At 72.8% G+C, this 56015-nt stretch carries 54 protein-coding genes (2 of these 54 cut by a window edge); 29 read left to right on the forward strand and 25 right to left on the reverse strand.

Going from position 1 to position 56015, the window contains the following annotated elements; all coding sequences use genetic code 11:
- Positions 1 to 266 carry the start of a TetR/AcrR family transcriptional regulator gene (locus IL992_RS36895; protein ID WP_193207946.1) on the reverse strand. 352 nt of this gene lie to the left of the window's left edge, so the window shows 266 of its 618 coding nt (coding positions 1-266); the start codon lies at positions 264 to 266; its stop codon lies beyond the left edge, outside the window.
- 137 nt (positions 267 to 403) lie between these two features.
- On the opposite strand from IL992_RS36895, the gene IL992_RS36900 reads away from it, so the two are divergent.
- From IL992_RS36900 to IL992_RS36920, 5 genes are all read left to right on the forward strand, one after another.
- A complete protein-coding gene (locus IL992_RS36900) occupies positions 404 to 1522 on the forward strand; it encodes a sensor histidine kinase (RefSeq protein WP_193207947.1) in 1119 nt (372 codons plus the stop codon).
- A 173-nt stretch (positions 1523 to 1695) separates the two neighbouring features.
- On the forward strand, positions 1696 to 2847 hold the full coding sequence (locus IL992_RS36905) for a glutathione-independent formaldehyde dehydrogenase (RefSeq protein WP_193207948.1): 1152 nt from the start codon (positions 1696 to 1698) through the stop codon (positions 2845 to 2847).
- A gap of 129 nt (positions 2848 to 2976) precedes the next feature.
- Positions 2977 to 3882 (forward strand): D-isomer specific 2-hydroxyacid dehydrogenase family protein, encoded by a 906-nt coding sequence (locus tag IL992_RS36910; RefSeq protein ID WP_193207949.1) that lies wholly within the window; start codon positions 2977 to 2979, stop codon positions 3880 to 3882.
- A gap of 54 nt (positions 3883 to 3936) precedes the next feature.
- Positions 3937 to 6123, forward strand: a complete 2187-nt coding sequence (locus IL992_RS36915) for an MFS transporter (RefSeq protein ID WP_193207950.1) — start codon at positions 3937 to 3939, stop codon at positions 6121 to 6123.
- Between the two features lie 83 nt (positions 6124 to 6206).
- Complete coding sequence (locus IL992_RS36920) at positions 6207 to 6890, forward strand: endonuclease V (protein WP_193207951.1); 684 nt, start codon at positions 6207 to 6209, stop codon at positions 6888 to 6890.
- Positions 6891 to 6938: 48 nt separating this feature from the next.
- On the opposite strand, the gene IL992_RS36925 is transcribed toward IL992_RS36920, so the two are convergent.
- From IL992_RS36925 to IL992_RS36940, 4 genes are all read right to left on the reverse strand, one after another.
- The gene (locus IL992_RS36925) at positions 6939 to 7247 is read right to left on the reverse strand and encodes a thiamine-binding protein (protein WP_079319572.1); all 309 of its coding nucleotides are present in this window, start codon (positions 7245 to 7247) and stop codon (positions 6939 to 6941) included.
- A gap of 101 nt (positions 7248 to 7348) precedes the next feature.
- Positions 7349 to 7807, reverse strand: coding sequence for a DUF6194 family protein (locus IL992_RS36930; protein WP_193207952.1), 459 nt, complete (start codon positions 7805 to 7807; stop codon positions 7349 to 7351).
- A gap of 131 nt (positions 7808 to 7938) precedes the next feature.
- Positions 7939 to 8796, reverse strand: a complete 858-nt coding sequence (locus IL992_RS36935) for a universal stress protein (protein ID WP_193207953.1) — start codon at positions 8794 to 8796, stop codon at positions 7939 to 7941.
- 175 nt (positions 8797 to 8971) lie between these two features.
- A complete protein-coding gene (locus IL992_RS36940; RefSeq protein WP_193207954.1) occupies positions 8972 to 10348 on the reverse strand; it encodes a cellulose binding domain-containing protein in 1377 nt (458 codons plus the stop codon).
- 214 nt (positions 10349 to 10562) lie between these two features.
- On the opposite strand from IL992_RS36940, the gene IL992_RS36945 reads away from it, so the two are divergent.
- Genes IL992_RS36945 through IL992_RS46980 form a run of 3 tightly spaced genes read left to right on the forward strand, consistent with a single transcriptional unit; the run spans position 10563 to position 15700 of the window.
- Positions 10563 to 11702, forward strand: coding sequence for a carboxylate-amine ligase (locus tag IL992_RS36945; RefSeq protein WP_193207955.1), 1140 nt, complete (start codon positions 10563 to 10565; stop codon positions 11700 to 11702).
- A 3-nt stretch (positions 11703 to 11705) separates the two neighbouring features.
- Positions 11706 to 13487, forward strand: coding sequence for an N-acetylglutaminylglutamine amidotransferase (locus IL992_RS36950; RefSeq protein ID WP_193207956.1), 1782 nt, complete (start codon positions 11706 to 11708; stop codon positions 13485 to 13487).
- On the forward strand, positions 13487 to 15700 hold the full coding sequence (locus IL992_RS46980; protein WP_226874474.1) for a prolyl oligopeptidase family serine peptidase: 2214 nt from the start codon (positions 13487 to 13489) through the stop codon (positions 15698 to 15700). The genes IL992_RS36950 and IL992_RS46980 overlap by 1 nt, the downstream gene beginning before the upstream one ends.
- 13 nt (positions 15701 to 15713) lie before the next feature.
- Here IL992_RS46980 and IL992_RS36960 read toward each other — a convergent pair whose 3' ends face one another.
- Complete coding sequence (locus IL992_RS36960) at positions 15714 to 15923, reverse strand: hypothetical protein (protein ID WP_193207957.1); 210 nt, start codon at positions 15921 to 15923, stop codon at positions 15714 to 15716.
- Between the two features lie 154 nt (positions 15924 to 16077).
- A complete protein-coding gene (locus tag IL992_RS36965) occupies positions 16078 to 16746 on the reverse strand; it encodes a hypothetical protein (RefSeq protein WP_319019075.1) in 669 nt (222 codons plus the stop codon).
- A 32-nt stretch (positions 16747 to 16778) separates the two neighbouring features.
- On the opposite strand from IL992_RS36965, the gene IL992_RS36970 reads away from it, so the two are divergent.
- Positions 16779 to 16964: a hypothetical protein gene (locus IL992_RS36970; RefSeq protein WP_193207959.1), complete on the forward strand. Its 186-nt coding sequence runs from the start codon at positions 16779 to 16781 to the stop codon at positions 16962 to 16964.
- A 78-nt stretch (positions 16965 to 17042) separates the two neighbouring features.
- Here IL992_RS36970 and IL992_RS36975 read toward each other — a convergent pair whose 3' ends face one another.
- The 4 genes from IL992_RS36975 to IL992_RS36990 all read right to left on the reverse strand — a co-directional run bounded on the left by IL992_RS36975 (position 17043) and on the right by IL992_RS36990 (position 19992).
- On the reverse strand, positions 17043 to 17789 hold the full coding sequence (locus IL992_RS36975; RefSeq protein WP_319019067.1) for a sulfite exporter TauE/SafE family protein: 747 nt from the start codon (positions 17787 to 17789) through the stop codon (positions 17043 to 17045).
- An 84-nt stretch (positions 17790 to 17873) separates the two neighbouring features.
- Entirely contained in the window at positions 17874 to 18317 is a 444-nt protein-coding gene (locus tag IL992_RS36980) for a protein-tyrosine phosphatase family protein (protein WP_193207960.1), read from the reverse strand.
- A 48-nt stretch (positions 18318 to 18365) separates the two neighbouring features.
- On the reverse strand, positions 18366 to 18899 hold the full coding sequence (locus IL992_RS36985; RefSeq protein WP_193207961.1) for a GNAT family N-acetyltransferase: 534 nt from the start codon (positions 18897 to 18899) through the stop codon (positions 18366 to 18368).
- 184 nt (positions 18900 to 19083) lie between these two features.
- On the reverse strand, positions 19084 to 19992 hold the full coding sequence (locus tag IL992_RS36990) for an SDR family oxidoreductase (protein WP_319019068.1): 909 nt from the start codon (positions 19990 to 19992) through the stop codon (positions 19084 to 19086).
- A gap of 203 nt (positions 19993 to 20195) precedes the next feature.
- Here IL992_RS36990 and IL992_RS36995 point away from each other — a divergent pair, with 203 nt between their 5' ends.
- Both IL992_RS36995 and IL992_RS37000 read left to right on the forward strand, forming a co-directional pair.
- Positions 20196 to 21101 (forward strand): LysR family transcriptional regulator, encoded by a 906-nt coding sequence (locus IL992_RS36995; RefSeq protein WP_193207963.1) that lies wholly within the window; start codon positions 20196 to 20198, stop codon positions 21099 to 21101.
- 73 nt (positions 21102 to 21174) lie between these two features.
- Positions 21175 to 22224: a LacI family DNA-binding transcriptional regulator gene (locus IL992_RS37000; protein ID WP_193207964.1), complete on the forward strand. Its 1050-nt coding sequence runs from the start codon at positions 21175 to 21177 to the stop codon at positions 22222 to 22224.
- A 28-nt stretch (positions 22225 to 22252) separates the two neighbouring features.
- Here the strand turns inward: IL992_RS37000 and IL992_RS37005 are convergent, their stop codons facing one another.
- The 4 genes from IL992_RS37005 to IL992_RS37020 all read right to left on the reverse strand — a co-directional run bounded on the left by IL992_RS37005 (position 22253) and on the right by IL992_RS37020 (position 27097).
- The gene (locus IL992_RS37005; RefSeq protein WP_193207965.1) at positions 22253 to 23623 is read right to left on the reverse strand and encodes a GH1 family beta-glucosidase; all 1371 of its coding nucleotides are present in this window, start codon (positions 23621 to 23623) and stop codon (positions 22253 to 22255) included.
- 44 nt (positions 23624 to 23667) lie between these two features.
- Positions 23668 to 24507: a carbohydrate ABC transporter permease gene (locus tag IL992_RS37010; RefSeq protein ID WP_079319586.1), complete on the reverse strand. Its 840-nt coding sequence runs from the start codon at positions 24505 to 24507 to the stop codon at positions 23668 to 23670.
- Positions 24500 to 25405: a carbohydrate ABC transporter permease gene (locus IL992_RS37015; RefSeq protein WP_319019069.1), complete on the reverse strand. Its 906-nt coding sequence runs from the start codon at positions 25403 to 25405 to the stop codon at positions 24500 to 24502. Before IL992_RS37015 ends, IL992_RS37010 begins: the two co-directional genes overlap by 8 nt.
- 372 nt (positions 25406 to 25777) lie before the next feature.
- Positions 25778 to 27097: an ABC transporter substrate-binding protein gene (locus IL992_RS37020; RefSeq protein ID WP_193207966.1), complete on the reverse strand. Its 1320-nt coding sequence runs from the start codon at positions 27095 to 27097 to the stop codon at positions 25778 to 25780.
- Between the two features lie 615 nt (positions 27098 to 27712).
- Between IL992_RS37020 and IL992_RS37025 the strand changes: the two genes are divergently transcribed.
- The 5 genes from IL992_RS37025 to IL992_RS37045 all read left to right on the forward strand — a co-directional run bounded on the left by IL992_RS37025 (position 27713) and on the right by IL992_RS37045 (position 32847).
- Positions 27713 to 28702, forward strand: a complete 990-nt coding sequence (locus tag IL992_RS37025; RefSeq protein WP_193207967.1) for a hypothetical protein — start codon at positions 27713 to 27715, stop codon at positions 28700 to 28702.
- Complete coding sequence (locus IL992_RS37030) at positions 28699 to 29097, forward strand: phage holin family protein (RefSeq protein ID WP_079319590.1); 399 nt, start codon at positions 28699 to 28701, stop codon at positions 29095 to 29097. Before IL992_RS37025 ends, IL992_RS37030 begins: the two co-directional genes overlap by 4 nt.
- Positions 29073 to 29789: a DUF3618 domain-containing protein gene (locus tag IL992_RS37035; RefSeq protein WP_193207968.1), complete on the forward strand. Its 717-nt coding sequence runs from the start codon at positions 29073 to 29075 to the stop codon at positions 29787 to 29789. The genes IL992_RS37030 and IL992_RS37035 overlap by 25 nt, the downstream gene beginning before the upstream one ends.
- Before the next feature lie 119 nt (positions 29790 to 29908).
- Entirely contained in the window at positions 29909 to 30961 is a 1053-nt protein-coding gene (locus IL992_RS37040; protein ID WP_193207969.1) for a zinc-binding dehydrogenase, read from the forward strand.
- A 254-nt stretch (positions 30962 to 31215) separates the two neighbouring features.
- Positions 31216 to 32847, forward strand: coding sequence for an integrase (locus IL992_RS37045; RefSeq protein ID WP_193207970.1), 1632 nt, complete (start codon positions 31216 to 31218; stop codon positions 32845 to 32847).
- Here the strand turns inward: IL992_RS37045 and IL992_RS37050 are convergent.
- Positions 32837 to 33604, reverse strand: a complete 768-nt coding sequence (locus IL992_RS37050; RefSeq protein ID WP_193207971.1) for a sulfite exporter TauE/SafE family protein — start codon at positions 33602 to 33604, stop codon at positions 32837 to 32839. The genes IL992_RS37045 and IL992_RS37050 overlap by 11 nt on opposite strands.
- 252 nt (positions 33605 to 33856) lie before the next feature.
- Here IL992_RS37050 and IL992_RS37055 point away from each other — a divergent pair, with 252 nt between their 5' ends.
- Genes IL992_RS37055 through IL992_RS37070 form a run of 4 tightly spaced genes read left to right on the forward strand, consistent with a single transcriptional unit; the run spans position 33857 to position 38220 of the window.
- Entirely contained in the window at positions 33857 to 34813 is a 957-nt protein-coding gene (locus tag IL992_RS37055) for a hypothetical protein (protein WP_193207972.1), read from the forward strand.
- Between the two features lie 38 nt (positions 34814 to 34851).
- Positions 34852 to 36183: an alpha-amylase family protein gene (locus IL992_RS37060; protein WP_193207973.1), complete on the forward strand. Its 1332-nt coding sequence runs from the start codon at positions 34852 to 34854 to the stop codon at positions 36181 to 36183.
- A 43-nt stretch (positions 36184 to 36226) separates the two neighbouring features.
- The gene (locus tag IL992_RS37065; RefSeq protein WP_319019070.1) at positions 36227 to 37579 is read left to right on the forward strand and encodes a sensor histidine kinase; all 1353 of its coding nucleotides are present in this window, start codon (positions 36227 to 36229) and stop codon (positions 37577 to 37579) included.
- Positions 37576 to 38220 (forward strand): response regulator, encoded by a 645-nt coding sequence (locus IL992_RS37070; protein WP_193207974.1) that lies wholly within the window; start codon positions 37576 to 37578, stop codon positions 38218 to 38220. The genes IL992_RS37065 and IL992_RS37070 overlap by 4 nt, the downstream gene beginning before the upstream one ends.
- Before the next feature lie 21 nt (positions 38221 to 38241).
- Here the strand turns inward: IL992_RS37070 and IL992_RS48690 are convergent, their stop codons facing one another.
- Positions 38242 to 39417 (reverse strand): class I SAM-dependent methyltransferase, encoded by a 1176-nt coding sequence (locus tag IL992_RS48690; RefSeq protein ID WP_319019071.1) that lies wholly within the window; start codon positions 39415 to 39417, stop codon positions 38242 to 38244.
- Positions 39418 to 39775: 358 nt separating this feature from the next.
- Here IL992_RS48690 and IL992_RS37080 point away from each other — a divergent pair, with 358 nt between their 5' ends.
- Positions 39776 to 40999, forward strand: coding sequence for a beta-ketoacyl-[acyl-carrier-protein] synthase family protein (locus IL992_RS37080; RefSeq protein WP_193207975.1), 1224 nt, complete (start codon positions 39776 to 39778; stop codon positions 40997 to 40999).
- A gap of 8 nt (positions 41000 to 41007) precedes the next feature.
- Here the strand turns inward: IL992_RS37080 and IL992_RS37085 are convergent, their stop codons facing one another.
- The gene (locus IL992_RS37085) at positions 41008 to 41784 is read right to left on the reverse strand and encodes a hypothetical protein (RefSeq protein WP_226874475.1); all 777 of its coding nucleotides are present in this window, start codon (positions 41782 to 41784) and stop codon (positions 41008 to 41010) included.
- A 106-nt stretch (positions 41785 to 41890) separates the two neighbouring features.
- On the opposite strand from IL992_RS37085, the gene IL992_RS37090 reads away from it, so the two are divergent.
- From IL992_RS37090 to IL992_RS37100, 3 genes are read left to right on the forward strand one after another with little or no spacing between them, the layout of a single operon-like run.
- A complete protein-coding gene (locus tag IL992_RS37090) occupies positions 41891 to 42934 on the forward strand; it encodes an AAA family ATPase (RefSeq protein ID WP_193207977.1) in 1044 nt (347 codons plus the stop codon).
- Entirely contained in the window at positions 42931 to 43851 is a 921-nt protein-coding gene (locus IL992_RS37095) for a DUF58 domain-containing protein (RefSeq protein ID WP_193207978.1), read from the forward strand. Before IL992_RS37090 ends, IL992_RS37095 begins: the two co-directional genes overlap by 4 nt.
- On the forward strand, positions 43848 to 44795 hold the full coding sequence (locus IL992_RS37100) for a VWA domain-containing protein (RefSeq protein WP_193207979.1): 948 nt from the start codon (positions 43848 to 43850) through the stop codon (positions 44793 to 44795). The genes IL992_RS37095 and IL992_RS37100 overlap by 4 nt, the downstream gene beginning before the upstream one ends.
- Positions 44796 to 44800: 5 nt before the next feature.
- On the opposite strand, the gene IL992_RS37105 is transcribed toward IL992_RS37100, so the two are convergent.
- From IL992_RS37105 to IL992_RS37120, 4 genes are all read right to left on the reverse strand, one after another.
- The gene (locus tag IL992_RS37105) at positions 44801 to 45310 is read right to left on the reverse strand and encodes a hypothetical protein (RefSeq protein ID WP_193207980.1); all 510 of its coding nucleotides are present in this window, start codon (positions 45308 to 45310) and stop codon (positions 44801 to 44803) included.
- A gap of 96 nt (positions 45311 to 45406) precedes the next feature.
- Positions 45407 to 46225 carry a hypothetical protein gene (locus IL992_RS37110; protein ID WP_193207981.1) on the reverse strand — a complete coding sequence of 273 codons (819 nt, stop codon included), beginning with the start codon at positions 46223 to 46225 and terminating at the stop codon, positions 45407 to 45409.
- A 399-nt stretch (positions 46226 to 46624) separates the two neighbouring features.
- Positions 46625 to 47503 (reverse strand): hypothetical protein, encoded by an 879-nt coding sequence (locus tag IL992_RS37115; RefSeq protein WP_193207982.1) that lies wholly within the window; start codon positions 47501 to 47503, stop codon positions 46625 to 46627.
- Positions 47503 to 48063, reverse strand: coding sequence for an RNA polymerase sigma factor (locus IL992_RS37120; RefSeq protein ID WP_193207983.1), 561 nt, complete (start codon positions 48061 to 48063; stop codon positions 47503 to 47505). The genes IL992_RS37115 and IL992_RS37120 overlap by 1 nt, the downstream gene beginning before the upstream one ends.
- 127 nt (positions 48064 to 48190) lie before the next feature.
- On the opposite strand from IL992_RS37120, the gene IL992_RS37125 reads away from it, so the two are divergent.
- The 5 genes from IL992_RS37125 to IL992_RS37145 all read left to right on the forward strand — a co-directional run bounded on the left by IL992_RS37125 (position 48191) and on the right by IL992_RS37145 (position 52312).
- Positions 48191 to 48820, forward strand: coding sequence for a class I SAM-dependent methyltransferase (locus tag IL992_RS37125; RefSeq protein WP_193207984.1), 630 nt, complete (start codon positions 48191 to 48193; stop codon positions 48818 to 48820).
- A complete protein-coding gene (locus IL992_RS37130; RefSeq protein ID WP_193207985.1) occupies positions 48817 to 49368 on the forward strand; it encodes a TrmH family RNA methyltransferase in 552 nt (183 codons plus the stop codon). The genes IL992_RS37125 and IL992_RS37130 overlap by 4 nt, the downstream gene beginning before the upstream one ends.
- Positions 49369 to 49534: 166 nt before the next feature.
- Positions 49535 to 50332, forward strand: a complete 798-nt coding sequence (locus IL992_RS37135) for a glycerophosphodiester phosphodiesterase (RefSeq protein ID WP_239108794.1) — start codon at positions 49535 to 49537, stop codon at positions 50330 to 50332.
- Positions 50333 to 50464: 132 nt separating this feature from the next.
- A complete protein-coding gene (locus tag IL992_RS37140) occupies positions 50465 to 51814 on the forward strand; it encodes an MFS transporter (protein ID WP_193207987.1) in 1350 nt (449 codons plus the stop codon).
- A 153-nt stretch (positions 51815 to 51967) separates the two neighbouring features.
- The gene (locus tag IL992_RS37145; RefSeq protein WP_079316970.1) at positions 51968 to 52312 is read left to right on the forward strand and encodes an RNA polymerase-binding protein RbpA; all 345 of its coding nucleotides are present in this window, start codon (positions 51968 to 51970) and stop codon (positions 52310 to 52312) included.
- 94 nt (positions 52313 to 52406) lie between these two features.
- On the opposite strand, the gene IL992_RS37150 is transcribed toward IL992_RS37145, so the two are convergent.
- From IL992_RS37150 to IL992_RS37160, 3 genes are all read right to left on the reverse strand, one after another.
- Positions 52407 to 53267, reverse strand: coding sequence for a universal stress protein (locus IL992_RS37150; protein ID WP_193207988.1), 861 nt, complete (start codon positions 53265 to 53267; stop codon positions 52407 to 52409).
- A gap of 120 nt (positions 53268 to 53387) precedes the next feature.
- Positions 53388 to 55544, reverse strand: coding sequence for an MMPL family transporter (locus tag IL992_RS37155; RefSeq protein WP_193207989.1), 2157 nt, complete (start codon positions 55542 to 55544; stop codon positions 53388 to 53390).
- A 23-nt stretch (positions 55545 to 55567) separates the two neighbouring features.
- On the reverse strand, positions 55568 to 56015 hold the 3' portion of the coding sequence (locus tag IL992_RS37160) for a TetR/AcrR family transcriptional regulator (RefSeq protein ID WP_193207990.1). 101 nt of this gene lie beyond the right edge of the window; 448 of the gene's 549 nt are visible here — the last part of the coding sequence; its start codon lies beyond the right edge, outside the window; its stop codon occupies positions 55568 to 55570.

Raw genomic sequence — 56015 nt, forward strand, 5'->3', positions numbered from 1 at the left:
GCGACGAGCAGGTCCGCGACCGGCCGATCGGGGTCGGCGGCCAGCAGGTCGGCAAGCAGCCGCGGACCGTGGGCGCGCAGCGCGGCCACGATCAGCTCGGCCTTCGAGCCGAAGTGCGCATACAGGGCGCCGTTGCTCACCCCGGCCGCCGCGGCGATGTCGGCCACGCGCGTGCCGTCGTACCCGCGCCGGGCGAACACGTCGACGGCCGCGCGCAGCAGCCGCTCCCGCGTCTCGGCGGCGGTGACACCCGCGATCCGGCCCACGACGGAATTAAATGGTCGTTCATTTGATTGCGTCAAGACCGCGGCCACCCCCGCCACGTCAATAGCGGCAAAGGCACGCCGATGTGACGAACGCCAGGTAAAAGCCGCAAACTAGCAGCATGTGGGGTAAATTGGGCATGGTTCGGCATCGCGACTGGTTCGTGGACGCGGCGCTCGCCGCAGCGGTCATCGCGTTCACCATCCCCACCACGCTCATCGGCTACAGCTTCTCCCTCTGGGGCGGTGCGCCGGACGCGCTCGAGATCGCGACAGGGGTGATCACCGCGGCGGCCATGCTGGTGCGGCGCCGCACCCCCTGGCCCGCGATCGTCGCCTCTGCCGCGTGCGCCTGCGTCACCGGACAGGTCGTGCCGATGATCCTCGCCGTCTTCTCGATGACGGCGGAACACCGGGTGCGCCGATGGCAGTACGTCGCCCTGGCCCTCTCGGTGGTCTACGCCGTCGTCGACTACCGCAACCCGCACACCGACCACTCGGTCTACTTGAACATCGTCCGCGCGCTGACCCTCATCTACCTGCCCGCGGTGGTCGGCACCTGGGTGTACGCCTACCGGCGGCTCATCCGGGAGCTGCGTCTCGGCGTACGCGAACGCGAGGAGATCGCCGCCTCCGAGGAGCGCCGCAAGATCGCCAGGGAGATGCACGACACGGTCACCCACGCCGTCACCGCCATGGTGCTCAACGCGGGCATGGCCCGTGACACCACCGAACCGGGCGAGATCCGGGAGCTGACGGCGACCATCGAGGACAAGGGCGTGCAGGCGCTCGGCGAGCTGCGGCAGTTGCTCACCGTGCTCCGCCGCGAGGACGGCGACCTCGCCGAGGGCACCGAGGCGATCGCCCGGCTGGTCGGCGAGGCGCGGGCGAGCGGGCTCAAGGTCGATCTCCGCCTCGACGCTCCCCCCGGGGCGCTGCCGAGACAGGTCTCGCACGCGTGCTACCGGCTGGTGCAGGAGGGGCTCAGCAACGTACGCAAGCACGCGCCGGACTCCCGCGTGCAGGTCACCTGCGAGGTCAGCGACGACCAGGTGGCCGTCTCCGTGGTCGACACGCCGGACCGCGGCGACCACGGAGGGAAGACGGTCAGGGCCGCGCCCTCCCTCGGCGGCGGGTACGGCCTGGCCGGCATCCGGGAGCGCGTCTCCCTCGCGCAGGGCCGGTTCTTCTCCGGGCCGACCCCCGAGGGCGGCTTCATGCTCGCCGCCCGGCTCCCCCTCCGGTCGCCGCACGGCTAGACCGGTTTTCTCCCCATCCGGCGGGGGTACGGCTCTCACATCGATACAGCGCGGGCCACGTGGCCCGGAACGCATCGGCCCGAGTTCGTATTGGCACGACGCCGCCGTCGCGGAAAGCGCGGCGCGCCGCGCTTCGCACGCGTCTCCCGTAACGATCGCGTTTGAGAGCAGCCATGAAAGCCGTGGTCTACGAAGGCCCTCGACAGGTCAAAGTCACCACCGTTCCTGACGCCCGGATCGAACGGCACACCGACGTGCTCGTGCGCGTCACCACCTCCAACATCTGCGGATCCGACCTGCACATGTACGAGGGCCGGACCAGCTTCACACCGGGCCGGGTCTTCGGTCACGAGAACCTCGGCGAGGTCGTGGAGATCGGGGACGCGGTCGACCAGGTCAAGGTCGGCGACATGGTGTGCCTGCCGTTCAACATCTCGTGCGGCTTCTGCGCCAATTGTGAGAAGGGCCTGACGGCCTTCTGCCTGACCACCAATCCGGAACCGGGCCTGGCCGGCGCCGCGTACGGCTACGCCGACATGGGCCCGTACAACGGCGGCCAGGCCGAGTTGCTGCGGGTGCCGTACGGGGACTTCAACTGCCTCATCCTGCCCGAGGACGCGCGGGAGAAGCAGACCGACTACGTCATGCTGGCCGACGTCTGGCCCACCGGCTGGCACGCGACCATGCTCGCCTGCGTGCAGCCGGGCGACACCGTCGTGATCTACGGCGCGGGCCCGGTCGGCCTGATGGCCGCCTACTCCGCCCTGCTCAGGAACGCGAGCGGCGTGATGGTCATCGACCATCATCCGGACCGGCTGGCCAAGGCGGAGGAGATCGGCGCGATCCCGATCGACGACTCCCGGTCCTCCCCGGTCGATCAGGTGCTGGAGCTCACCCAGGGGATCGGCGCCGACCGGGGCTGCGAGTGCGTGGGCTTCCAGGCGCACGACCCGGAGGGCACGGAGCGTCCCAACATGACGCTGAACGACCTGGTCAAGTCGGTCAAGTTCACCGGGAACATCGCCGTCGTCGGCCTCTTCCTCCCCCGCGACCCCGGCGGCGGGAACGACCTCTACAAGCGGGGCGAGATGGCCATCGACTACGGGACCTTCTGGTACAAGGGCCAGACGATGAGCACCGGGCAGTGCAACGTCAAGAACTACAACCGGCAGCTGTGCGCCCTCATCCACGAGGGCGGCGCCCGGCCGTCCTGGATCGTGTCGCACGAGTTGGACCTCGACGACGCGCCCGAGGCGTACGCGCACTTCGACGCGCGGGAGGAGGGCTGGACCAAGGTGGTCCTACACCCCAACAAGGCCGGCTGACCGCACGCCGGTCTCCCCTCCTGATCGCGATGCGCCGGGCCGGTGATCGGCCGAAGCGGGCGGACCCTACCCTTGGGGAGGAAAGCCGCGCCGCGGAGGCGCTCGGCGCGACCAGGAAGGGACAGGCGCGTGCTCACCGTCTGTGTGGCCCCGGAGGACCCGCCGCTGATCGTCGAATCGGTCCGCGCCGCCGGTGGTGAGGTCGTCGGCGATCCCCGCCTGGCGGAGGCGCTGGTCTGGACCGACTCGCGGCCGGAGGGCGTGCGGGAGTACCTGACGCCGAGCGTGCGCTGGGTCCAGTTGCCCTCCGCGGGCGTCGAACGCTGGACGCGGGAGGGACTCGTCGACTCCACCCGCGTGTGGTGCTCGGCGGCGGGGGCCTACGCCCCGCAGGTCGCCGAGCACGCCCTGGCCCTGCTGCTGGCCGGGGTGCACCGGCTGCCCGCCGCCGCCCGGCGCCGTACGTGGCAGCGGGACCAGCCCGGCTCGCTGCGCGGGAGCACGGTGGCCGTCGTCGGCGCGGGCGGGATCGGCAGGGCGGTCATCCCCGCGCTGCGCGCCCTCGGTGCGGACGTCCTCGCGGTCAACCGCTCGGGCGAGCCCGTCGAGGGCGCGGCCGAGACCGTGCCGTTCGAGAGCCTGCCCGCCGTCTGGCCGCGGGCCGATCACGTGATCCTGGCCGCGCCCGCCACCCCGGAGACGCACCGGATGGTCGGGCGGGACGAACTGCGCGCCCTGGGCCCGCACGCGTGGCTGGTCAACGTGGCCCGGGGCGAGCTCGTCGACACCGACGCCCTGCTCGCCGCGCTGCGGGCCGGTGAGATCGGCGGCGCCGCCCTCGACGTCACCGACCCCGAGCCGCTGCCGGACGGGCACGGCCTGTGGGCCGAGCCGAACGTGCTGATCACCTCGCACAGCGCCAACCCGCAGGCCCGCCTCACCGAGAGCCTCGCCCAGCGGGTGCGCGAGAACGTCGCCCGCTACCTGCGGGGGGAGCCGCTCCTGGGCCGCATCGATCCGGCCCGGGGCTACTGACGCGGCTGTCGGCATCGTTTGCGCCGACCGTACGATCAACGCGAAGATCACCGGATGGCCTCCCCCAGCCCGGCGCGACGGCGGTTCGCGCTCTTCGCGCTCGCCGCCGTCATCGTCTGCGTCTCCCACCCGCTGGCCGAACCGGCTCTGTGGACCGCTGACGGGAGTGTCTTGACCAAGATCCTCGTCATGGTCGACAGGTCCGTGGAGCCGGTCGCGATCCTCGTGCTGGCGCTGCCGCTGGGAGTGCTGATCGACCGGACGCGCCGCCGGTCCGTCCTGGTGATGTCCGCGCTGCTGGGAGCGGCGGCCCTCACGTCCGTCGCGGCGGCCGGAGCTCTCGGAGCACCCACCTGGCCGCTTCTCCTCGCGGTGATGCCGGGGAGCGGCGTCCTGGCGATGGTGACGGCGGTCGGCCAGGACGCGTACCTGCCGTCCGTCGTACGGCGTGAGCGCCTGGTTCCGGCGAACGCGCTGCTGACCCTGCTGCCGCGGATCGTCGTCATGCCGGTGATGCTGACGGGGACCATCTGGTGGGGTTACGGGTTCCTGTTCGCCGTCGGCCTGGCGTTGGCCGTGGCGGCGGCGCTGTTCCGGGGTGTCTCCGCCGTCGAGGGGCCGCCGCCGCCCAAGGCGGGGATGTGGCGGGAGACGACGGAGGGGATCCGTTTCACGGTCCGGCATCCGGTGCTGCGGGCGATCGCCCTCTATCTGGTGCTGTCGGCCCTGTTCTCCGAGATCACCGACGCGGTGGCGGGCGAGGCGTGGGACACGGCGTTCGACGGTCTGGGCGGGACGAGTATCGAGTCCTCCTGGTTGCTGCGGATCACGCCGGCCTACGGCCCACCCGTCCTCGGGGCGCTGGTGGCCGTGCTGCTGCACCGCAGGCTCGGCGCCTTCCGCCTGGCCTGGTGGGCCCTGCTCGTGAGCGGACCGTTCACCCTGCTGCTCGCCATGTCCGGGACCGGCCCGGGGTGGATCTGGTCCGTCCTCGGAACCGCCGTCCCGGCGACCGGGGCGGTGATCACCGCCGTCGCCCTGCTCAGCCACCGGCAGGCCGTCACACCCCTCCGGCTGCTCGGCCGGACGGGCGCCCTGCTGGTCGTCCTCACCACTCTGGCCGACGGCGTGGGGAGCCTCCTGGAGGGGCCCGCCGGGCGGCTGGCCGAGCTGGGCGGCGTCGCGCCCGCGGCACTCGCCACCGTCGCCGCGCTCGCCGCCGCCGTCCCACTGCTGCGGGCCCGGCGGTCCGCGGCCGGCCACGATGCCGGAGCGGCCGCTGATTCCGGCCAGGGTGACGCTCCGGACCACGGCGACGAGACGCGGCCGGGCGACGCCGCGGACTGGCCCCCTTCCGCTGGCGCCCTCGCCGTCCGGCGGGCCGGGCCGCCCCTGGCGGCGCTCGCGCTGCTGGCCGCGCTGCCGGCCGCCGACCTCGCCTACGGCCACATCACCACTCCCGACCAGTGCGCGCCCCGATACGGCGACGGAACGAGGGTTCCCACCGGCGAACGGGCGTTCATCTGCGGGGCGCGCTCGAGTGGGCGGTTCGCGGCCGTATCCGACCGGGACCTGCTGGCGTACGGGCGGGCGATGTGCGAGGTCTACCCCGGCCCCCACGCCGACGAGAGGCTGATCACCGCCATCTGTCCCCGGGCCGCGGCGAAGGCGCAGGCGGAGATCGACGCCGAGGAGGCCGAATATCGGGCGCGGCAGGCCGCCAACCAGAAGGTGTGCGACGACTCCCGGCACCGCCCCTTGATCAAGCCCGTACGCGTCGTCCGCGAGCGGACGTGGACCGACTACGGCGTCATGGAGTCCTTCGAGTACGACGAGAGCCTGCCGGCGGACCCGTTCGACGACGGCCTGCTGGACAAGGCGCAGGACGACGACCTGGTCGCCGCCGCCCCCGGCCACCTGATCATCCTCAGCCACTCCGACTACGACATCTGTGTGACCGCCGAGACCTACCGCACGAGGCCGCCCATGGAACTGAAGGGATGGCACCAGGTGGTCGAGGTCGGCTACCAGAGCCCTACCGGCCACATCGAACTGGGGGACCCGATGGCCCTGGATGGCCTGCCGAATCTGGCTTTTCGCGGCAAGGGCCACTATCGGATCCGGGTCCACTACCGGCAGCCGGACTGGGAGGCGCGCACGCCCCAGCATCTTCTGATCATGGTGTTCCCGGGGGAGGGCGACCGCGTGGTCGAGCACCGCCGCCCACGGCGACCCGGGTGACGCGATCCCGGCGGCTCCGGCGGGCGCGGCAGGATCGACGGGGTCGCTCCGCCGCGCTCGCCGGTGGCGTCTATCGTCGCCGCATGAAGGTCTGTTCCATCACCGCGCCGGCCACGGCCGAGGAGGCGGAGGCGATCCAGGACGCCCTGCGGCCCCGGCTGGACCTGACCGGCCCCGGTCCCCGTGACCCCGCCCTGGTCGCGGGGGTGGACGTGGCCTACGCCCACGACCTGCTGGCCGCCGCGGTCGTGGTGCTCGACGGGACGAGCCTGGACGTGGTCGAGCAGGTGACGGTGCCGGGACGGCCCGCCTTCGGCTACGTGCCCGGCCTGCTCGCCTTCCGCGAACTGCCCAGCCTCGTCGAGGGTCTGGAGCGGCTCACCGTCACGCCCGACCTGATCGTCTGCGACGGTTACGGCCTGGCGCATCCGCGGCGGTTCGGACTCGCCTGCCACCTCGGGGTGCTCACCGGCCTGCCCACGATCGGGGTCGGCAAGACGGCCTTCGTCGGCTCCTTCGAGCCGCCCGGCCGGGAGCGCGGCTCGTGGAGCGACCTGCTCCTGGACGGTCAGGTGGTCGGCCGGGTGCTGCGCACCCGGGACGACGTCAAACCGGTCTTCGTGTCCGTCGGCCACCGCGTCGACCTGGAGACCGCCTGCCACGACGTGCTGGCCCTGACCCCGCGTTACCGGCTCCCCGAGACGACGCGCGCCGCCGACCGCCTGTCCCGCTCCGCGTTGAAGGCCGCCCTGGCCGCCTCCACCTGACGAGGTCCCCGGCGTACACGGCGGCGCGGCCCGCGTCCCCGGCCGTGGTCAGGAGGCGCCTTCGGCGAGGTGCCGTTCCACGGAGGCGACCTTGGCGTCGAGCCTGCCCTGACCGGCGCGGGCGTCGGCCTTGAGCACCAGGCTGACGCGGGAGCAGCGGGCCTCGACGGCGGCGACCGCGTCCTTGACGACGCCGAGCACCTCGTCCCACGTCTCCCCCTCGACCGTGGTGAACATGGCGTCGGTGCGGTTGGGCAGCCCGGACGCGCGGACCACGCGCACCGCCTCCGCCACCGCCTCGCCGACATCCTCACCGGCGCCGATCGGCGTGACGCTGAAGGCGACGAGAACCGACATGAGACCTCCTCGAAGATCGCATCCCCCGGCCCACGCTAACACCCGCCGCCGGGCGGCAGCGGGTGCGGGTGGTTCACGCGCGGGTGGTGCGCTCGCCCGTCCTATGGGCGGGCGGCCGCGCGGGCGTGCGCGCCGGTGAGGAGAGCACGCACCCGCGCGGCGGTGGCGTCGCCGGGGTTGAGCACGCAGATCCAGGACTGCGCGGCGTACACGGGGTGTGGCAGGATCCGGTCCTGCACCCGGTAGTCCAGCGCCTCGTGCTGGTCGGCGTGCGCGGCCGGCGGATAGCCGAGCAGTTCCTCGAACACGGCGCGGCCGGCCCCGATGTTGACCCGGAAGACGCCGGGGCGGTTCAGGTCGGAGGCGGTGTCGAACCCCTCGTAATCCTTCACGACGATCGTGGCGAAGGGCATCTTCCGGTTGGCCGGCTCGTCGTCGGGATCGTAGTAGAAGAAGGTGTCTCCCCATGCCGCCTGCGGGGCGCCGTTGTCCTCCGCGGCGGTGAAGGCGACGACACCCGGCAGGCCGGTCACGAATTCGATGACGTCGTTCTCGGTCACACGAGGTCCTTTTCTCGTCGGATTTCCTCCTTCAAGCTTCTCATTCAAGTCCTCTATGAGACTTTCCCAGGGAATCCGCTGTCGGCCCCTCGCCAACCCTCAACTCGCGGGTAAGACCTGCGCGCTCGGTCTCAGCTCCGGGGAGGTCGCACCACCGCGACGGGGCAGTGGGCGTGGTGCAGGACCGCCCGGCTCACCGAGCCGAGCACCGCCGCGCCGACGGCGCCGCGCCCGCGCGATCCCACGACGAGCAGGTCGGCCTTCTCCCCGGCCTCGACCAGCGCGGCGACCGGGTGCGCGCAGACGGCCCGCATCTCGGCGGCGACGTCGGGATACCGGTCCTGGTAGGTACGCAGCGCGCCCGCCACGTAGTCCTCCTGGGCCTTGCGTACCTCGTCGACGTTGTAGGTGATCTCGGGCGCGAAGGGGTGCACCGGAAGCTGCCAGGCGTACAGGGCGAGCAGCCGGCAGTCGCGCAGCCGCGCCTCCTCGAAGGCGTAGGTCAGGGCGGCGCCGGCCTCCTCGGAGCCGTCGACGCCGACGACGACCAGCCCGTGGGGCGCCGACACCCCGGCACGCACCACGACGACGGGGACGTCGACCTGACCGGCGACGTGCATGCCGACCGATCCGAGCAGCATGCCGGTGAACCCGCCGTGTCCCCTGCTGCCGATCACGATCTCCGCCGCGTTCCCGGCCTCCTGGCGCAGCATCCAGGACGGGTCGCCCTCGATCATGGCGGTGACGACGCGGACGGCCGGGTGGGTCTCCCGCACGGCCTGCTCGGCCTCCTCCAGGATCCGCCGGCCGGCCCGGTCGAGCTGGTCGCCGATCGGGAGGGGATAGCGCGCGATCTCGTACGGCAGGCGGTCCACCGCGTGGACGATCCGCAGCGGCAGACCCTTGCGCGCCGCGTCGCCCGCGGCCCACTCCACGGCGGCGGCCGCCGCGCGCGAGCCGTCGGTGCCCACGATGACGGGTTCGGTCATGGCTCCTCCTTCTGCTCCTGCCCCTATCCGACCGCCTGCGCCTCCCCCGGGGCAGGGCCGCTGGTCCCTGCACCGCGGGACCTTTCTCCTCTCCCAGGGCAGACATGGAGCGGCCGGCTCGCGTGGCGCCGAGGCACCGCCGCGAGCCGGCCGGAGGTCGGGAACCGTAGGAGGGTCAGGAGCAGGTGAACCCGCTTGCCCCCGGCGAGGAGGGGCCGGACGCCTGGAAGCCGAAGCTCGCCGACGCGCCGGGCGCGAGGTTCGTCGCCCACGAGGGCGCCTTGGCCGTCCAGCGGGTGCCGCTGGAGGTCACGGTCGCGCTCCAGCCGCTGACGAGGCTCACTCCTGACGGCATATCCCAGGTGACCGTCCAGTTCTGCCATGCCGCGGTGCCGGTGTTCTTGACCGTGACGTTCGCCGTGAAGCCGCCCTGCCACGAGTTGGCCACCTGGTAGGTCACCTGGCAGGTCCCGGGGTTCGCCGACGGGGACGGGCTGGGGCTGGGCGACGCGGACGCAGATGGGGACGCCGACGGCGAGGCGGACGGTGACACCGAGGGCGAGGCGGAGGGCGACGCGGACGGTGACGGCGACGGCGAGCCGCTGGGCGTCGTCGTGGTGTAGCTCGCCTCCGTGTAGTCCGCGCCGCACTGCGATCCGCAGGACGCGGGCAGGGCGAAGTTGTAGACCCGGCCGCCGTTCACCAACGCGTCGGAGGCGTCGCGCACCCGGATCTGGAACCGCGTCGCACCCTGCGTGACCCCGCCGATGATGTACGACTGGCCCATGTCGGAGTTCATCTGGGCCTGCTTCCAGGCGCCGTCGGCGTAGTACTCCACCCCGTGGATGCCGTTGGGCAGGTGGGAGACGGCGATCGCGGGCCACCACGCCTGCGCGCCCTTCATGAACCCGATCCTGATGTCGCCGCTGTAGCCGGGCGCCGGGACGAACGACCACGTCACGTGACGGTTGTTCCAGTGGTTCGGGTACATGTCCCCGACCGGCGCCCCGTTCTTGACGAACCTGTTGAGCGACGGCTTCGACAAGTCCAGGTGATACCGGTCGTCGCGGCACCAGCCGTTGGAGTCGCCGCAGCTGTCGGCGACGAGCATGGTGAGCGTCGCGCCGTTGTAGGCGTCGGAGACCCACGAGCCGTTGCGGCAGAACGCCTGGCCGGGCGCGCCGTCGTTGACGCCGGTGCAGTAGTCGGAGACGCTCACCTTCACGTACCGGCCGCAGTTGAGGCCGTTGTTCCACAGCCCGGCCTTGGAGGCGTTCGCGCCGGTCAGCGGCCGGGGGTAGAAGGAGTAGTCGCCGGGCGTGTCGTACACGTTGAGCGCGACGAAGTCCTGCGAGTCCAGCTCCGACTGCGGCAGGCCGCAGCCGCCGTACGGCGAGCCGAGGCCGTCGAAGTAGGTCGCGTTGCCGGTCACCGGCGCGGGCGGGTCGTCGACCGCGCCGGCCGGGGTCGCGGCGGGCCAGGCGGTGAGCAGCACCGCGGCGACGGCGGCCGCCCAGATGCGGCGTCGGACGGAGGTTGCGCGGCCGGTCATCGGGCTCCCTGCGGTCACGGTCGTGCTGGAAACGCCGAGATCGTGGCGGTGGGGCGGCGGCCCGGTCAAGGCGCGCTCGCGGGCGACCCCGATGAGCTGGGCCGTCCTCGGTGAGGGCCTGTAACTTTCATCACCATGCCAAACCAGAGACGTGCGTAAGCCGACTTTCGGGGCAGAGGACACGAAAGCACTCATCAGCCTGGGGAGCGGCTACATGACAGACCTCGCACGGGACATGGCGGTCGGCGTGGAAGAGGAGTTCCACGTCGTGGACCTGGGGACCCGGCAGCTCGTCCCGCGCGCCGGCCTGCTCCTCCAGCAGTTGCCGCCCGACCGGTTCACCCAGGAATTGCAACGGTCGGTCGTGGAGGCCAACACCCGCCCGTGCACGCGCCTGGAGGACCTCTCCCGGGAGCTGACCGGGCTGCGGGCCGACGCGGTCGCGGCGGCGGACGGTCTCGGCCTTGGCATCGTCGCCGCGGGGACGGTCCCGCTGGTCGACCCCGAGACGATGAAGATCTCCCCCGATCCGCGCTACGAGCAGATGCTGGCCGACTACCAGGCGCTCGCCCGCGAGCAGCTCATCTGCGGCACGCAGGTGCACGCCGAGGTGCGCGACCGTGACCTCGCCGTGGCCGTCACACACCGGCTGGCTCCCTGGCTGCCGCCGCTGCTGGCCCTGAGCTGCAGCTCGCCGTACTGGATGGGGGCCGACACCGGCTACGCGAGCTTCCGGTCGACGGTGTGGCAGCGCTGGCCGACCGCGGGACCGGCGGCGCGGTTCGAGTCGGCCGAGGAGTACGACGCGATGGTGGACGAGCTGATCCGGTCGGGGGTCATCGGCGATCCCGGCATGCTCTACTTCGACGTACGGCCGTCGGCGCACGTGCCGACCGTCGAGCTGCGGGTGTGCGACGCCTGCCCGCGCGTGGACGACATCGTGCTGATCGCCGGGCTGTTCCGCGCGCTCGTGAGCCGGGAGCTGGACGCCCTCGCCGCCGCCGAGTCGCCCTCCGCGCCCGAGGAGTCCGTGCGTACGGAGCTGGTGCGGGCCGCCTCCTGGCGGGCGGCACGGTCCGGACTGGACGGCGAGCTGGTCGATCCCGTCGAGGGCGTGCCGAGGCCGGCCCGCTCGGTCGTCGGCCGGATGCTGGAGGGGCTGCGGCCGCAGCTGGAGGAGTCCGGCGACTGGGCGCTCGTCTCGTCGCTCGCGGCCCGGGCGCTGGCCGACGGCGGATCGGCCGCCCGGCAGCGCGAGGCGTTCCGGCGCGGCGGCCGGCTGACCGACGTGGTGGACCTCCTGCTGGCCGAGACGAGATCCGGGGACCGGCGACTCGCGGCGGCGGGGAGGTAGGACATGTGCGGACTGACCGGCGAGATCCGGTTCGACGGGCGGCGCGCCGACATCGGCGCGGTGGGCAGGATGACCGACGCGATGCACGATCGCGGCCCGGACGGGTCGGGCCTGTGGTCGCAGGGCCCGGTCGCCCTCGGCCACCGGCGCCTGAAGATCATCGACCTGTCTGACAAGGCGGCCCAGCCGATGGCGGACCCCGCCCTCGGCCTGGCCGCGGTCTTCAACGGTTGCCTCTACAACTACCGTGAGCTGCGCGAGGAGCTGCGGGCCGAGGGCTACCGCTTCTTCTCCGACTCCGACACGGAGGTGCTGGTCAAGGCGTTCCACCGCTGGGGCCCGGACTGCGTGCACCGCTTCGCGGGGATGTTCGCCTTCGCCGTCTTCGAACCGGAGACGGGACGGCTGACGCTCACCCGCGACCGGCTGGGCATCAAGCCGATGTACGTGTCCGGAGACGGGCGGCGGCTGCGCTTCGCCTCCACCCTGCCCGCGCTGCTGGCCGGGGGCGAGGTGCGCACCGACATCGACCCGGTCGCGCTGCACCACTACATGACCTTCCACTCGCTGGTGCCCGGCGACCGCACGATCCTCGCCGGCGTGCGCAAGCTGCCTCCGGCGACCATACGCACGGTCGATGCCGACGGGACCTCCCACGACACGGTCTACTGGAACCCGCCCTTCACCCGCCTGCCGCGATACGAGGGGATGGACGCGCACGACTGGCGCGAGGCGGTGCTCGACCGGCTGCGCGCCGCGGTCCGCAGGCGCATGGTCGCGGACGTGCCCGTGGGCGTGCTGCTGTCGGGCGGCCTGGACTCCAGCGTCATCGTGGCTCTGCTGGCCGAGGAGGGCCAGCGGGACCTGTCGACCTTCAGCATCGGTTTCCACGCGGCCGGCGGCGACCCGGGAGACGAGTTCCGCTATTCCGACCTGGTCGCCGAACGCTTCGGCACCGACCACCACCGCATCCTCATCGAGGACTCCCGCCTGCTTTCCGGCCTGCCGGAGGCGGTGCGGGCCATGAGCGAGCCCATGGTCAGCCACGACTGCGTCGCCTTCCACCTGCTGTCGGGGGAGGTGGCCAGGAACGTCAAGGTCGTGCAGTCCGGGCAGGGCGCCGACGAGGTGTTCGCCGGATACCGCTGGTTCCCCCCGCTGGCCGCCGTGCCACGCGAGGACGCCTTCGCGACGTACGCCCGGGAGTTCTTCGACCGGCCGCACGAGGACCTGGGCGGCATCGTCGCACCGGACCACCTGGTCGACGAGGACGTGAGCGCCGATGTCGTCCGCCGTCACCTCGACCGGCCGGGCGCCGAGACCGCGCTCGACGCGGTGTTGCGCCTGGAGACCCGGCTGATGCTCGCCGACGACCCGGTCAAACGGGTGGACAACATGACGATGGCCCATGGGCTGGAGGCCCGCACGCCGTTCCTCGACCACGAGCTGGTCGAGCTGGCGGCGGCGTGCCCGCCGGAGCTCAAGCTCGCCGGGGGCGGCAAGGGCATCCTGAAGGAGGCCTCCCGGGCGCTGCTGCCGCGCGAGGTCGTCGACCGGCCGAAGGGCTACTTCCCGGTGCCCGCGATCCGGCACATCGACGGGCCCTTCCTCGACCTGGTGCGCGACGTGCTCACCGCGCCCGCCGCGCGCTCCCGCGGTCTGTTCGACAAGGCGTACGTCGAGGAGCTGCTGGAGAACCGGGAGGCCCACCGCACCACGACGGGGGTCAACGTGCTGTGGCAGCTCGGACTGCTGGAGATGTGGCTGCAAACTCAAGGAATCTGATGGCGGAGCACCTCCTCGGCGCTGTGTTCCCGGGCACCGGGTCTCCCGACACCGGGTTTCTCGAGGTCTGGGGCTGCTGGACGCCGGCTTCGGCGCCGGACCGGCGCGCCGTCGCGTACGTCAGCGACCGGGACGGCGCGCCGCGGGTCTGGGTCCAGCCGCTGGGGCCGGGCGGGCGGGCACGGGTCGTCGACACCGGGCCCGAGCCGGTCGCCGACGTGAGCTGGTCGCCGGCCGGAGACCGGCTGGCGGTGCTCGTGGCGCCGGGCGGCGGCGAGCACACGCAGGTCTGGACGGTCCGCACCGACGGCGGCGACCTACGTCCGCTGGCCGCGCCCGAGGGCGGTTCGGCGTGGTTCGTCGAGTGGACCGGCCGGGGCGACCTGCTCCTGGTGACCGAGGTCTCGGCGGCCGGACTTGCCGAGGCCCTGCTGATCGACGCGGCCACCGGGAGCCGGGAGACGGTCGCCGCCGGGCCGCTGCTGCACCCGGAGGCGGTCAGCCGCGACCACGCGAGGGTGCTGCTGCGGTGCGGCCCCCGCGGAGTCCGGCGGATGTACGTCAAGGACCTCTCCCCGGGCGGCATCAACCTCCCTGGGGGTGACACGGGCCTGTCCGGGGGCGGCACAGGGCAGTCCGGGGGCGGCACGAGCCTGGCCGGGGGCGTCGCCGAGCGGCCGCTGCTCGCGGACCTGCCCGGTTCGACCGAGCACGGCGTCCTCTCGCCCGGCGGAGGAACCGCCTACCTGCTGACCGACGCGGGCCGGGACCGCGCCGCGCTGGTCGCCGTACCGGTCGATGGGCTGGTCGGCGTGCCGGTCGGCGGGGGCCGGGTCGTGGTGGCCGAGCGTCCGGACGCCGAACTGGACCGCTTCGCGCTCACCGTGGACGGGCGGCGCCTCGTGCTGGTGTGGAACGCGGCCGGACGCTCGGAACTGGAGGTGCTGGAGGCGGGCAACGGCCCCGGCGGCGGTTCGGACGACACCGGGCGTGCGGGCACCGACCCCGCGGGCACCGGGCGCGGGGATTCCGACGTCGCCGCGAATTCCGACGCCGCAGCAGACTCCGGGGGCGCGGACACCGGCAGCGCGGAATCGGGGGCCGCCACGGATTCCGGGGGCGCGGCCGGCGGCGGAACCCGCGGCGGCGCGGGCGCCGGATTCGGTGCCGCGGCAGAGCTCGGTGCCGCGGCAGAGCTCGGTGCGGCGGCAGGGTTCGGTGCGGGGTTCTTCGGCGGCGGCCCGGGGTGGGTGCGACGCCCGCTCCCCGCTCCACCCGGTGAGGTGGTCTCCTCGCTCAGGCTCTCGCCGGACGGCCGGGTGGCCGCGCTCGCCGTCGAGGGGCCGGCCCAGCCGTCGCACATCGTGCTGTGCGACCTGGACACGGGCCGATACCTGCCGGTCGCCGGGGCCGGCAGGCTCGCCGCGGCCGTGGACGCCGAACTCGTGCGCGTCCCGGCCCGCGACGGGCTGGAGCTGAGCGGGTGGCTCTACCGGCCGCCCGGCGTCCTGGGCCCGGCGCCGTACGCGGTCTTCCTGCACGGCGGGCCCGAGGACCAGGAGCGACCGGCGTTCACTCCGCTGTACCAGTGCCTGGTGGCCGCCGGCATCGGCGTGTTCGCGCCGAACGTACGCGGCTCGGCCGGGTTCGGCCGGGCCTTCCGCGACGCCGACAACCACGCGCTGCGCTTCCGCGCGATCGACGACGTGGCCGACTGCACCGCCCACCTGGTGCGGGCGGGGCTCGCCGACCCCGCCCGGCTCGCGTGCCTGGGCTGGTCGTACGGCGGCTATCTCACGCTGGCCGCGCTCGTCACGTATCCGCGGCTCTTCCGCGCCGGGGTGGACGTGTGCGGGATGGCGGACTTCGCCACCTTCTACGATCGCACGGAGCCGTGGATCGCGGCGGCCGCGGTGAGCGAGTACGGCCATCCGGAGGCCGACCGCGATCTGCTGCACGCCCTGTCGCCCCTGCACGCCTTCGACCGCCTGACGACTCCCCTGCTCGTGGTGCACGGCGCGCGGGACACCAACGTCCCGGTGTACGAGGCCGAGCAGGTCGTCCGCGCGGCCCGGGCCCGGGGCGTGCCCTGCGAGCTGCTGCTGTTCGAGGACGAGGGGCACGAGATCCGGCGGCGGGCCAACCGGGTCGTATTCGTGAGGCGAGTGACCGAGTGGCTCGGACGGCGCCTGACCGGCGTGTCCTCCGGGTGACCCCCGGCGGCTCTCAGCGTGACTCGTACAGCCGCGCCAGGTCGCTCTCCATCTTGGCGATGACCCGCTGGTACCCCTCCCAGCCGTACAACCGGAACAACTCGGATTTCATGCGGAGCGTCTCCTCCTGCACCGCCTCTGGACCCTGGCGGCGTATGGCGTCGAGCGCGAGACGCGCCTGCCGCTCTCGGTCGGTGGTTCCGGCGAGATCCTCGCGTCTCATCTCAGGAGTAGGCATGGGGCTCTGCCCTCCGGGTCTGGACGAACGGTGCCTACACCTGACGCGCCTCGGCCGCGCTAGGTTGACGGCCGCGGGAAAAACTTCTGAACAAGCGCCTACCGGCGAGTAGCGTGTGACCGGTCCCCCCGACGCCCCGTCAGGGCGCCTCGCCGCCGGGGACGTCGACCGCGATCTCGCCGCCCAGCCGGTGCCCTTCGCTGAGAACGAGGTTGTCGCCGCTCCAGAACCTTCCCGGGTCGTACCAGTTCGGGCGGCGGCCGGCGGGCAGCAGGCCCATCGCCTCGTACGTCACGGCGACGACCTCCGCGCAGTAGGCCGTCTCCAGTGCACGATCCAGCGCGCCGGCTCGGGCGCCGTCCCGTGTGCCGTCCCGTGCTCCCCGACCGAGCGAGGGCAGCCGTCCGCGCAGCCAGCGCCCGGCCAGGCGGGCCGTGGACGGGAACGGCGTGCCGTCCAGCCGCGCGATCGTCCGCAGGACGGCGTCCTCCATCTCCCTGGTTGCGGACGGCTCCAACTGCCGCAGCCAGGCGCGCTGGCCATACCTGGCCGCCCAGACGCAGACCGCGTCACGCATGTCGTGCAACTGGACGCCGCGCTGATGCGTGCCCGACCACATGTCGGGCAGCGACCGGCCGAGTTCGGCGTGCCACATGAGCGGCGGCAGATCCTCGATGACGACGGCCATGCCGACGTGGTTCACCGGGCTGTTGGTGGTCACCTGGATGGCGCGGTCCGGCACACTGCGTCCGCGGAACACCCAAAGGTCGCCGGTACGGGCTAGTTCGATCGCTTTGTCGAGACTTATCCGCGTATGAGCCACGGCAGTAGCCTAGGCACATGCGCTGGTGGAGGATACTCGGTCTGGCGGCCTTCGCGGGTGTCGCGGCGACCGGTGTGGTGATCGCCCGGGCCGAGCGCCGGCGGCGTGCGTACACGCCCGGGGAGATCCGGGAGCGCCTGCGGGCCCGGCACGCTGAGGCCGTCGCCGCGGCGGAGGCGCCCCGCGGTACAGCCACCCGATAAGCCCCGCGGCACAGCCGCCCGATAAGCCGCGCGCCACCAGGCGACAGCCCCGTGGCGAGAGTCGCCACAGAGGACCGCTCAGCCGCCGCGGTAGGCGTCGACCCCCAGCTTGACCGCGACCGCGAGGCCGCAGAGCGCCGCGGCGAGGCGCAACGTCTCACCGGGCAGGCGGCGCGCGACCGCCGGCCCGAGCCAGCCGCCCACGAGGAACCCCACGGCCAGCGGGCCCACCGCCGCCCAGTCGACGGGGCCGAAGACGGCGAACCAGACGGCCGCGACGGCGTTGGCGAGCGCCGAGACGACGTTCTTGACCGCGTTGACGCCCGCCGCGGGCCGGTCGAGCGCCGCCGCGAGCACGGCGAACATGATGATCCCGCCGGCGGCGCCGAAGTAGCCCGTGTAGACGGCGACGCAGAAGACGCCCAGGCGCAGCGCCAGACCGCTCTCGCCGCCGAGGCTCACCTGCCCGGGGCGTGGCGGGCGCAGCAACAGCAGCAGCGAGGCACCCGCGACCAGCCACGGGGCGACCATCTCGAACGTCCGCGACGGCGTGACCAGCAGCAGCCCGGCGCCGGTCGCGCCGCCCAGTGCGGCGGCGAGGCCGAGGCGGCCGACGAGACGTCCCTGACCTGCCAGTTCGGGCCGGGAGCCGGCCGCCGCTCCCACGCCGGTGAACAGCAGCGCGACCGTGTTGGTGACGTTCGCGGCCAGCGGCGGCAGGCCGAAGGCCAGCAGCGCGGGGTACGACACGATCGAGGCCAGGCTCACAACCGTGCTGACCACTCCGGCGACCAGGCCGATCCCGGCCAGCCCCAGCACGTCCACAAGCACAAGGGCACCCAACCATACGCATTCCGGACGTCCGCGACCGACCTCCTCCTCTCGGCGCTCGGCGGCGCGACCCGTCTGTCAGGACGCCGGAAAGCGCAGCACCCAGCGGCGCTGCCAGGGGGTCTCCACGGCCCGTGGATGGTATTCGGCCCGCGTCCAGGCGACGGCCCGGTCGGCGGGCAGGCCCGACAGGATGGCCAGGCACGCGATCACGGTGCCGGTGCGCCCCACTCCCCCGCCGCAGGCGACCTCGATCCGACGGCCCGCACGCGCGTGCGCGTGCAGTGCCCGGATGCGGCCGATCGCGTGCTCCCGGTCGCGGGGCAGGAGGAAGTCGGGCCAGTCGATCCACTCGTGCGGCCAGGTGAGACCGTGCTCGTGCTTGTGCCTGAGCCGCCGGCTGCCCAGGTAGAGGCCGTGGTCGGGCAGGACGCCCGGCGGCGTGGGACGTCTCAGGCCGCGGCCCCGCACCGGGGTGCCGTCGGGGAGCCGGATGGCGCCAGAAAGATCATCGATGGGCATGCCTCATCGTGCCTCCCGCCGCGCCGCCCTCGCAGCGGATTTTCGGACTCATCCGGGCGCGAGGTCGAACTCGTCCCGCAGGATCGAGAAGAGGAGCTGGTCGTGCCAGCGCCCGCCTCGCCACTGGGCACGCCGGACCACGCCTTCGAGCCGGAACCCGATCTTCTCCAGGCACCGTATCTCGGCCTTGTTCTCCGGGTCGGTGGTCGCCTGGACGCGTTCCACCCGCGTGTGCGTGAACAGGTAGCGGACGAGTTCCCGCTGGGCCCGGGTCCCGATTCCCCTGCCCCGCCGGTCCGGCAGCAGTCCGACGGCGATCTCCCAGCACAGCGACGTGTCACGGCGGCCCCAGCGCCGCTCCAGCCACTCGACCCGTCCCGCGAGTTCTCCGTCCACCGTGACGGCGAGCATGTTGTCGGCTCCGGCCAGGAGCCCGCGGGTGCGCAGTGCCTCCCGCAGCGCCATGGTCGGGGTGAATCCGAACCACTGGTAGGGAGTCGCGCCGCTCTCGCTCTGGAAGGCCGCGTCGAAGGCGTCCAGGTCGGCTTCGGTGATGGGTCGAAGTGCCAGGTGATCGGGCATTCCCGTCGCTCTTTCCTCACGTGTCGTTCGAGTGCGGCCCACCGGGCCGGGGGACGTTCACCTTGTCCGTTCAGCGGCGATGGGCGCGGCCCCGATCATCGCATGCTCCACTTCGGTGACCGGATCGACGTCACCCGGGGGCCCGCCCGTCCGTTCCTGTGCGTCCGTTCCTGCGCGTCCGTACTCAGGCCTGTCCGCTGTGGCCGGCGAAGTAATGGCCCTCTTCGAGATCGGGGATGAGCGCGGGCCGCACCGGATGCCACCCCAGCCGCTTGCGCGTCAGCTCGCTGGAGACGGGATTGTCGAGCGACGTGAAACGCGCGAGCCAGGCGAAGTGGCCATCCGCCTCCTCGGGAGACAGGGCGGTCACCGGTATCCCGAGGTGCCTGCCGACGACCCCCGCGATGTCGCGGAACGGCACGCCCTCGTCGTCGGCGGCGTGGAGCCGCGCGCCCGCGGGCGCGTGTTCCAGCGCCAGGCGGAACAGCTCGGCGGCGTCGAACCGGTGCACCGCGGGCCAGCGGTTGGACCCGTCACCGACATAGGCGGACACGCCCCTCGCGTGGGCGATGCCGATCAGGTCGGGCACGAACCCGCGGTCGCCGTGCCCGTGCACCGACGGCGGGAGGCGCACCGCGCTGACGCGCACGCCACGCGCGGCGAACGACAGTGCCCTCTCTTCCGACGCGGCCCGGGGCTGCGCCTCCAGGACGGGCGTGTCCTCCGTGCCGAGGCGGCCCGGTGGAAGGAGCGCGGTCACCGAGGTGACGACGAAGGAACGACCCGAACCTTCGAGCGCCTCGCCCATCGCCTCGATGGCGCGGACGTCGGCCCGGCACGACGCCGCGAAGTCGGTGGAGGCGGAGATGTTGGTGAAGGCCGTGTGCACGACGCCGTCCGCCGCGGTCACTCCGCCGCGCAGGCTGTCGAGGTCGTCGAGGGAGCCGCGGTGGACCCCGGCACCGGCGGCCTTCAGGGACGCGGCCGCCTGGTCCGAGCGGGCGAGGCCGACGACCTCATGCCCGGCGTCGATGAGTTCGCGGACGACGGCGGAACCGAGGAATCCGGTCGCGCCGGTGACGAATACACGCACGGTGCACTCCTGCGGGTGAAGATGACATGGATCCGGCCCCGGCGCGCTGTCGAGGGGGCGTCCGGAGCGCTGGACCCATCCTCGGAACAGACGCGGACGCACGTCCAACGCCTGATCCGCATCGCAATACGCTTCGAGCATGCCCGCAGCTCAGCGGGCATTCGGCGGCCGGCGGCCGAGCCGCCGGGGTATACGCTTCGGGCATGCCCGACCCGGCTTCAGCGCCCGATCTCGACCTGCGGCTGGTGCGATACTTCACTGCCGTCGCCGAGCACCGGCACTTCGGCCGCGCCGCCGAGGCCCTGCACATCACGCAGCCGTCCCTGAGCCGGCAGATCCGCCACCTCGAGCGGCAACTGGGCGCCCGCCTGCTGGATCGCACGCCGCGGGGCACCCGGCTCACCGAGGCCGGAGAGATCTTCCTGCCTCGTGCGAAGGCGCTGCTGCGCTCGGCCGCCCAGGCCGCGGCCCAGACCCGCGCCGCGGCCCGTCCCAGCCGGATCACCATCGGGTGCACCACGAACATGGACGTCGCCCCGGCGGTGCGGGAACTGCACGGCCACCACCCGGACGCGGACGTACGCACCCTGACGCTGGCCTGGGACGAGGCACGTGCGGCCCTGCTCGATCGTCGCGTGGACGTGGCGGTGACCCGGCTGCCGCTGCGGACCGACCGCCTCCATGTGACGGTCCTCTACGACGATCCCCGAGTCCTGCTGGTCCCGCGCGGCCACCGCCTGGCCGGCCGGCGGTTGGTCACACTCGACGACATCGCGGACGAACCCCTGCCCCGGCTGCCCGACCCGGACTGGAACGCCTTCTGGCGCATCGACCCCCGGCCCGACGGGAGCCCCGCGCCGGACGGCCCCCTGATAGAGCTCCTCGAGGACAAGCTCGAACTCATCGCCGCCGGGCAGGCCGTGGCCATCGTCTCGGCCGGCCTGCGCGCGGACAGTCTCCATCCCGGCCTCACCACGGTTCCCCTGCACGGCGTCGAGCCGGGCCACGTCGTGCTCGCGACCCGCGCCGGCGACGACGACCCCCTCGTGACGGCCTTCCGCAAGTACGCCCAAGCCCACCTCAGAAGTGACATCGGCGGGGACGTGTAGGCAGCGGTCACGTCGTCCGCCCACCCTTCCTGATACCGGAGAGCGCTCTCCACCTCGTGCTATAAATGGCTGCATGAGCACCGATCTCCCGCACACGTCGGGAGCCCCCACGCTGGAGGACGTGGCCCGTGTGGCGGGAGTGTCCCGGGCGACCGTCTCGCGCGTGATCAACGGTATCCGCAACGTCGCGCCGGACATCCAGGAGGCGGTGCACCGGGCCATCGAGACGACCGGCTACGTGCCGAACCGGGCCGCCCGATCCCTCGTCACCCGCCGTACGGGAGCGGTCGCACTGGTCGTGTCGGGCGCGGGCGACGCGAAGGGCGGCGAGCCGTTCGAGTCCCGCGTCTTCGCCGACCCGTTCTTCGGCCGGGTCGCCGGCGGCGTGGTGGGATACCTGCGGCCGCGGGGCATCCACCCGGTGCTGATGCTGGCGGACTCGGTGCAGACCCGCGACGACGTCGTGTCCTTCCTCCGCCAGGGCAGCGCCGACGGCGCCCTGGTCGTCTCGACGCACGGCGAGGACCCGCTGCCGAAGCTGCTGGTGGACGCCGGGCTGCCCGCCGTACTGTGGGCGCGGCCCGCCCGGCCGATCCCGATCAGCTACGTCGACCTCGCCCACCGGGCCGGCGCGGCGCTGGCGGCCGACCACCTGGTGGCGCGCGGCTGCCGGCGGGTGGCCACGATCAGCGGCCCCTTCGACGTGCCCGCCGCCCAGGACCGGTTGTCGGGATTCCAGGAGGCCATGGCCGGGCACGGCCACCCGTACGTGCCGGCCGTGGAGGGCGACTTCATGCCCGCGAGCGGAGAGGCCGGTATGCACCGGCTCATCAAGGAGCACCCGGACATCGACGGCGTCTTCGTCGCCAACGACCTCATGGCGCAGGGCGCGCTGCTCGCGCTGCGCGACCTCGGGCGCCGGGTGCCCGAGGACGTCGCGGTGATCGGGTTCGACGACAGCGCCGCGGTCGCCTGCCGCCCGCCGCTGACGACCGTGCGCCAGCCGATGGAGGACATGGCCGCCGAGATGGCCCGCCTGCTGCTCGCGCACGTCGCGGACCCGGACTTCCAGGTCACCTCGGTCATCGTGCAGCCGACGCTGGTGGTCCGCGAGTCCGCCTGACGGACCACCGGCGCCCCGTTCCCCGCTGTCAGGCCACCCGCAGCCGCTTGCTCGCCTTGATGATCTCGGCGTAGCGGTGGCCGCTCGACTTGACGGTCCGTGCCTGGGTCTCGTAGTCGACGTGCACCAGGCCGAACCGCTTGTCGTATCCGTAGGCCCACTCGAAGTTGTCCAGCAGCGACCACGCGAAGTAGCCCGCCACCGGCGCCCCCTGTTCGATGGCCCGGCCGCAGGCCGCGATGTGGTCCTCCAGGTAGGCCAGACGCTCCGGGTCGTCGACGGTGCCGTCCGCGCCGACCGTGTCGGGCCAGGCCGACCCGCTCTCGGTGACGTACAGACGGGGCGCGGCGTACTCCCGGGCGAGGCGCACCAGCAGGCGTTCCAGGCCGCCCGCGTCGACCTCCCAGCCCATGGCCGTGGTCGTCGCCCCCGGCACCTCGACCTGCCGCGCGTACGGCACGGGCCCGTCGGGGTCGGCCGCCACCACCTGCCGGAAGTAGTAGTTGACGCCCAGGTAGTCGAGCGGGGCGGCGATCGTCTCCAGGTCTCCCGGCCGGATCGGCAGGTCGACGCCGTACACCGCGATCATGTCCTCCGGGTAGCCGCGGCCGGTGACCGGGTCGAGCCACCACCGGTTGACGTGCCCGTCGAGGCGCCGCGCGGCGGCGTGGTCCTCCTCGCTGTCGGTCGCCGGGTCGCACGGGCTGAGGTTGTTGACGATCCCGATCGACGGCGTCAGCCGCGCGGCGGCCCGTACGGCCTGTGTGGCCAGGCCGTGGGCGAGGTGGAGGTGGTAGGACGTGCGGACGGCGGCCTCCAGGTCCTTCACCCCGGGCGCCATGGAGCCCTCCAGGTGCCCGTGCCAGGAGCAGCACAGCGGCTCGTTGAGCGTCGTCCAGTCGGCGACGCGGTCCCCGAGTCGTTCGGCCACGACGGCGGCGTAGTCGGCGAAGCGCTGGGCGGTGTCGCGCGCGGGCCACCCGCCGCGGTCCTGCAGCGCCTGCGGCAGGTCCCAGTGGTAGAGGGTCGCGAACGGCCGGATGCCGGCGTCGAGCAGGGCGTCCACGAGGCGGTCGTAGAAGGCGAGCCCGCGCGGGTTGACCGGTCCCGTGCCGTCGGGCACCACGCGCGGCCAGGCCACCGAGAAGCGGTAGGCGTCCACACCGAGGCGTTCGAGCAGGCCGACGTCCTCGCGCCACCGATGGTAGTGGTCGCAGGCCACCTCACCGGTGTCGCCGCCGTCGATCGCCCCGGGTACCTCACAGAAGGTGTCCCAGATCGAGGGCAGCCTGCCGTCCTCGAGGGCCGCGCCCTCGATCTGGTAGGCCGAGGTGGCGACGCCCCAGACGAAGTCGTCGAAAGCGGTTACATCGGGGGCGTGGCCGCGCTGCGGCTCCATGCGCTGGTTCTCCTTGGTTCGATGGTGACGGTGACGGTGCGGGTTCACTTCACGGCGCCCGCGGTGAGGCCCTGCACGAGGTAGCGCTGCAGCAGCAGGAACCCGGCCACCACGGGGACGCTGACGACCAGGGAGGCCGCCATGATCTGGTTCCAGTAGACGTCGTTCTCGGTGGCGTACCCCTGGAGGCCGACGGCGAGGGTGCGGCTCGACTCGTCGGTCATGACCGAGGCGAACAGCACCTCCCCCCACGCGGTCATGAACGCGTAGATCGCGACGGCCACGATACCGGGGGTCGCGGCGGGAAGGACGACCCGCAGCAGGGCTCCGATCGGGCCGCTTCCATCGACCTGGGCGGCCTCGTCCAGGGCCGTCGGGATCGAGTCGAAATATCCGGCCAGCATCCAGATCGAGAACGGCAGCGAGAAGGTCAGATAGGTGATGATCAGCCCGGTGCGGCTGGCGTACAGCTCGACCCCGAGCGCGGTCCCGAGGTTCACGTAGATCATGAACAGCGGGAGCAGGAAGAGGATGCCGGGGAACATCTGCGTCGACAGCACGGTGACCGAGAAGATCCGGCGGCCGGGGAAGCGGAAGCGGCTGATCGCGTACGCCGCGAAGATCGCGATGACGACCGACACCAGCGCGGCCACCGACGCCACGATCAGACTGTTGGCGAAGTAACGGGCCAGCGGGACCGTCCGCCACATGTCGGCGAACGGCCGCAGCGTGATCGTCGTGGGGATCCAGTGGAAGTCCCCCTGCACGTCCTGCAGCGGCTTGATCGCCGAGGTCAGCATCACGTAGAGCGGGGTCAGGGTGAACAGGCCGAGCAGGCCGAGGCCGGCCCACCGCGCCCACGGCAGCCAGCGGGGGTCACGCATCGCTCCTCCTCCGGGACGTCGCCACCAGATACACGGCGGTCACCAGCAGCAGGAACAGCAGGAGCAGCACCGACATGGCCGAGCCCGAGCCGAAGTTCCAGGTGACGAACGAGCTCTGGTAGATGTGGATCGAGATCAGGTCCGCCTCGTGCGGGGCCGACTTGCCGAACAGCACGTACGGCGTGTTGAAGTCGTTGAACGTCCACAGGAACAGCACCAGCACCAGCACTTGGTTGATGGGGCGCAGCATGGGCAACGTGACCGCGCGCAGCCGCCGGCCCCAGCCCGCGCCGTCGATGGCGGCCGCCTCGTACAGGTCGGCGGGGATGTTCTGCAGCCCGGCCATCAGCACGAGGAAGGCGAACGGCCACGACCGCCACACGCAGACCACGATGATCGACACGAAGCTGTTGGACCCGATCAGCCAGAACGGCCGCTCTCCGAACAGGTGCAACTGGTCCACGAGCACGTGGTTGACGAGCCCCGAGTCGCGCTGGAGCAGGAAGCTCCAGGTGATCACTCCGGCGTAGACCGGCAGGGCGTACGGCACGAGGAACAGCGCGCGCAGCACGGCCCGGCCCCGGAACGAGCCCTGCATGAGCACCGCGCCGCAGATGCCGAGCAGCCACGACAGCCCGACGGTGAGCACGGTGAACACGACGGTGACGAGGAACGAGTGCAGCAGCGAGCGGCCGACCGCGCCGTCGAAGTCGACGGCGACGCTGTAGTTGTCCAGCCCCGCGAAGGGCGCGGCCGACCAGTTGCGCAGGAAGAACTGGGTGAGCTTCAGGAAGCTCATCCCGATGCCGATCAGCATCGGCACCAGGTGGACGAGCAGTTCGAGCAGCACGGCCGGAAGGATCAGCAGGTAGGGCAGGGCGACGCGGCGCAGCCGCACCGGGACCCGGTCCGCAAGCCTCCGCCGCCGACCACGCGGAGACGGGGGGCCACCTGGAGACGGAGGTCCTTCCGGAGACGCGGGCCTTCGTTGCGCGCCGGCCCGGGACGTGGTGGACACGACCGTCGGATCCGGTGCGGGGACCGCCGGATTCGTCCGGCGGGGGAATCGCTCGCCTGATGCCGTCCTTGTACGCCCCGGCGGGGCATCGGTCAGGGCTTGGCCGTCGCCTGCCCCGGCTGCCTCAGCCGGGGCAGGCGAGAAGCCGTCCTCTTCAGGGGACGGAGGAGTCACGGACTTCCTCTCGGTGTCGAGGGTCTGCGTCGGGGCGCCGGGCGGAGCCTCCGCCCGGCGCCGGGTTACCAGGGCCGCTCAGCCGCCCATCTGCTGGTTGGCCTCGGTCAGCTTGGCCTTGACGGCCTCCTCGGTGACCGGCTTGCCGCTCGCGGCGTCCGCGAACAACTGGTTCATCGCGTTGCCCACCAGCGTCTCGAACTGGCTCTCCTGCGCCACCTGCGGCAGCGGCGCGGCCGTGGTCGAGAGGATCTGCTGGAACGTCTTGATCGTCTCGCTCTCGAACGCCCGGTCGTCGTAGGCGTCCGTGACGGTCGGCAGCGAGCCGTACGCCTTGTTGAGATTCTGCTGGGTCTGCTTGGACGTCATGAACTGGGCGAACTTCAGCGCCCCGTCCTTGTTGGCGGCCGTCTTGAACACGGCGAGGTTGATGCCGGCGACCATCGCGTTGACCTGCTTGCCGCCCTGCGACGCGTCGGGCAGCGGGATCGGGGCCAGGCCGTAGTCGTCCTCGGTCCAGCCGGCCTGCTTGAGCTGAGTGGCGATCGACTGCCACATCAGCATGCCGGCCTTGCCGGAGACGAAGTCCTGCACCGCCTCGGTGCCGTTGGCGTACTCGGCGTTGCTCGGGTTGACGATCTTGTGGGCGGCCATCAGGTCGAGGTACTGCTTGATGGCCGCGACCTCCTGGTCGGAGTCGAAGTGCGGCTTGCCGGAGGCGTCGAACAGGTCCGCGCCGTGCTGCTGGCCGAAGATGAAGGCGTGGTGGGCGTTCTCGCTGACGCTGGCGCCCTCCACCGCGAGCCCCCACTTGCCGTCCTTGGTCAGCTTCTTGCCGTCCGCGATCAGCTCGTCCCAGGTGGCCGGCGGCTTGTCGATGCCGGCCTCCTTGAACATCTTCTTGTTGTAGAAGAGGCCGTACGTCATGCCGTAGATCGGCACGGCGGTGGGCGGCTGGCCGGGGGCGCCGGTCGCCGCGAGGCTGGGGCCGAGGAAGCGCTCCTTGCCGCCGAGCGTCTTGAGCAGCGCGTCGTCCCAGGGCACGAACGCCCCGGTCGCCTGCAGGGAGGCCGACCAGGTGTTGCCGATGTTGACGACGTCCGGGCCCTTGCCCGACGTGGTCGCGGCGAGGATCCGGTTGAGCAGGTCGGCCCAGGGGACGACCTCCAGGTTCACCTTGATGCCGGTCTCCTTGGTGAACCTGTCCAGCTCGGGCTTGAGCACCTCCTTGTCGTTCTCCAGGCTGGTGCCCTGGTTGGACGCCCAGTAGGTGATCGTCTGGGCCGCGCTCCCACCGGCCGATCCGGCCGTGGACGGCGAGTCGTCGGCGCCGCAGGCCGTCGCGGCGAGCACGAGGGCTCCGGCGACGGCGGCGAGATATGGCTTGTGTCTGCGCACGGGTGTTGTCCTCACTCTTGCGGGTGCGACCGCCCACCCGTGAGGGCGGCGGCCTGGGGGGTGAACGGGGGCTGTGACAGCGCGGTCCTGCGACAGCGCGGCGCGGACGGTCCCTGCGGGTGCGGGAGTCGCCCCAGGTGACGGGCGCCGGCCACGCGAGCACGGCTCTCCTCACCGCCGATGGCTTGGAGAGCGCTCTCCAAGGAGGAGAGTGTCGCGGAAGGCGAGGAGTGTCAAGGGGCGGCACTGCCCCACGCTCGGCGCAGCCGACCGCTCTGACTCGGTTTCCCTCGCATGAACTGCGGATTTCCGCCGCGTTGAAGGCCGGTCTTGACAGGGCGGTCAGCGGGGTCCACGCTTTGGGAAAGCGCTCTCCCATCCCGTTCCCGCATCTGTGCCGAAGAGAGGTCGCCCTTTCCCCACCGCACGCCGGGCACGCCCCCGGCATCCCCGCCGGCCGGCCCGCATCGCCTTCACCCGGCCGTTCAGGCCTGTACGCACGGCTTTTGACCAGCCCAATACGCCATTTTTACTTTTTTGGGCAATTTCTGCGTCCGTTCGGACTTCGGGGGTAGCTCGCCGCTCCAGGGACGATTTCGACCCAAGGAGGCTTCAGTGAGCGACTTCCATACCGAGACGCGAACATACGACGGGGGAAGCGCGCTGCCGCCGGGCACCGGCCGTCAGCAGGCCGGACAGCAGGGGCCCACACAGCAGGGGACTGCGCAGCAGGTCCGGCAGGCGGCGCAGGAGACGGCCCACGAGGCCAGGGCGGCCGCCGGCGAGGTGGCGGTCACCGCCAAGGACCAGGCGCGTACGGTGGCCCACGAGGCCAGGGAGCAGACGCGGCACGTTCTCCACCAGCTGCGCAGGCACACCGACGAGCAGGCGCGGCACCAGAGCAGGCGCGCGGCCGACACGATCCGCCAGTGGACCGGCGAGCTGGAGGCCATCGGCGACAACGCCAAGCCCGACTCCCCCATGCGGGACGTGGTCCAGCAGGTCGCGGACCAGGGGCGCCGCGCCGCCGACTACCTGGAGACCCAGGGCCTGCAGGGCGCGGTGCGCGACGTGCAGGACTTCGCACGCCGCCGCCCGGGGCTGTTCCTGGCCGGCGCCGCGGTCGCGGGCTTCCTCGTGGGACGGGCCGTCAAGGCCGTCACCTCGGCCGAGGACCCGCACACGAACGACGCGGCGAGGCGCTTCGACTCCGGCTCCGCATACGGCACCGTCTCCGGCGACGGAAGCGGCGCCGCATACGGTTCCGGGTCGCCCTCGACCGCCCCGTACGGCAGCCGTCCACCGGCGACGTACGGCACGGGCACGCAGCACACCCTGGTCGGAGAGTCGGTGAGCGGGAGCACGGGCACCGGCGGCCCGGGCACCGGCGTGACCGCCTCTCCGTCGTACGGCGCAGATACCGGCAACGGCACCGGCAACGGCACCGGCAACGGCACCGGCGCCGGATATCGAGCCGGTGACGAAACGCGTGACGGCACCGGCACCGGTGACGCGACCGGCGCGCGCTACCCGTCCGAGGAAATCCGGGACGGCCATGCGGACGGATACCCGGGCACGCCGGGCAACGGGGGTGGCCCGCGATGAGCTACCCCAGCCCACCCGCCGAGCCCTCGCTGGGCAAACTGGTCGGGGAGATCGGCGAGGACCTGTCCACGCTGTTCCGCCAGGAGGTGGAGCTCGCCAAGGCCGAGATCCGGCAGGAGGCCGCCAAGGCCGGCAAGGCCGCCGGAATGCTCGGCGGAGCCGGCTTCGCCGGATACATGGTGGCGCTCCTCGTCACGCTGGCCGTCGTGTTCGGTCTCGGCAACGTCATGGACCTGGCCTGGGCCGCGCTCATCGTCGCGGCCGTGTGGGCGGTGATCGGCGGCGTGCTGTTCGCGCGGGGCAAGGAGCGCATGCGCGAGGTGAACCCCACGCCCGAGCAGACCATCGAGACGCTGAAGGAGGACGTGCGATGGGCGCGAGCCCAGAGGAGATAAGGGCCGAGATCGAGGTCACGCGGGCGGAACTCGCCGCCGACGTCGACCGGCTCGCCGACCGGGCGAGCCCGGCGCGCATCGTGCGGCGCCGTACGGACAAGGTGCGCCAGGCGGCGCAGTCGGTGAAGGAGAAGGTGATGGGAGTGCCGGCACACGCCACCCACACGGTTCGCGACCAGACCGGTGAGGCCGCGGGGACGATGCGGGACGCCGCGGCGCACGCCGGCGAGACGGTCCGTGACGCGGCGGCGCAGGCGGGCGAGACGGTCCGCGGCACCGCGGCCGAGGCGGGCGAAATGGTGCGGCACGGCGCCCAGCAGGCCGCCCAGACCGTGCGCGAGGCGCCGCGGCAGGCGATGCGGAGCACGCAGGGCAACCCGCTCGCCGCGGGGCTGATCGCCTTCGGCGCGGGGCTGCTGGCCGCGAGCCTGCTGCCGAAGACCTCCGCCGAGGAACGCGCGGCCGTGCAGGTCAAGGACCGGGCCGGCGAGATGGTCGAGCCGGTGAAGCAGGCCGTCCAGGAGACCGCGCAGCGCGTGGGCGAGGACGCCAGGGAGGCGGTCCAGCAGGTGCGCGAAACCGCCGCGGAGGCGACCAGGACCACGGGTGAGGAGGCTCGCGACCAGGCACGGCAGGTCACCGAGCAGACCCGCGACCAGGCACGGCAGATGACCGGGCAGGCCCGGTCATAGCATCCCGCGTGGGAACGTTCCGAGGGCCGGGCCCGGCAGAAGGGCCCGGCCCTCGGCGTACGCCCTCCCCCCGGCCGGGCGGCGGGCGCGAGGCCGGTTACGATCAAGGTGGAGGACGGATGGAGGAGGGCGGCGATGACGCGAGGGACCGCGACGTGAGGGCCGCCCGGCTGCACAAGGTGGGCGACATCCGGTTGTCCGAGGAACCTCGCCCCGTTCCCGGGCCGGGTGAGAGCCTGGTGCGCGTCACCGCGGTCGGCCTGTGCGGCTCCGACCTGCACTGGTACTCCGAAGGCGGCATCGGCGACGCGGTGCTGGACAATCCGCTCGTCGTGGGACACGAGATCGCCGGAGTGATCGAGGGCGGCCCACGGCACGGCACGCGGGTCGCGGTCGACCCCGCCATCCCCTGCGGCCGGTGCGGGGTGTGCGCGACGGGGTACGGCAACCTGTGCCCGGACGTCCGCTTCGCCGGGCACGGCACGCTCGACGGCGGCCTGCGCGAGTATCTCGCCTGGCCCGACGACCTGCTGCACCCGTTGCCCGACGCGCTCTCCGACAGCGACGGGGCCATGCTCGAACCGCTCGGTGTGGCGATCCACTCCGTGGACCTGGGGCATCTGGGGCTCGGCGCGCCCGTCGCCGTCGTCGGCTGCGGGCCGATCGGGCTGCTGGTGGTCCAGCTCGCCCGGCTCGCAGGCGCCTCGACGGTGGTCGCCGTCGATCCCCTGCCGCACCGCCGTGCCGCCGCCCTGCGGCTCGGCGCCGACCACGCACTGTCCCCCGAGGAGGCGGGGCCGGCCACGTGGACCGGGATCGACGGGCTGGACGGCCTCGGCGTACGGGTGGCCTTCGAGGTGTCGGGCGACGACGACGCGGTGCGCGTCGCCATGACCGCGGTCCGGCCCGGCGGCCGGGTCGTGCTGGCCGGCATCCCCGACGAGGACCGCACGTCGTTCCCGGCGTCGCTGGCCCGGCGCAAGGGCCTCACGCTCGCGCTGGTCCGGCGGATGAACCTCACCTATCCCCGGGCGATCCGCCTCGTCGAGAACGGGTCGGTGGACGTGTCGTCGCTGGTCACCGAGCGCTTCCCGCTCGCGGCAACGGCGGACGCCTTCGCCGCCGCCGTATCCCGGCGCGGCCTCAAGGTCGTGGTGGAACCCCACGGCTGAGGCACCCGGGCCCTGATGCCGTGAACCGGGGCAGACACGGTCGAATTGACAGCAATGCCGACAGGGACACAACGACACGCGTCAAGATTCTCGCGAAATCCCGGTGCGCCGGACGCGGAACCGGGTATGTTCTGAGCATCGCGCAAGCGAACACAGGCTTCACCGGGGCAATCGCCCCCGAGGGCGCGGTCTTTCTGGGCCGCGCCCTCTTTATTTCCCCCGATGCCCTGCACACCCCCCGAGGTTGCGTCAGCATGCATGCGATCCCCGCCGGTCGTGACCCCCGGTCCTCCTACTCCCGGCATGTCACCACCCGGCTGCTCGATTTCACCCGGCAGGGAGCCCCCTGGCCGATCCGCTTGTGGGATGTCGGCTCGTTCCTGGCCCTGGAGGAGTTGTACGAGGCCGGCGTGTGGGTCGATCGGCGGGTGCTGTCACAGCCGGCGGTGGACTGGCAGCGCCACGCGCTGGAGCGCCTGCTCGGCGACGATCCCGCCCTGGGCAGCTCTGTCTACCGCCGGGAGCTGCGCGAGGTTCTGCAGACGACCCTCACCCTGGCCAGCGACGGCCGTCGCAAGCTGCGCCATCTCATCGACGTCGGACGGCCCGGCTACCTCGGCCGCTGGTCGTCCTGCGCGGCCGCGCAGGAGCCACCCCGGGCCGAACGCGTGGCCCGGGCCGTCGCCGCCCACCTGCTCGACAGCGGGCACAGCCTGGCCGGTGTGCAGCGCTGGCTCCGCAGCGGCCACCTGAGTCTGTCGGCGACGGACCTGATCGCCGAGGCGTCCGCCCTGCTGGCCCGGCCGCCGCGCCAGTGGCGGGTCGTCGTCCCCTTCCGCTCGCTCAGCCGTCACGAGGAACTGGCCGGTTGGCTGCCCAACTGGCTGACTGCCGAGCAGACGCGGCCTCTGATGGCGGGCGCGAGCGCCGAGCGGCACCGGGAGGTGGTCGGCGGGCTGAGTTACTCGGTCGAAGCCAGGGACGCCGAGCGCGCCGTGGAGATCGTCTCCGACCTGGTCGAGCGGCTCCAGGCGCGGGCGCGCTTCACGGCCGCGGGAGCGGTCGTCCCGCTGGGCGAGGCGTACATCGGAGGCGAGGACCGCTCCTTTCCCCTCCTGCTGCCCTCGCGCGGTGCGCAGGTGCTCTCGCTGGCCGCCGAGCGGCAGTTGTACGTGGTCGGCCAGGACGTGCAGCGGTTCGGCGAGCAGGCCAGGAGCACGGTGGACGAGGCCCTGGAGATCGCCTCCGCGCTCAACCAGGGACCGCTGGCGCCCGCCATCGCGGGAGGCTGGGCGGCTCTCGAGTCCCTGCTGACCGAGGCCAGGGATCCCGACGAGCGGGAGAAGGTCGTGGCCGCCTCCCGCGCCGCCGCGCTCGTCGCCTGTTCCTGGCCGCGTGCCGAGCTCACCGCGCTCTCCTATCGGGTACGCGAGGTGCCCGGCGACGCCCTCCCGGGCAAGTTGTCGGCCTGCGCGTCCAACCGGGAACGTTCCACACTGATCGCCGCCGAGCTGGAATGCCGAGACGGGCTTCCGCTCGTTCGGTCCTGGCGGACCGGCAGTGACGTGGCGTCGGTGTTCCGGATGAAGGCGCTGCTCGCCGACCGCCGGCGTGTGCTGGAGCGGGTGCGCGGCTACCTGGAGGTGTCGCTGCGGCGGCTGTATCGGTGCCGCAACATCGTGCTCCACGGCGGTTCCACCGGCGGCGTCGCCCTTCCCGCCACCCTCCGGGTCACGGCGCCGCTGGTCGGCGCCGCCCTCGACCGGATCGCGCACTCCCATCTGGTGGCCGAGGTGCCTCCGCTCGCGCTCGCGTCGAGGGCGGAGACGGCGCTGCGCATGGTGGACGACGACCTCGGGCCCGGACTGTGCGATCTCATCGACTGAAGAACTCGTCGTACCCGAGCTTGGCGACCAGGGCGGCCACCACGCACAGCAGGACGACGCGGACGAATCCCGCGCCCCGGTTGAGCGCCATCCGCGCGCCGATCTGCGCTCCGGCGATGTTGCAGGCGGCCATGGCCAGGCCGAGCGCCCACACCACGTGGCCCTGCGCGGCGAAGACGATGAGGGCCCCGAGGTTGGTGCCGGTGTTGACGGCCTTCGCCGTGGCGGAGGCGTGGACGAAGTCCATTCCGAGGATCGAGGTGAACGCGATGAGCAGGAAGGTGCCGGTGCCCGGCCCCACGATGCCGTCGTAGTAGGCGATGCCGACGCCCGCCACCGCGACGCCCGTCACCACCCGCGCACGCGTACGCAGGTGCGGGTGGGGCAGGCGGCCGAACCCCGGCCGCAGGGTCACGAACGCCCCCACGCCCAGCAGCACGACCATGACCAGCGGCTTCAGCACATCCGCGTCGAGCAGGGCCGCCGAGGCGGCGCCGAGACCGGCGAAGGCGACCGCCAGCGCCGCGGCCGGTACGGCCACCGCCCGGTCGAGCTTCGTCTTCCTCGCGTAGGTGACGGCGGCCGACCCCGTCCCGAAGATCGCGGCGGACTTGTTCGTGGCCAGCGCCTGGACCGGCGTGAGCCCGGCCAGGAGCAGCACCGGAAGCTGCAGCAGCCCTCCCCCGCCGACCACGGCGTCCACCCATCCGGCGGCCACGGCGGCGAGGAGCAGGAGCACGACCTGTCCGGCACCCATGTGGCTGCATTCCCCCTTTGCGCCCGTTTGACCGACGGCTCGACGAGCGAGCCTAGCGGGCGGCGGACAACCGGGAGCGGCCAGGATCTCCTTCCGGGCCGCCCTCGCGCCCCCGCGGACGGTCGCGGAATCCCGGACGCCGATGCCAGGAGCTCACGCCATGTGAGGCTCGAGGAACTTTCCCCCGCACGGGGGAGGCGCGTCCCGCCCGGTGGGGAGGCCCGGCGAGGACGCGACCGCGAGGCTGAAGTCATGGAAACGGCACACCTGCACCGGAAGTCCTCGCCCCGGCGCCCCGGCGCGCTCGCCACCGCCGCCACGGCGGTGGCCGGGCTCGCGCTGGCCGGCGCCGGGGCGAGCGGGATCGCCTTCGACATCGTGGGCGGGATCATGGCGGCGATCGCGGAGGTCAGCGGGGAGAGCGGCGTTGTCGACCTGGGCTTCGACCTGCCGATGGCCGCCGCCCGCGCCGCCGCGCTCGCCGCCGGCACGACGCTCCTCGTGACCGCCGTACGGCGTCGCCGCCGCGCGCGCGGCGCCTGCGCACGCTGCGGGCGGTCAGAAGGGCCCGGCGACGCTCAGCCCGGAGGCCGCGACGACGCGGGCCACACGTCTCCCGCCGGCGGGGGCCGGGGGACGTGGCAGGCCCGGGGATCGTGGCAGAGGCTGAGCGTCCGCGCCGGATACCTGACTGTGCTGCTCGCGGCCGGGTACGGCGCGCTGAAGGTGCAGTGGGGCCTCGGGGGCACGTTCGGCCTCACCGATCCCCGGGCGTTCGGGGACGTGCACCTGTGGACGCCGGGGCTCGGCGACACCGGGGTGCTCGCGCTGATCGGCATGGCGCTCGGGCTCGGTTTCGCCCGGACCTGGCGGCCGCCGCTGCGCATGCCACGGTGGATGCCGCTGACGGCCGCCTCCGTGGGGAGCGTCATGCTGATCCCGGTCGGCGTCCTCGGCACGGGATTGCGCGTCGCGGTCGCCCTCGGCCTCGCGAAGCCGTCCCTGGAGGGCGTCTCTCCCTGGGTGTTCGACGTCATCTATCCCTGGTTCCTCGCCTGGGGGCTGGCGATGGGTACTGCGGCCGTCGGCTACCACTACCGCACGCGTGGCGTCTGCCGCGCCTGCGGCCGGGGGCGCCCCGCCTTCGTACCGCACCTCGGTGCCGAGGGGCCGCCCGCACGGGGGGAGGCGGAGACGACCACACTGTGATCAGACGGACCAGGACCGGACGACGGTGAGGAGCGGCTGTGACGTCGTGGAGCGACCACGCGATCTGGTGGCATGTCTACCCGATGGGTTTCACCGGCGCCCCGCTGACGGCGGCACCCGAGGGAGCGCCGGTCCGGCACCGGCTGCGGCGTCTGGAGAGCTGGCTCGACTACGCCGTGAACCTCGGCTGTTCGGGTCTCCAACTCGGCCCGATCTTCGCGTCCGAGACGCACGGGTACGACACGGTGGACCACTTCCGCGTCGATCCCCGGCTCGGGGACGACGACGACTTCGACCACCTGGTGGCCGAGGCGCGGCGGCGCGGGCTCCGGGTGCTGCTCGACGGGGTGTTCAACCACGTGGGCAGGGGGTTTCCCGTCTTCGCCCGGGCGCTCGCGGAAGGGCCGGACTCCCCCGCCGCCCGCTGGTTCCGCCCGGGTGACGGCGCCGGCGGCTTCGCCGTGTTCGAGGGCCACGACCATCTGGTCGCGCTGAACCACGCGGAGCCCGCCGTCCTCGACCACGTCGTACGGGTGATGAGCCACTGGCTCGGCCGCGGCGCGTCCGGCTGGCGGCTCGACGCGGCGTACGCGGTGCCGCTCGCCTTCTGGAGGGAGGCCGTCACCCGGGTGCGGCGGGAACATCCGGACGCCTGGTTCGCCGGCGAGGTGATCCACGGCGACTACGCGGCGTACGTCACCGAGGGCGGGCTCGACTCGGTGACGCAGTACGAGCTGTGGAAGGCCATCTGGAGCTCCCTCAACGACGGCAACTTCTTCGAACTCGCCTGGGCGCTCGACCGGCACGACCGGCTGCTGGAGGTGTTCGCGCCGATGACGTTCGTCGGCAACCACGACGTGACCCGCCTGGCCAGCAGGCTCGCCGATCCGCGGCACCTGGGGCACGCCCTGGCGGTCCTGATGACCGTCGGCGGGGTGCCGAGCCTCTATTACGGGGACGAGCAGGCGTTCCTCGGGGTCAAGGAGGAACGCGTTGGGGGCGACGACGCGATCCGGCCCGCCTTCCCCGACGGCCCGGGCGACCTGGCGCCGCACGGCATGCCCGTCTACCGGCTCCACCAGCGGCTGATCGGGCTGCGCCGCCGACACCCCTGGCTGGTCCGGGCTCGTACGAAGGCCGAGCACGTCGCCAACAGGGCCCTCGCGCTGCGCAGCGAGGGAGGGATGGGAGAAGTCGTCACGCTGCTCAACATCGGCGACGACGCCTACCGCTTCCCGATGGACGTCTCCCGGCTGACCGTCGCGGAGAGCTGGGCCGGGGCGGAGAGCTGGGCCGGTGCGGCCGGCCCGGACGGGGACCCCGCTCTCGTGCCCGCGCACGGGTGGCGGGTGCTTGTCCACAGGCCGTGACCGGACGGCACGGCGTTCGCCGCGCGTGCGGGACGATCGGAACGTGAACCGCGTCCTCGCCCCGCTCATCGACAGGATCACCTACCGCAGGTGGGCCTGCCTGATCGTCGGTGGCGCGCTGCTCATGCCCTACATGATGGCCGGAGAGGTCGCGACGGCGCTGTGGCGTCCGACGCCGGACGCCGGCGACCCGCTGCTGTCGGTTCAGCCGTTGATCTTCATCGGGGTGCTCCCGGTGGTGGCGGTGTCGGGGCTGTTCCTGCCGGTCCGGGCCTTCGAGGTCGCCGCCGCCCGCGCGTTGCTGGGCGCGGCCGTCGAGACCCCGCCGTCTCCCGTACGGCGGACCTGGTCCGAACGCCGCAGGACCGCGGCGTGGTTCACCCTGCACCTGGGAGTCGGCGGCCTGGTGAGCGGGGTGACCCTGGCCATGGTGCCGTTCGCGGTCTGGCTTGCGGTCCTTCCGCTGGCCGGGGATCACCTCGGGCTGGTGGACTCCGGGATCAGCAGCGGCTGGGCGGCGGCGTGGGGTCCGCCGGCCGGGCTGGCCCTCCTCGTCTGCCTGCTCTTCCTCGCGGTCGGCGCCGGGACGCTGCTCGCCCGCCTGGCCCCCGCGTTCCTCGGGCCCTCCGCGGCCGACCGGCTCGCCCTGGCGCGGCAGGCGGCCCACCGGCTGGCGGTGCGCAACCGGCTCGCCAGGGAGTTGCACGACTCGGTGGGCCACGCCCTCAGCGTGGTGACCGTGCAGGCCGCCGCCGCGGGCCGGGTGCTCGACCGGGACCCCGCCGCCGCCCGGGCCGCGCTGGAGGCGATCGAGACCTCCGCCCGGAGCGCGCTGAACGAGCTCGACCATGTCATCGGCGTCCTGCGGGAGGGCGCGGGACGGGCCTCGCCCGAGCCGTCCCTCGGCGACCTCCCCGCGTTGCTCGACGCCGCACTCACCGGAGACCGGCCGGTCTCCCGCCGGCTCGGCGACCTGTCCGCGGTGCCTCCCGTGATCTCCCGGGAGGCCTACCGCGTCGTGCAGGAGGCGTTGACCAACGCGATCCGGCACGGCACGGGCCCGATCGAGGTCGACGCCGGCGTACACGACCGCGTCCTGGAGGTGTGCGTGCGCAACGAGGTCCGTGCGAACCACCGGCGAGGCCCGGCCGGACCGCGCCGGCGCGGCAGGAGCGGCGGCACGTCCGGCACACCGGGGCACGGGCTGGACGGCATCCGGGAGCGGGTGACGCTGCTCGGGGGCCGGATGGAGGCGGGAGGCGACGGCGAGACGTGGCGGGTCGAGGTCCGCGTCCCGCTTCCGGGCGCGGATGCCGCCCTGCTCCCGGGCAGGCGCGCCGAGAGCGCGGGCGAAGGCATGGACGAGGACTCCGGCGAGGGGCGGACGGAGACATGAGCGGAAGCATCGGGGTGCTGCTGGCCGACGACGAGGACCTGATCCGCACCGGTCTGCGGATCATCGTCGAGTCCGAGCCCGGCCTGAGCGTTGTGGGCGAGGCGGCCGACGGCGCGGCGGCGGTGTCGCTGGCCCGCTCGCTCCGGCCCGACGTCGTCCTGATGGACGTACGCATGCCGGCGGTGGACGGCATTCAGGCGACTCGGGCCCTTACGGCCGCCGAGGGCGCGCCCAAGGTGGTGGTGGTGACGACGTTCGAGAACGACGACTACGTCTACGAGGCGCTGCGGGCCGGCGCGAGCGGCTTCCTGCTCAAACGGGCGAGGGCGGACGAGCTCGTCCAGGCGATCCGGGTGGCGGCGGGCGAGTCGCTGCTGTTCCCCGCCGCCATCCGGTCGCTGGTCGCGGCCCGCGGCGCCGCCCGCGCCGTCCCCGGCATCGGCCGGCTGACCACGCGTGAGGGGGACGTGCTGCGGCTGATGGCACGCGGCCTGTCGAACGCGGAGATCGCCGCCGAACTCGTCGTCGGCACGGAGACCGTCAAGACCCACGTGGGAAACGTCCTGTCCAAACTGGGCGCCCGCGATCGCACGCAGGCGGTCGTCGCCGCCTACGAGTCGGGCTTCGTCTCCCCCCGCTGATCCCGCCTGGGCGACCCGCGGTCATCTGCGGGTCAGACGCCACAGCGAGGTGACCTCCGCGACCCGGGCGGCGTGGAGGAGATCGGCGCCGTCCGTCGTCCGTGGGTGCCGCGGCCTGGTATCGATCCTGTCCACCACGCGCAGTCCCGCCGCCTCGATCAGGGCCGGCAGGTGGCCGCGTGGCCTGAGTCCGAGGTGCTCGGCCAGGTCCGACAGGATGAGCCAGCCTTCGCCGCCCGGTCGCAGGTGGGCGGCGAGCCCGTCCAGGAAGCCCTGGAGCATGCCGCTGTCCGGATCGTAGACGCCCTGCTCCAGGGCCGAGCTCGGACGGGCGGGAATCCAGGGAGGGTTGCAGACGACGAGATCGGCGCGCCCCTCGGGGAAGAGGCGAGGACCGATCACGTCGACGCGGGCGGCGAGGCCCAGCCGGCTGAGGTTGTCACGGGCGCACGCCAGCGCACGCGGATTGATGTCGGTGGCGACGACGTGATCGACCCCCCGATGAGCCAGAACCGCGGCCAGCACTCCGGTTCCCGTGCCGAGGTCGAACGCGGTGTGGCGGGCGCGGCCGAACGGCGTCCGGGCGACCAGGTCGACGTACTCCCCCCTGACCGGGGAGAAGACGCCGTAGTGGGGATGGATGCGAGCGCCGAGGAAAGGTATCTCCACGCCCTTGAGACGCCACTGGTGCGCCCCGATCACACCCAGCAGCTCGGTGAGGGCGACCGCCATCGGCTCGTGCGGCGTGCCGTACGCCTCCGTGCACGCGTGCCGTACGTCCGGAGCCCTGCGCAGGTCCAGGGCGTAGGTGTCGTCCAGCACCACGACGAGCCTGCCCAGGACGCGGGCCCGGTCGCCGCGGGCCCGGCGGTGAAGGCGGAAGGCCTCACGGGGGTCGTTCCCGGCAGCGAGGGGCTTGCGGTCGATGCGGCGGCTCATCGCCCGCAGGAGCTGACGTGCGTTGTGATAGTCGCCTCTCCACAGCAACGCCGTGCCTTCGCAGGCGAGCCGGTAGGCGGTGCCGGCCTTCATGTGGTCGTCCGCGACGACGATCCGCCGGGGCGGCGGGGCGGCGCTCTCGGAGTGCCAGCGGGCGGATCGGACGATGCGGGCTTCGGTCCAGTGGATGGTGGACACGACGTACTCCTCGTGATCGACGTGTGCGATGGGCACGAAGAGCACTTCGACGAGGAGCACGGCGGACTCGCCCGTGCTACGGCACGGGCGTGGCTGACGGGGCAGGAAGGGTTACCGCTCCCGCGTCGAAGCGCGAGAGGAGGCGTCGCCGAGAACCATTCCGAGCGTCACGATCAGCCCTTTCAGAAAGACTGCCCCGAGATTCGCACACCGCTCCGCGACAGGCAAACACGGACCGGTGAGGAACGGCGGCGGGCTGCGCAGCGCCGACAAATCTTCCGCGTCTTTTTGGTTGATCGTCACGCCTGCCGGAGATGAGGGCGCTTTGGCAGCGTGAGGACCGGAAACGGCCGAGCGCGATTCGCACACCGCCGTACGGGACGAATCGGTGCGGCCATCACAGAAAAGGGGGTCCTCGATGGGAGACGGGATCAGGGCGCGGGTGTCGGTCACCGGGCTGGGCGCCATCACGCCGCTGGGCGCGGACGTGGCCACCACCTGGGCGGGCCTGCTGGAAGGACGGTCCGGTATCCGGCTGATCGAGGAGGACTGGGCCGAGAACCTGCCCGTACGGATCGCCGGCCGGCTGCCGGTGGACCCCGCCGAGGTGCTGGGCCGGGTGACGGCGCGGCGGCTCGACCGCTGCCAGCAGGCGGCGCTGATCGCCGCGCGGGAGGCGTGGGCGGACGCGGGGGCGCCCGGCGTCGAGCCCGAGCGCCTCGCCGTGGTGATCGGCACGGGCGTCGGCGGCGTCCTGACCACGCTCAACCAGAACGAGATCCTCGAAAGGTACGGCCCGCGCAGGGTCTCGCCCTACACGGTGCCCATGCTGATGCCCAACGGACCGGCGGCGGTGGTCAGCATCGAGCTCGGCGCGCGCGGAGGCGCCCACACGCCGGTGAGCGCGTGCGCCACCGGCGCCGAGGCGATCGCGACGGGCCTGGACCTCATCAGGCTCGGGCGCGCCGACGTGGTCGTCGCCGGCGGGGCGGAGGCGTGCGTGCACGCGCTGACCCTGGCCGGGTTCGCCCAGGCCAAGGCCGTCTCCACGCGCAACGACGCGCCGCGGGAGGCGTCACGGCCCTTCGACCTGGGGCGCGACGGCTTCGTGCTGGGCGAGGGGTCCGCGCTGGTGGTGCTGGAACGCGAGGAGTTCGCCGCCGCCCGCGGCGCCCGGGTGCACGCCACCCTCGCCGGCGCCGGAGTCACCTCCGACGCCTTTCACATCACCGCCCCCGACGCGGCCGGGCAGGCGCGGGCGATGCGGCTCGCCCTGTCCGACGCCGGTCTGGACGCTCTCGACGTGGGGCACGTGAACGCTCACGCCACCTCGACCCCCCCGGGCGACCTGACCGAGAACGCGTCGATCGCCGAGGCGATCGGGACGCATCCCGCGGTCACCGCGATCAAGTCGATGACCGGCCACCTGTGCGGGGCGGCCGGGTCGCTGGGCGCGATCGCCACCGTCCTCGCCCTGCGCGACGGAGTGATCCCGGCCATCCGCAACCTCGACGACCCGGACCCTGAGGTGAAGCTCGACCTGGTGGCCGGAGCGCCGCGCAGCGGCCGCTGGACGGCCGGGCTGGTGAACTCCTTCGGCTTCGGCGGCCACAACGCGTCCCTGGTGTTCACCACCGCCTGAGCCGCGCGTCAGATCGGGCCGCGGCCGCCGAAGAGGTCGTCCGGCCAGGGGCTCTGGCTGCCGTCGCCGCTGCCGGACGGGCCGGGGGTGGGCTGCTGCGGCTCGGGTGAGGCGGGCTCGGGCGGCGGGGTGGGCACGAACTGCGTGTTCGGCAGCGGCCGGGGCGGCTCCGGCTCGTCCTCGCCGCGGAACAGCAGCATCCAGGTGACCAGCAGCAGCGCGAGCACGAGCGTGGCCAGCAGCGTCGAGGCGAGCACGACCGAGCGCCGGGTGGCCACCGGCGGCGGAGGCGGCCCGGGTGGAGCGGGCAGCGCGGGGGTGCGGTCGCCCAGCCAGTAGTGCGCGAAGTCGGGCCCGTGCCGCCGCCCGATCAACGTGCCGGAAACGGTGACCGGGTCGAGGAACCGCTCGGCCCCCGGGCCGTTCGGCACGAACGGCACGGCCACCCAGGGCGCGGGCCCGTCCTGCATCGCCAGGACGGGAGGGGTGTCGGGAGAAACCCTGCCGCGCACGCGGTCCACCAGCGAGGCGCCCCACCCGCGTACGCCCGTCCGGCCCTGTGTTTCCCTGATCGCGCTGCTTTGTGCGTCCTTGATCGCGGTGACGAACCGGTCCCTCGCGGCGGCGTCGAGGGCGGCGCCGCTGGACAGGACGGCCACCGACACCACCCGGCCGTCGGGCGCCTGGCCCAGATAGACGAGCCCGGCCGGGGCCGTCTGCAGACGCGCCTGCAGCGCGAACGGCCCCACGTGGGGCGGGTCGCCGTACTGCAGCGGAGTGACCATCCTCCACATCAAAACACACGGGCGCGTCAGGGGGTGTGGCACGCGCCGGGACGGGCAAATGGGAGAGAAATGGATTCTCCAGCCGAGTCACGATTGAATAACGAGCATGACCGTTGCCGATGAACGCAGTGACCCGGAGCCCGGCGAGGGCGCGACGGAGCAGGAGGAGGACGAGGCCCGGCTGGACGCCCTGCGGGAGGCGCTGGCCGAGGTCCGGCGCGTGATCGTCGGGCAGGAGCACATGGTCGAGCGGCTGCTGGTGGCGCTGCTCGCCCGGGGACACTGCCTGCTCGAAGGCGTCCCGGGAGTCGCCAAGACGCTCGCGGCCTCGACGCTGGCCACCGTCGTGGGCGGCACGTTCGCCCGCATCCAGTTCACCCCCGACCTGGTGCCCAGCGACATCGTCGGCACCCGCGTCTACCATCCCAGCACCGAGCGGTTCGACGTCGAGCTCGGGCCGGTGTTCGTCAACTTCCTGCTCGCCGACGAGATCAACCGCGCTCCGGCGAAGGTGCAGTCGGCCCTGCTGGAGGTGATGGCCGAACGGCAGGTGACGCTCGCGGGGCGCACCCATTCGCTGCCCCGGCCGTTCATCGTGCTGGCCACGCAGAACCCGATCGAGTCGGAGGGCGTCTACCCGCTGCCCGAGGTGCAGCGCGACCGGTTCCTGTTCAAGGTGCGCGTGTCCCACCCGAGCGCGCACGAGGAGCTGGAGATCCTGCAGCGGATGAGCGTGCGCCCGCCCGTGCCCCGGCCGGTGCTCGACCCGGCCACGCTGGTGCGGCTGCAGGACATGGCCGAGGAGGTCTCGGTCCACCAGCTCGTGGCCGACTACGTCGTACGGCTGGTCATGGCCACGCGCACCCCTGCCGACTACGGCCTGGCCGACCTGCAGGACACGATCGAGATCGGGGTGAGCCCCCGGGCGACGCTGGGCCTGATCGCCGCCGGGCGGGCCCTGGCCCTGCTGCGCGGGCGCGACTACCTGCTGCCCGACGACGTCCGCGACGTGGCGGTCGACGTCATGTCGCACCGGCTGATGCTCACCTTCGACGCGCTGGCCGACGAGGTGGACCCCGACGACGTCGTACGCCGGGTCCTGCAGGCGGTGCCGCCGCCGCTCGTCGTGTGGAATCAGGGCATGCGGTGAGCGGGGCGAACCCCGACCAGGCGCTGCGGCGGCTGGAGCTGACGGTGGTGCGGCGTTTGGACGGGCTGCTGCAGGGCCGCCACCAGGGGCTGATCCCCGGGCCCGGCAGCGACCACGGCGACACCCGCGTGTACGTGCCCGGCGAGGACGACGTGCGCCGCATGGACTGGGCGGTGACGGCGCGCACGACGGTCCCGCATGTGCGCGACCTGATCGCCGACCGGGAGCTGGAGACCTGGGCGGTGGCCGACCTGTCGGCCAGCATGGAGTTCGGCACGGCCGACATGTCGAAACGCGATCTGGTCGTCAGCGCCGTCGGGGCGATCGGGATCCTGGCCAGCCGGGTGGGCGACCGGTTCGGCGCCTACATCCTGTACGGCGACGACGTGCACCGCTATCCGGCCAAGCCCGGCCGGCCCCGGCTGTACGCTCTGCTGCACTCGCTGCTCAGCGCGCCGCCCGCGCAGGGCGCGGTGGACCTCGGGGAGGCTTTGGAGATGATGGCGACGGCGCACCGCAAGCGCGGGCTGCGGGTGGTCGTCTCCGACTTCCTCGACTCGCCCGACTCCTGGGAGCCGCCGCTGCGCCGCCTGGCCGCGCGGCACCAGGTGCTCGCCGTCGAGGTCATCGATCCCCGCGAGCTGGAGCTGCCCGACGTCGGGTTCGTCACCCTCGCCGACCCCGAGACCGGGCGCTCGCGCGGCGTCCACCTGTCGCGCACGCTCAGGGAGCGGTACGCCGAGGCGGCGGCCGAGCAGCGGTGGGCGACCCGGACGGCGCTGCGCCGGGCCGGGGCGGCCCACCTCGTGCTGCGCACCGACCGCGACTGGGTGTTCGACATCGCCGAGTTCGTGCTGCGCCAGCGGCGGGCCTCCCACCTGCTGCGCCGGGCCGCGAACAGGAAGGCGGGCGCATGACCTTCCTCGCCCCCGGCTGGCTCTGGCTGTTCGTCCTGGTCGCCGCGCTGGTCGCGGCGTACGTCGCGGCGCAGTTCGCGCGCCGCCGCTACACGGTGCGCTTCACGAACCTCGCGCTGCTGTCGCTGGTGGCGCCCGAGCGGCCCACCTGGCGGCGGCACGTGCCGGCCGTGCTGTTCCTCGTCATGATGAGCCTGCTGGTCCTCGGCGCGGCCCGGCCGGCGGGCGAGGTGAGGGTGCCCCGCGACCGCGCCACCATCATGGTCGCCGTGGACGTGTCGCTGTCGATGGAGTCGGCCGACGTGCCGCCCAGCCGGCTCGTCGCGGCCAAGCAGGCCGCCCAGCAGTTCGTGAGAGACCTTCCCGAGCGGTTCAACGTCGGAGTGGTCGCCTTCGCCAGATCGGCCGCCGTCTTGATCTCCCCCACCACGGACCACGCCGCCGTGAACACCGCGATCTCCAGCCTGACCACCCGGCCCGGCACTGCGATCGGCGAGGCCGTGTTCAACTCGCTCGACTCGATCAGGTCGTTCGACCAGCGGGCGGTCACCGATCCGCCCCCGTCCGCCATCGTGCTGCTGTCGGACGGCGACAACACCTCCGGACGGTCGGTCAACGAGGCCATCGAGGCGTCGGTCAGCGCCAAGGTGCCGGTGTCCACGATCGCGTACGGCACGCCCGAGGGCACGGTGACGATCGACAACCGGGCGGTGCAGGTGCCGGTCAACAAGACCACTCTGAAGTCGCTGTCGGACGGCACCGGAGGCCGGGCGTACACGGCGGAGTCGGGCAGCGAACTGCGCGACGTGTACGCGCAGATCGGCACCTCGCTCGGCTACAAGGTCGTGCACCAGGAGATCACCCAGCGGTTCCTCGTGGCGGCGATCGTCGCGGGCCTGCTGGCCGCCGCCGCGGCGATGCTGCTGGGCGCCCGCCTCCCCTGACCCCGTCACCCGGCGCGTTCAGCCGACGGCGCCTCGCGGGGCAGCTCGCGGGCCTTCCGCACCACCGCGCGACGAGGGGGCCGGGCGAAGGCCAGCCCGGCCGCCAGGCACGCCACGGGCACGACGGGAAGCACGTAGCGGTGGTCGAAGTCGAGCACGGCCACTGGCGCGACCAGCAGCGTCACGGCGACCGCCCACGGCAGCGCGGCCGTCCGCCGCGGTCGCCGCAGCGCGCCCGCCAAACCCAGCAGCAGAATGGCGGCCAGCAGCGGCCCGCGCAGGTGGGCCGGGTACTGGTAGGCGATGAGCAGGTCGGCGTACGGCCGGACCGAGCGCATACCGGTGAGATCCGGGTCGTACTCCCGTCTGACCTGATCGGCGAGCGGCTGATCGGCGGGCAGCGGCCAGGTGCCGAGGGCGAAGCCGAACGCGGGGACGGCGCGCGCCGGGTGGGCGACGGGGGTCCAGGCGAACGCCAGCGCGGTGTCCTTCACAACATCGCGCAGGTAGTCCACCGGCTGGGCGGCGATGGCGCGCAGCGCGAAGGCACGTGCCCGGTCGCTGAGCGCGACGTGTCCGCCGGGCAGCCGGTTGAGTGAGGAGTCCTTCGCCTACACGTACTCCCCCGCGGCGTCGAGGACTGTCCCGTTCGGGCACAGTGGCGCGAGGTCCGGCGGAGGCTGGATGACGGTGCAGTCCGCGAAGGTCATCGTGCGGGCCCACAACACCACGCCGTCGGTGCCGCTGACGCCGAACCGGCCGTGGACCCCGCCGTACCACGCCGCGTACGCGGCGACCGGCAGCACCCCGGACAGGGCGAGCGCGGCCAGCCGGCGCCAGGGGACGCGGCGGACGGCGAGCCCCAGCAGGACGAGCAGGATCAGCGGCAGCGCGATCGTCCGGGTGAGGGCGGCGCCCGCGAGCAGCAGGCCGGCGGTCACGGCGGCACGCGCGGACGGCACCGGCCGGCGGACCAGCAGGGCCGTGGCGGCGACGACCAGCAGGATGAACAGCGTGTCGGACACCACCGCGTGCTCCAAGCGGAGGAACGACGCGTCGAACAGCACCGGCGCCGAGGCGGTCACGGCGGCCCAGCCGGGCAGTCCCCTGCCGCGCAGCGCCGCGTAGACGACGACGCCGGTCGCCAGTCCCATCGTGTGCTGCAGGGCGACGACCACCTCGACGCTGTGGAAGTGCAGCAGGGCGCGCAGCAGCAGGGGGTATCCGATCGGATGGAACCCCTGCTCCGGCCGCAGGTGGACGGCGTTGTGCAGGTAGGCGAACGAGTCGTACCAGTACATCCGGGCGGGCGGATAACCGAGCATGGTGACCACCCTGAGCGCGGCCGCGGCGGTGAGCACGATCGTGAAGACCCGGTGGCGCCTGATCCCCGCGAGCGCCGGGAGCAGGGCACGGGCGTATGCGGGCATGGCGAATCCGATCGTCTAGTGGGGGTGGCCACGAACTTTGGCCGGGTTGGTCACTGCCCCGGAAGGAACCTCCGGTCCTCCCTGGCCGGGTTGGTCACTGCGCCGGAAGGAATCTCCGGTCCTCGCGAAGCCCGCTCCGCTGGGCCTTCGCTCCGGTCCTCGCTCCCTTCCGCTCCGCTCCCCCGACTCCGGGTGAACTTTGTGGAGGGCACTAGGGAGAATCCGGGCAGACCGCGCCCGGCGACCGACCTGGAGGGCCGTGGGGCGTGCCGATCAGCGCCGACGGCGCGATCCACTGTGACCGGTGCGGGCGGCGTCCGCGCTCGCCCGCCCGGCGCGGCCCGCGCCGTCCCACCGGGCCGCGTGGCCACTGTCAGTGGCCGTGCTCAGCGGCCGTGCTCAGCGGTTCCGGGGGCAGAAGGCGTCCCTGGGGCGCGGCCGGGGGTTCGGGGTGGGGCCGACCAGCACGAGCGCCTGTCCGTCGGCGACCATGACCCCTTCGTAGACATACCAGGAGGCCGGGGCGGACGGCCTGGTGCTCTTGGTGACGTAGGAGGTGAACTCCGCTCGCACGCCGCGCTCCCGCAGCAGGGGCAGGACCTGGGCGACGGTCTTGTTGACGTAGTCCACGCAGTGGAAGGGCTGGCCCTCCATGTCGAAGGCCTCCAGGATTCCGTAGCGTTCCCCCGCCCGTGCGGCGCGGCCGAGGAACACGGTCGCGTGCCCGCGGAAACCAACCGGGATACGGAAGCCGATCGCGCAGCCGCCGAAGCGCGTGCACTCACCCGGCGCCTTGATCGCGGTGATGGCACTGTTGTCCCGCGTGCCGTCGAAGCCGATCACCTGTCCGGCCCAGGCGGACGAGACCGGCACGAGCCGCACGTCCACGTCCAGGCCGCGGTCGCGCAGTTCGCGCTGGTACGACGCGGGAGCGGCGAACAGGTCCCGCACCATGACGACGTAGTGGTCGCCCTCCCGCCTGATGTCGAGCGCCGCGGCGGCGGGCGCGGGGCCGAGGCCGGCCGCGCCGGGCACGAGCCAGCCCACGGCCAGCAGGACGGCGGTGAGCGAGACGATCAGCGGCGCCAGGCGGGGGCGGCGCAGGACGCGGCGGGCGGCGCCGGTGACCGCCTCCGGCACACGGAGACGGCGGGTCGCCGGAACCGGGCCGGAGACGATCTCCTCCAGCAGGTCCAGGGCGGCCGGTGTCATCCCCGGACCCGGGTCCGGGGCGATCCCGGCGACGAGCCGGTGCAGGTCATCGCGGTCGTAGCTCATCACGCCTCCCCTCCTGCAAGCGCCGGCATCCGCGCGCCATACCTGGCCACGTCCACCCCCGCGCAGCTCAACTCCTTGGCGAGGCGCTTGCGGGCCCGGTGCAGCCGGAGGCGGGCGGCTCCGCGTGAGCAGCCCAGCACCGTGGCGATCTCCGCCGATCCCAGCCCCTCCCAGCTCACCAGCGCCAGCACCTCGCGGTCGTCGGGGCCGAGACGCCGGAACGCCGCACGTACCGCGTCGAGATCCTCGTGATCCGGCGTCCGATCGTGCTCGTCCCATTGGCCGAGTTCGGCGCCGAGACGCTCCACGAGCGCGCTCCTGCGGGTCTCGGCCCTGCGGCCGTTCGCCAGCACCCGCCGGGCCACGCCGTACAGCCATAATCGGGCCGACGGGCCGGCCGGCACGTCGCCGATGCGCCGCCACGCCGTGGCGAAGGTCTCTGCGAGAGCGTCGGCGGCGTCCTCGGGGGACGCGGTGCGGCGCCGCACGTATCCGAGGAGATCCGCGTAATGCGCCAGATAGATCTCCTCGAAACGACGCCTCAGGTCCGAGCGGGCCACCGATACTCCCCCTTCACGGCTTTCTCCGTCATCTCGTACGTGTCCGGAAGGCCGGAAGTGTTTCAGCCTTTCCCGATTCCCGCAGGCGTGGAGATCAGCGGTCCGCGGCGTTGGTACGTTTGGGCACGTGGCCCATTACTTCGAGGAGAGCCCCCAGGCGGCCAGCCGGCCCGGCTCGGTCACCCTGGTCCTCCCGGATCTGCACCTGCGGCTGGAGACCGACCGCGGGGTGTTCTCCCCCGAACGGATCGACCCGGGGACGCGGGTGCTGCTGGAGACCGTGCCCCCGCCCCCCGCCGAGGGCGACCTGCTCGACCTCGGATGCGGTTACGGGCCCATCGCGCTGACGATGGCGTCGCGGGCGCCGGGGGCCACGGTGTGGGCCGTCGACGTCAACCGCCGCTCGGTCGAGCTGTGCGAGCGGAACGCCAAGAGCGCCGGCCTTGACAAAGTAAGGTCCGTTCATGTCGACGAGATGCCCGAGGACGTCAGGTTCCGGGCCATCTGGTCGAACCCGGCCATCCGGATCGGCAAGGCCGCACTCCACGAGATGCTCACCCGGTGGCTCGACCGGCTCACCCCCGACGGCAGCGCGTACCTGGTCGTGCAGAAGCACCTTGGCTCCGACTCCCTGCAGCGCTGGCTGAGCGAGCAGGGCCGGCCCACCTCACGGCTGGCCTCCCGGTCCGCCTACCGCGTACTGCGGGTCGACGCCCGTCCCGCCGAGATCCAGGAGCGAGAGAGCAAGGAGCGATGAGCACTCCGAACCCGCGCAGGCAGCTCAAGCCGACCGACGTCAAGCGGCTCAACCGCACCTGGCGCCGCAACACCGAGGGCCGTCTCGCGCTGATCCTCGAATCGGTGACCGGCCCCTTCAACATCGGATCGATCTTCCGTACGGCCGCCGCCTTCGGCGTTGAGACGGTCTGGCTGGCCGGCAACGCCACCCCGCCCACCAACCCCAAGGCGCAGAAGACCGCGCTCGGCACCGACCGGCTGGTCGAGTGGCACGAGCCGGTCCCGGTCGCCGAGGCCGTACGCGCCGCCAGGGAGGAGGGCTTCCGGGTGATCGCCGTCGAACTGACCGGCGACGCCGTTCCCCTGCACGAGGCCAAGCTCGACGGCGACGTCTGCCTGGTGCTCGGCAGCGAGGACCACGGCTGCTCCCCCGCCTGCCTGGAGGCGGCCGACTCGGTGGCCTACATCCCCCAGGTCGGCAGGGTCGGATCGGTCAACGTGGCGGTCGCCGCGGCCATCGCGATGGCGGAGGCCAGGCGGCAGGAGTGGGCGTCGTCCGCCGGGTAGCCGCCCTCCTCCTCAAACGGCCACCGGCCCGACCGGGACCGCCTACGGTGTGCGGCGCGACGCGCCGACGCGCTACATCCGGCCCGAAGATGACAAGGGACTCTTGTGACGCAAATGTTCACCTTGGCGCGCTGACTGTATGGCCGGAACCCGGCATACTCCTTTCGTGCACCGCCGTTTCGCGTTCCTCGACCATCCCGGACCACTCGCCTTCGCTCACCGAGGCGGGGCGGCGGAGGCCCGCGAGAACACCATGGCCGCTTTCTCCCGGGCGGTCGAGCTCGGCTACACCTACCTGGAGACCGACGCTCACGCGACCGCCGACGGCGTCCTGCTCGCGTTCCACGACCACACACTCGACCGGGTCACCGACCGCACCGGCCGCATCTCGCGGCTTCCCTACCGCGAGGTGCGCAGGGCCAGGATCGGCGGGCGGCACGAGATCCCGCTGATGGAGGATCTGCTCGGCGCCTGGCCGGACGTGCGGTTCAACATCGACGTCAAGGAGAGCGCCGCGATCGTGCCGCTGGCGCGGGCGATCCGCCGCACCCGCGCCTACGACCGGGTGTGCCTGACCTCGTTCTCCGACGCCCGGCTGGCCCGCGCCCGGCGCGCGATCGACCGGGAGGTCTGCTTCTCGCTCGGCCCGCGCGGCCTGGCCGCCCTGCGTACGGCCGCGATGGGCGGCGGGTACGGAAGGCTGCTGTCCGGGCTGGCTCGGGCGGGGGTGCCGTGCGCGCAGGCGCCCATCGGGTTCCGCGGCCTTCGGGTGACCACCCGCGCCCTCGTGCGCACCGCGCACGCGATCGGGATGCAGGTGCACGTGTGGACGGTGAACGACCCGGTGACGATGGCCCACCTGCTCGATCTCGGCGTCGACGGGATCATGACGGACAACATCAGCGGCCTGCGCGACGTGCTCAAGTCGCGCGGGCAGTGGCATCCCCGCCCGGCCGAGCCGTGACCCCGCACCACCCCGCCCGGCCCGGACCGCCCCGCCGCACCCGCTGAGCCTCTGCCCGCCGAACTCCACCCCCTTCGAAGCCCGGCCCCCGTTGGAGCCCCCGGCGACGCTCCACCCCCGCGAGGAGAGACCATGACCGCTCCCCAGGTCGTCCACGAGGAGATCCCCGGCGCGCGGCGGCGCGAGCAACGCGGCTGGTACTGGTACGACTGGGCGGACTCGGCGTTCCAGACGACGGTCCTGACCGTCTTCCTCGGGCCGTACCTGACGTCGATCGCCACGACCGCGGCGGGCGGCGAGGACGGCTTCGTGTCGTTCCTCGGCCTGGACCTGCGGCCGAAGGCGTACTTCACGGCCCTGGTGACGATCTCGGTGCTGCTGCAGATCGTGATCATGCCGATCGTCGGCGCCCTGGCCGACCATACCGGCCGCAAGAAGCAGATCCTGGGGGTCTTCGCCTACCTGGGCGCGGCGGCCACGCTCGGCTTCTACCTCGTCTCCGGCGGCGGCTACCTGCTCGGCGGCCTGCTGTTCCTGGTCGCCAACGTGACGTTCGGCTCGGCGCGCGTGGTCTACGACTCCTTCCTGCCGCAGATCTCGGGCGCGGAGGAACGCGACGCGATCTCCAGCAGGGGCTGGGGCTTCGGCTACCTGGGCGGGGGCCTGCTGCTCGCGCTCAACCTGGTGCTCTACCTGTCCGGCGCGGTCGAGGAGGGCCTGGCGGTCCGGGTGAGCCTGGCGTCGGCGGGCCTGTGGTGGGGCGCGTTCACCCTGATCCCGATGCTGCGCCTGCGCAACCGGCGGGTGCCGGTCCACGAGGCGACCGCGGTCCGGGCCGTGGCCGGCAGCGTCCGCCAGCTCGGCCGGACCCTCGCCGACCTGCGGCGTTATCCCCGCACGCTGCTGTTCCTCGCGGCCTACCTGGTCTACAACGACGGCGTCCAGACGGTGATCGGGTTCTCCGCGACGTACGCCGACCAGGAGCTGGGGCTGAGCCAGACGCACCAGATCGGGGCGATCCTCATGGTGCAGTTCATCGCCGTCGGCGGCGCGCTCGGGCTCGCGCGGATCGCGGCCAGGATCGGGACCAAACGCACGGTCCTGGCCAGCCTGGTCGTGTGGACCGCGGTGGTGGGCGTGGCCTACTTCCTGCAGAAGGGCGCGGCGGTCCAGTTCTACGCGATCGCCTTCGCCATCGCGATCGTCATGGGCGGCACGCAGGCGCTGTCGCGCTCGCTGTACTCCCTGGTGATCCCGCCCGGCCGGGAGGCGGAGTACTTCAGCCTCTACCAGATCAGCGACAAGGGCTCGGCGTTCCTGGGGTCGCTGGTGCTCACGCTGGCGCTCCAGCTCACCGACAGCTATCGCACCGCGATCGTCTCGCTGATCGTGTTCTTCGTCGTCGGGTTCGTGCTGCTCACCGTCGTCAACCTGCCCAGGGCCATCCGCGAGGCGGGGAACGAGGTGCCCGAGCACATCTGAGCGCCGCATGGTCGCCGGCCACATCTGAGACCAGTGGGACGGAAAAAGCGCGATTGGATCAGGTCTCGGCTGGGAATCCACACACGGTATCAGGCGTTGTACGCGGTGGCGAACGAACCCCTCGAAGGCGGGGACCTCAGGAGGCTTAAAGACATGGGCGAGCGTGCACTTCGCGGTACCCGGCTCGGCGCGACCAGCTACGAGAACGACCGCAACACCGATCTGGCCCCGCGCCAGGAGGTGACCTACACGTGCCCCAAGGGCCATCTCACCACCGTCCCGCTCGCCGTCGAGGCCGAGATTCCCACGACCTGGGAGTGCCGTCACTGCGGCAGCCCGGCGCTGCGGGTGGACGCGGAGCAGCCCCAGCAGAAGAAGGCGAAGCCCCCGCGGACCCACTGGGACATGCTGCTGGAGCGTCGTTCGATCGAGGACCTCGAAGAGGTGCTGAACGAGCGCCTCGCCATTCTGCGCGAGCAGCGGCGCAAGAGCGCGTAGGACGCCGATCACGCCCCCGGCGGCCTGGATCCCTCCAGGCCGCCGGGGGCGTTCGCGTGTCCGGCGCGGCGAGCGGGTCGTTCGATCCGACCGCTCAGCCGGTCGGCGCAGGCGCGCGGACGACGACCATGGGGCACGTCGCGTAGTGGAGCATCGCCTGGCTCACCGATCCGAGGACCAGGCCGCTGAACCCGCCGTGGCCCTGGGAGCCGATGACGAGCAGGTCGGCGTTCGCCGACGCCTGCCGCAGCACGTCCACCGGGTGGCCCCGGACGACCTCCTCGACGACCTTGACGTCGGGGTAGAGCTCGCGGCGCCCGGCGAGAACCTCCCTGACCATGCGCACTTCGACCTTCTCGTCGTCGAAGTCGTCGGGGAGCGGCGCGAAGCCGCCGCCCGCCTCCAGCGCGCTGTAGGCGTGCACCGCCCGCAGGCCCGTCCCGCGCAGCGCCGCCTCCGCGAAGGCGAAGTCGAGCACCTTGGCGCAGGCGGGCGATCCGTCGATGCCCACCACGATCTCCGGGCGCGGCGCGGAGGGCACCTCCCGCACGACGACCACGTCGCACGGGGCGTGACCCGCCACGCCGTACGCGACCGAGCCGAGCAGCAGACCGCGGAAGCCGCCGAGCCCGTGGTTGCCGAGCACCAGGAGATCGGCGTCCATGGCCGCCTCGACGAGCGCCGGGCGCGGGTCGCCGGCGAGGATCGCGGTGTCGACCGGCACCCGGGGCGCCTCCGCGCGAACCCGCTCGGTGGCGGCGCCGAGCACGGCGGCGGCGCCGTCGCGCATCCACGCGGCGACGCTGGTGTACGGCCCCTGCGGCACGGTCGAGCACGCCCAGGCGGGGATGGCGTTGGCGATCCGGAGCGGGACGCCGCGCAGGTCGGCCTCCCGGGCCGCCCAGCAGGCGGCCTCCATGCCGGCGTGCGAGCCGTCGACACCCACCACGATCATGACGCCCTCCCCTCGGCCGGTCCCTCCATCAGACCGTTCCCTCGGCGGGGTGTGCGAGCGCCGCCGAAGGTCCCGCCGGGACGGGACCTCCGGCCCCCACAGCCGCTACGACACCCACTCCTACAACAGGGCGTGCTCCGGGGAGGCGTCGCGGGCCGTGAGGTGGTGGCGCAGGCGCTCGCCCTCGACGTCGAGGTCGGGCAGCGCCCGGTCCAGGGCGCGGGGCAGCCACCAGGCGGCGCGGCCGAGCATGGACATCACGGCGGGGACGAGGGTCATGCGGACCACGAAGGCGTCGACGAGCACGCCGACGGCCAGCGCGAAGCCCATCGACTTGATGATCGGGTCGTTCATGAACACGAACCCGCCGAACACGGCCGTCATGATCAGCGCCGCGGCGGTGACGACCCGCGCGTTGTGCCCCATGCCGTTGATCGTCGCCTGGCGGGGAGTGTCGCCGTGCACGTGGTCCTCGCGCATCCGCGAGACCAGGAACACCTCGTAGTCCATGGCCAGGCCGAACAGGATGCCGATGAGCAGGATCGGCAGGAAGCTCACCAGCGGGCCCGGCACGTCCACGCCCAGCAGACCGGCCAGGTGACCCTCCTGGAAGATCGCAACGGTGATTCCGAAGGTCGAGCCGACGGTGAGCAGGAAGCCCAGCGCCGCCTTGACCGGGACCAGGATCGAGCGGAAGACGAGCATGAGCAGCAGCACCGACAGGCCGACCACCAGCAGCAGGTACACCGGCATGGCGTCGGCGAGCTTGTCGGAGACGTCGATGCCCACGGCCGTGGCGCCGGTGACGGCGATCTCGGCGCCGCCGATCGCGGCGACCTTGGCGCGGATGGCGTGGACGGCGTCCTCGGTGGCCGCGGCGGTGGGCCCGGCCTTGGGGATGATGGTCAGCAGCGCGGTGGTGCCCGCGGCGTTGGGCTGCGGCGGTGCCACGGCCAGCACGCCGGGGGTCTGCTGGATCATCCGGGCGGCCTCACCGGCGGCGGCGGTCGTGGCCGCGCGATCGGCGGCGGAGACCACGGCGATCAGGCGGGCGTTGAAACCTTCGCCGAATCCCTCGCTGGTCAGGTCGTAGGCCTCGCGCGCCGGGGTGCCCGGGGCGGCGGTGCCGGCGTCGGGCAGGGCCAGCCGCAGGTCCTGGGCCGGCAGCGTGAGCGCGCCGAGGCCGAGGACCCCGGCCAGCAGGATCGGCACGCGCAGCCGGGTGACCACCCGCCCCCAGGTGTAACCGAAACCCCGTCCGCCCGCGCTCGCGTTCTCACCGGTGCGCTGCTTGCGGGGCAGCACCCGGGCTCCGGCGTACGACAGGAAGGCGGGCAGCAGCGTGAGGGCGACCAGCACGGCGACGGCCACGGTGCCGGCGGCGGCCAGGCCCATCACGCTCAGGAACGGGATGCCGACCACCGACAGACCGGCGAGCGCGATGACCACGGTGGCACCGGCGAACACGACCGCGGATCCGGCGGTGCCGACCGCCCGGCCCGCGGCCTCCTCCGGCGCCACGCCCTCGGCCAGGAACTGGCGGTAGCGGGAGGTGATGAACAACGAGTAGTCGATGCCCACGGCCAGGCCCAGCATCAGCGCGAGCACCGGCGTGACGGAGGTCAGTTCGACGACGCCGCTGAGCGCGAACAGGCCGCCCATGCCGGCCCCCACGCCGATCAGGGCGTTCAGCAGGGTCATGCCGGCGGCCACCAGCGAGCCGAAGGTGACGATCAGCACCACCGCGGCGATCACGACGCCGATCCCTTCCGACCCGCCCACTTCCGGCGCGGCGTTCAGGACCTCGCCGCCGTGCTCGACCCGCAGCCCGGCCACCGAGGAGCCGGCCTTCAGGTACGCCGCGCGCTGGGCGTCGGTCACGTCCTTGAGCCCGCGGTCGAACTGCACCTGGACCAGGGCGTAGCGGCCGTCGGCGGAGACCGCGCCGGACCGGAACGGATCCATGGCGGCGACGACGCCGGGCACGGCGGCGGCCTCCTCGACCACGGGCGCGACCGCGGCGGCGTCCAGCTTCCGGCCCTGCGGAGCGGCGACGACGATGGTGCCGGTGGCACCGCTGGCCTGCGGGAACTCCTTGGCCAGGGCGTCCAGCGCCCGCTGCGACTCGGTGCCGGGCATGGCGAACTTGTCGCCGGTCGGGCCGTGGAAGGCGGCGGCGGCCAGGCCCAGGACCACGAGCAGCAGCAGCCACACGGCGGCCACGCGCCCGCGCCTGCGGAAGGAGAACCGGCCCAGCCGGTACAGCAGGGTTGCCAAAGCAGATCTCTTTCTTCGGGAGGTCAGTCGGTCCGCAGACCGAGCGTGCGCAACGCACCGCGGGTCAGCTCCGCGCGCAGCGTCTCCTCGGGGAGCGCGAGCTCGCCGGCGCTGGTCAGGATGATCCCCAGCATCGCCATCCAGGCCCAGACCCGGGCCTGGGGGGCGGCCGAGCGGCCGGACAGGGCGTCCGTCAGCCGTCCGGTGATGCCGTCCACGTCCGGCAGTTCCGGCCGGCAGATCAGCGCGTCGACGTCCTGCAGGAGGATCTTCACCTGCAGCCGGAAGCGCAGGGACAGGTCGACGAGCCCGGCGACGGCGGCACGGGCGGCCTCCTCGCCGTCGAGCCCGGCGAGCCGCCCTTCCAGCTCGGCGAACTCCGGCCCGACGGGCGCCAGCAGCTCGGTCAAGATCGCGTCCTTGTTCGTGAAGTGGTAGAGCAAGGACGCCTTGGAGCAGCCCGCGTCCGTG

It is taken from the genome of Microbispora sitophila (assembly GCF_014892245.1).
GTDB lineage: Bacteria > Actinomycetota > Actinomycetes > Streptosporangiales > Streptosporangiaceae > Microbispora > Microbispora siamensis.

Bases quoted from the DNA above. Each gene is read 5' to 3' on its own strand.
- IL992_RS36900 (WP_193207947.1), top strand. From the start codon at position 404: ATGGTTCGGCATCGCGACTGGTTCGTGGACGCGGCGCTCGCCGCAGCG.
- IL992_RS36905 (WP_193207948.1), top strand. From the start codon at position 1,696: ATGAAAGCCGTGGTCTACGAAGGCCCTCGACAGGTCAAAGTCACCACC.
- IL992_RS36915 (WP_193207950.1), top strand. From the start codon at position 3,937: ATGGCCTCCCCCAGCCCGGCGCGACGGCGGTTCGCGCTCTTCGCGCTC.
- IL992_RS36920 (WP_193207951.1), top strand. From the start codon at position 6,207: ATGAAGGTCTGTTCCATCACCGCGCCGGCCACGGCCGAGGAGGCGGAG.
- IL992_RS36925 (WP_079319572.1), bottom strand. From the start codon at position 7,247: ATGTCGGTTCTCGTCGCCTTCAGCGTCACGCCGATCGGCGCCGGTGAG.
- IL992_RS36935 (WP_193207953.1), bottom strand. From the start codon at position 8,796: ATGACCGAACCCGTCATCGTGGGCACCGACGGCTCGCGCGCGGCGGCC.
- IL992_RS36940 (WP_193207954.1), bottom strand. From the start codon at position 10,348: ATGACCGGCCGCGCAACCTCCGTCCGACGCCGCATCTGGGCGGCCGCC.
- IL992_RS36945 (WP_193207955.1), top strand. From the start codon at position 10,563: ATGACAGACCTCGCACGGGACATGGCGGTCGGCGTGGAAGAGGAGTTC.
- IL992_RS36950 (WP_193207956.1), top strand. From the start codon at position 11,706: ATGTGCGGACTGACCGGCGAGATCCGGTTCGACGGGCGGCGCGCCGAC.
- IL992_RS46980 (WP_226874474.1), top strand. From the start codon at position 13,487: ATGGCGGAGCACCTCCTCGGCGCTGTGTTCCCGGGCACCGGGTCTCCC.
- IL992_RS36960 (WP_193207957.1), bottom strand. From the start codon at position 15,923: ATGAGACGCGAGGATCTCGCCGGAACCACCGACCGAGAGCGGCAGGCG.
- IL992_RS36970 (WP_193207959.1), top strand. From the start codon at position 16,779: ATGCGCTGGTGGAGGATACTCGGTCTGGCGGCCTTCGCGGGTGTCGCG.
- IL992_RS36980 (WP_193207960.1), bottom strand. From the start codon at position 18,317: ATGCCCATCGATGATCTTTCTGGCGCCATCCGGCTCCCCGACGGCACC.
- IL992_RS36985 (WP_193207961.1), bottom strand. From the start codon at position 18,899: ATGCCCGATCACCTGGCACTTCGACCCATCACCGAAGCCGACCTGGAC.
- IL992_RS36995 (WP_193207963.1), top strand. From the start codon at position 20,196: ATGCCCGACCCGGCTTCAGCGCCCGATCTCGACCTGCGGCTGGTGCGA.
- IL992_RS37000 (WP_193207964.1), top strand. From the start codon at position 21,175: ATGAGCACCGATCTCCCGCACACGTCGGGAGCCCCCACGCTGGAGGAC.
- IL992_RS37005 (WP_193207965.1), bottom strand. From the start codon at position 23,623: ATGGAGCCGCAGCGCGGCCACGCCCCCGATGTAACCGCTTTCGACGAC.
- IL992_RS37010 (WP_079319586.1), bottom strand. From the start codon at position 24,507: ATGCGTGACCCCCGCTGGCTGCCGTGGGCGCGGTGGGCCGGCCTCGGC.
- IL992_RS37030 (WP_079319590.1), top strand. From the start codon at position 28,699: ATGAGCTACCCCAGCCCACCCGCCGAGCCCTCGCTGGGCAAACTGGTC.
- IL992_RS37035 (WP_193207968.1), top strand. From the start codon at position 29,073: ATGGGCGCGAGCCCAGAGGAGATAAGGGCCGAGATCGAGGTCACGCGG.
- IL992_RS37040 (WP_193207969.1), top strand. From the start codon at position 29,909: ATGGAGGAGGGCGGCGATGACGCGAGGGACCGCGACGTGAGGGCCGCC.
- IL992_RS37045 (WP_193207970.1), top strand. From the start codon at position 31,216: ATGCATGCGATCCCCGCCGGTCGTGACCCCCGGTCCTCCTACTCCCGG.
- IL992_RS37050 (WP_193207971.1), bottom strand. From the start codon at position 33,604: ATGGGTGCCGGACAGGTCGTGCTCCTGCTCCTCGCCGCCGTGGCCGCC.
- IL992_RS37055 (WP_193207972.1), top strand. From the start codon at position 33,857: ATGGAAACGGCACACCTGCACCGGAAGTCCTCGCCCCGGCGCCCCGGC.
- IL992_RS37070 (WP_193207974.1), top strand. From the start codon at position 37,576: ATGAGCGGAAGCATCGGGGTGCTGCTGGCCGACGACGAGGACCTGATC.
- IL992_RS37080 (WP_193207975.1), top strand. From the start codon at position 39,776: ATGGGAGACGGGATCAGGGCGCGGGTGTCGGTCACCGGGCTGGGCGCC.
- IL992_RS37085 (WP_226874475.1), bottom strand. From the start codon at position 41,784: ATGGTCACTCCGCTGCAGTACGGCGACCCGCCCCACGTGGGGCCGTTC.
- IL992_RS37090 (WP_193207977.1), top strand. From the start codon at position 41,891: ATGACCGTTGCCGATGAACGCAGTGACCCGGAGCCCGGCGAGGGCGCG.
- IL992_RS37100 (WP_193207979.1), top strand. From the start codon at position 43,848: ATGACCTTCCTCGCCCCCGGCTGGCTCTGGCTGTTCGTCCTGGTCGCC.
- IL992_RS37110 (WP_193207981.1), bottom strand. From the start codon at position 46,225: ATGCCCGCATACGCCCGTGCCCTGCTCCCGGCGCTCGCGGGGATCAGG.
- IL992_RS37115 (WP_193207982.1), bottom strand. From the start codon at position 47,503: ATGAGCTACGACCGCGATGACCTGCACCGGCTCGTCGCCGGGATCGCC.
- IL992_RS37130 (WP_193207985.1), top strand. From the start codon at position 48,817: ATGAGCACTCCGAACCCGCGCAGGCAGCTCAAGCCGACCGACGTCAAG.
- IL992_RS37140 (WP_193207987.1), top strand. From the start codon at position 50,465: ATGACCGCTCCCCAGGTCGTCCACGAGGAGATCCCCGGCGCGCGGCGG.
- IL992_RS37145 (WP_079316970.1), top strand. From the start codon at position 51,968: ATGGGCGAGCGTGCACTTCGCGGTACCCGGCTCGGCGCGACCAGCTAC.
- IL992_RS37150 (WP_193207988.1), bottom strand. From the start codon at position 53,267: ATGATCGTGGTGGGTGTCGACGGCTCGCACGCCGGCATGGAGGCCGCC.